This is a genomic window from Lentzea sp. NPDC054927, from assembly GCF_053610285.1.
Genome location: NZ_JBSGXZ010000009.1, coordinates 1 through 57,317, shown reverse-complemented (window position 1 = coordinate 57,317; position 57,317 = coordinate 1). Strand labels below are relative to the sequence as shown.

Here is a 57,317-nt window from a genome sequence, read left to right as displayed (position 1 = left end):
GGTCGCGCTGGCTGACGAGCTGGACGCTCTGGAGAACGAGGTGCGCAAGGCATGACGGCAGTGGTCACCACCGAGGAAGCACGCACGGCGCTGGTGGCGCTGCGCACGGAGATCGGCAAGGCCGTGGTGGGCAACGACGCCGCCGTCACGTCCCTGATCCTCGCGTTGCTGTGCAAGGGACACGTGCTGCTGGAAGGCGTGCCGGGCGTCGCGAAGACGTTGCTGGTGCGCGCGATGGCCCGTGCGCTGGACCTGTCGACGACGCGCGTGCAGTTCACGCCGGACCTGATGCCCGGCGACCTCACCGGGTCGCTGGTCTACGACTCGCACAACGCGGCGTTCTCGTTCCGCGAGGGCCCGGTCTTCACGAACCTGCTGCTCGCCGACGAGATCAACCGCACGCCGCCGAAGACGCAGGCTGCGCTGCTGGAGGCGATGGAGGAACGGCAGGTGTCCGCGGACGGCAAGACGCGCCCGCTGCCGACGCCGTTCATCGTCGTCGCCACGCAGAACCCGGTGGAGTACGAGGGCACCTACCCGTTGCCCGAGGCGCAGCTGGACCGGTTCCTGCTGAAGGTGACCATGCCGATCCCGCCGCGCGAGCAGGAGATCGACGTGCTGGCCCGGCACGCCGCCGGGTTCGATCCGCGCGACCTCTCTTCGCTGTCGCCGGTGGCCGGTGCGGCGCACCTGGAGGCCGGTTCGGCGGCTGTGCGTGCCCTGACCGTGGCGCCTGAGGTGATCGCTTATGTGGTCGACGTGTGCCGTGCGACCCGTCAGTCCCCTGCTGTCCGTCTGGGCGTTTCTCCGCGTGGTGCAACGGCTCTGCTGGCCGTCGCACGGGCGTGGGCGTGGCTGGCGGGGCGTGAGTACGTGACGCCGGACGACGTGAAGGCGTTGGCTCGCCCGGCTCTGCGGCACCGCCTGGAGCTGCGCCCGGAGGCCGAGCTGGAGGGCGTGACGGCGGACGGCGTGCTGGACGGCGTGCTCGGCGCGGTCCAGGTGCCGCGCTGACGTGGCGCTCACGGGCCGCGCGGGGCTGCTCGCGCTCATCGGGGTTCTCGTCGTCGGACTGCTCTTGCCGTCGTGGCAAGGGATTCTCGTCGTGCTCGGCGCACTGCTGTTGTGCGTTGCGGTCGACCTGTTGTTGGCGGCCGGTGTACGGCGGTTGACGTTCACGCGCGCTGGTTCGACCTCAGTGCGCACGGGTGAGCTGTGTTCCGTGCAGCTGACCGTGCACAACCCCGGTCGTCGGTTGCGTGGCGTGCTTCGTGACGCATGGGCGCCTTCTGCCGGTGTGGTCGCCGACCGCGTCGCTGTCGACGTGCCTGCTGGTGGCTCGCGTGTGCTGTCTTTCGACCTACGGCCGATACGTCGTGGTGATCGCGTTGCCGACCGTGTGACCGTGCGGTCTGTCGGGCCGTTGGGGATTGCGGCACGACAGGGCTCGCACGTCGTGCCGTGGACGGTGCGCGCGCTGCCGCCGTTCCACAGCCGCCGTCACCTGCCGCCGTTGCTCGAACGACTGCGCGAACTGGACGGCCGTCGCGCCTCGCTGATCCGGGGCGCCGGCACGGAGTTCGACTCGCTGCGCTCCTACGTGATCGGCGACGACGTGCGGTCCATCGACTGGCGCGCTTCGGCCCGTTCGTCGGACGTCGTGGTGCGGACGTGGCGACCTGAGCGCGACCGGCAGGTGACGATCGTGCTCGACACCGCCCGCACAGCGGCGAGCCGCGTTTCCGGCGCTCTGGGTGGCCTGCCGCGGCTGGACACGTCGATGGACGCCGCGTTGTTGTTGTCCGCCTTGGCCTCACACGCGCGTGACCAGGTCGACTTCCTGGCGTTCAGCCACAAGGTGCGTGCTTCGGTGCCTCGGGCCACGCTGCCCGTCCTGGTGCAGGCGATGGCACCGCTGGAGGCCGAACTGGTGGAGTTCGACGCCCGTGGCGTGGTCGCGGAGGTGCTGCGCCGGGCCGGTCGCCGGTCTTTGGTGGTGCTGCTGACGTCGTTGGAACCGTCGATCGAACACGGCCTGCTGCCGCTGTTGCCTGCCTTGGCTTCGCGGCACCGGCTGCTGATCGCCTCGGTGTCCGACCCCGCCGTGCACGAGATGGCGGCCGGGCGCGGGGACCTGGAATCGGTCTACGCCGCTGCTGCTGCGGAACGCACTCTGGCCGAACGTCGCCGTCTCACCGCTTTGCTTGCACGGCACGGTGTTGACGTTGTGGACGCACTGCCGGATGATCTGCCACGCGCTCTCGCGGACCGCTACCTGTCGTTGAAGGCCGCAGGCAAACTCTGAACTTGTACCGGCTCCAAAAAGTACTTCCTTCGGGGCTATTCGGGCGGAAACGATGGAGCCGAAAGCCTTGCTGCTCCTAGTTTCTTGCCATGCCACGACGAAACTCCAGCGTGGTGGGCCGGGAGTTCGGCATCGGCGTCAGGAACGCCATCGAGCAGACCCAGATGACCCACCGCAAGATCGCCGAAATGCTGGACTGGGACGAGTCCAAGCTGTCCGACCTGGTCCGGGGCAAGGGCGGGGTCAGTGAGACCGAGTTGCTGCAACTGCTCGCCTTCTGCCGCGTCCCACCCGCCGAGGTCCGCCACCTGCTCGCGCTGTACCGCGAGACCCGCGAAACCGGGTACCTGAAGATCCCCGAGGACGGCCTGCCTGACCAGGTGCGCAGCCTGATCGAACAGGAACGGCTCGCCAACGTCATCACCGTCTGGTCGATGAACGCGATCCCTGGCCGGCTCCAGACGGCTGACTACATGCGTGCGCTCGTCGCAGCGGCAGCCCGCAAGAAGACGATCGACTACGAGGAGGTCATCGCCGCGAGGATCGCTCGCCGCGAGCTCTTCCACTGGAGCCGGGAGTTCGTGTTCTACACCCACGAACAGGCACTGCGACTTCCGGTAGGCGGACCGGAAGTGATGAGAGATCAACTGCTCCACCTGCTGGCGATGATGAACCGCTCGTACATCACGGTCCGGGTCGTTCCGACCGCCATCGGCGCACACGCCGGGTTGGCCGGCTCGTTCATGCAGCTCAAGTACGAGAAGTTCGAGCCGGTCGTCTTCATCGAGAGCCAGAGCTCCAGCCTCTTCCTCGAAGACAAGGCGTCGCTGGGCACCTACTCCGACCTGTTGAAGCTCCTCGACCAGCAGGCCTTGGATGCGGAACAATCGAAGGAGCTGATCAACAGCATGCTGATCTGAGGAGATGTCCCGAATGTCGGTCTGGCGCAAGAGCAGCTACAGCATCGAGGCAAACGACTGCGTCGAGATCGGTCGTCGCATCGGCATCCGGGACAGCAAGGCACCCTCTGCCCATCTGCCCGTGTCCGCCGACGCGTGGTCGGCGTTCCTGCGCCGTGTGAAGGCTTAGACAGCGACCGGCGCGACGTCCTCACGTTCGCTCGCGTCCACGTCACCCGTCTCGCCCTGTTGCGCGGCACGGCGTCCGATCACGAACACGTACAGTAGGAACAGCACCTCAGCGACGATCCCGATGCCCACGCGCGCCCACGTCGGCAGCCCGGACGGCGTCACGAACCCTTCCAGCACACCGGAAACCAGCAACACCACGACGAGCCCGAGCGCCACCGCCACCACCGCCCGGCCCTCGGCGGCCAGTGCGGCGCCGCGGGTGCGTTTGCCGGGGTCGATCACCTGCCAGCCCAGCCGCATGCCGATGCCGGCCGCGACGAACACCGCCGTCAGCTCCAGGAGTCCGTGCGGGGCGAGCAGGCCGAGGAACTCCGCGCCACGCCCCGCGCCGAACATCAGGCCGACGCCGACGGCGAGGTTGAGGGCGTTGGTGAAGAGCAGGTAGATCGGCGGGATCGCGAACAGCACGCCGAGCAACAGGCAGGTGGCGGCGACCCAGGCGTTGTTCGTCCACACCTTCGCCGCGAACGACCCGGCAGGGTCGCTGGAGTAGTAGGCCTCGTACCCGCCGCCGACCTTGGTCATCTCGCGCAGCTCGTCCGGCGCGGCGATGGTCGCCTGCACGTCCGGGTTCGCCGCGATCCACGCCGCCATGATGCCCGTGACCAGGTAGAACACCACTCCGGCCGGCACCCACCAGCGCCAGCCGAGGTAGATCGCGGCGGGTAGCCGGTGCGTGAAGAAGCGCGTGAACACCTTGAACGCCGGCGTGTGCGTGCCCGTCAGCGCCGAGCGTGCCTGCGCGACCAGCGACGACAACCGTTCGACGGTGGCCGGGTCCGGGGTCTGGCTGCGCACGATCGACAGGTGCGTCGTGACGCGCTGGTACAGCTCGATCAGCTCGTCGGCCTCGGCCCCGCTGAGCCGGCCGGACCGCTTCACGAGCTGCTCGAGCCGCTGCCACGACGCGCGGTGGCGCTCGATGAACACGTCCAGATCCACGATGAGTCACACTATCCGCGTGGGGGACCTAGTCACCGGTGAAGCCGTAGTTCTGGACCTGCGCGTCGCACAACTCGCGAGCAGGGCCGTCGCGTTCGTGTTCGACGTGGCCGTGCAGTTCGGCCTGCTGCTGCTCGCCTTCCTGATCACGCCGATCGGCTTCGACGACGCGCTGCAGTCCGCTCTCGCCCTGTCGCTGACCGTCCTGGTGCTGATCGGCTACCCGACCGCCGTCGAGTCGCTGTCCCGCGGCCGTTCGCTCGGCAAGCTGATCATGGGCCTGCGCGTGGTGCGCGACGACGGCGGCGCGATCCGCTTCCGGCACGCCCTGGTGCGTGCTCTGGGCGGCTTCTTCGTGGACTTCTGGGCCCTCGGCCTCGGCGGCGCCGTCGCACTGTTCACGTCCCTGTTCTCGCCGCAGGGCAAACGCGTCGGCGACTACCTCGCAGGCACCTTGGTCATCCACACGCGCGTGCCGGCGCAGACCGTCGAACTGGCCGAGATGCCGCCACAGCTGGCCGAGTGGGCGCGCGGCCTGGACCTGTCGCAGCTGCCGGACGAACTGGTGCTGGCGACGCGGCAATACCTCAGCCGCTATCACGAGCTGACCAAGAAGGCGCAGTGGGAGCTGGGGACGCGGCTGTCGGACGACGTCGGTGCCGCGATCCGGTCGCCGCGCGTCCAGTTCACGCATCCGCATCCGTACCTGGCCGCGGTGCTGGCTGAGCGGCGGCGGCGCGCGGCCGGCTAAGCCGCCAGATGTGCGGCGGTGATCGGTGATTCGACCGTCCACCCGAGCTTCTCGTACAGCGCAAGCCCAGCCTCGGTGGCGACCAGCACGGCGCGCACCGCGCCACGGTCCTCGGCGACGCGCGACAGTTCGGACATGACGACACTCCCGAGACCGCGCCTGCGATGCGCGGGGTCGGTCTCCACCACGTCGATGACGGCGGCGCTCCCCCGCACCGCGACCCGTCCCTTGGCTGCGAACTCGCCGCCGCCGGTCCGGACGACGACATCGTGCACGTCGCCGTTGCTGTGCGTGTCCACGGTGTAGTGATCCGGCGGGGTGATGGTCTGCTGAGTCCCCAGCTCGGTGCTCATCAGGTACTCCGGCGCACCGATCGTCCACCTCGAACTCAGCGCGGGCCTCACCTGCTCGGCCGAGCCGCAGACCTTCAGCCAGGAGCCGGGTTCGGTGAGTACGGCGGCACGTGGGCCAACCGAGCCCGGTTCCAGCAGGACGTGACGCACCCGGTGTTCGGGCAGGCCGACGTCGATGCGATAGCCGTCGGGTTCCTGCGCGGGATCCGGGGTGCCGCGGGACAACGCCCAGCCCCACACCCAGTCGGTGACGACCTGGATGGTCTGCGGCGATGCCGGAGTCCTGAAATCGATCACACTGCGATCCTGTCACGCCTCATGCGGCCGCACGGCGCAATCGTTCAGCCGCCTGCTCACGAACGGCGTTGAGGGACAGCGGCGCGTCCCCGTGCAGCACTTCCCACCGTGCGTTGTGCAGCGCGGTCCACAAGCTGGCCGCCCACGCGATCTCCTGCTCCTCCGCGGTGAACTCGCGCCCCCGGAGCTCCTGGTACGCCGAGAGGAACGCGGCGGAGCTCTCCACCGGAACCAGCGACGGCGGCGGATCGTTGGCGAACGCGCCGGACGCCGCACCCACCAAGGCCGCCTCGGGTTGCCAGGCCAGGCTGTCCCAGTCGTGCACGGCCCACACCTCGCCGTCCCGCCAGCGCAGGTTCTGCGCCTCGAAGTCGGCGTGGCCCAGCACGCACGGCAGATCGGTGGCCAGCAACCGTTTGCGCACGCGCTCGGCCGTGTCGGTGACGTCTTCGGGCACCACGCTCTGGTCGCGCGAGTCGAGGAAGTCGATCACCGGCCAGAGCCCGGAATCGGTGTGGTCCCAGCGCGACCAGCGAGGGTTCGGCAGCGGGGGCGCGACGGTCACGACGGATAGTTCGGCCATCAGCCGGGCGAACACGGCGGCGTAGCGCTCGGCGATGTCCGGAGTGTCGCCGCGCAGTATTTCGCCACCAGGCAGGAAGTCTTCGGCGTGCACGGCCAACGCGCCGACGGCGACCAACGGCGTGATCGGCCGTGGACATGGGAAACCCCGTTTGGCCAGCACGGTCTGTGCTTCAAGGCACGACGCTGCCCGACCGTCATCGACCCGTGCCTTCACCACGACGTCTCGCCCGTCGGCCAGCCGCAGACCGACGACCTCCGAGATCGACCGCCGCTCGAACAACACGCCGACGGGCGCGCTCCCCAGGTGAGAAGCGCACCAGGCCGGCAGCCAGTCCAACGTCAGACTCCGAGCAGTTCGGTCAGCAGCAGCGGGTTCATGTAGTCGTCGTAACGCACGATCTCGCCGTCACGCAAGTGGATGATCGCGACGGCGGTGAACGTGTAGTAGTCCTGCTTCACCTTCGACCAGCCGCGATGCGTGATCTCGGCGACGGCCACGGCAGGGTCGTTGGTGCGCCAGCACTGCGCCTCGACGCCGCGCACCTCGATCTTGTCCCGCACCGCCGCGCCGCGGACCTTGCCGAAGTACGCGCGGATCTCCTCGCGCCCCTTGATCTCCTCCGGCTGCCACGCGGTCGCGAAGCGGTAAGCCATCACCCCGTCCTCGGCGAAGAGGTCGGCGAACTGCCCGTGCGTCTCCTCCCCCGCCACCATGCTGCGAACATGCTCGACGATCTCCTCGGGTGTGCGCGTCATCTGTCGTGCCCCCATCTCTAGAATCGGAACGGTGACCCCGGTTAAGACGATACGGAACGCACGCCCCGGTTGGCAACGATGAGGGCCGATGCGGCGCGGAACCGCGAGAAGGTGCTGGAAGCGGCGCGGGAGTTGTTCGCGGAACACGGTTACGACGTGCCGCTGGACGAGATCGCGACGAGGGCCGGTGTCGGGCCCGGCACGGTCTACCGCCACTTCCCGACGAAGCAGGCGCTGTTCCAGGCCGTCACCGAGACGCGGGTGTCGGCCATGATCGAGTCGGCCGCGAACCCCGCGGAGGACCCCAAGGCCGCGCTGTTCGCGTTTCTCAGCAGGATGGCGGACGAGGCGGCGGCGAAGCGGGACCTGTCCGACGCGATCACCATCTCACCCGACCTCCGCAAGAGCCTGCACGCGGCGTTGGGCGGGCTGCTCCACCGCGCGCAGGAGGCGGGCACGGTCAGAGCCGATGTCACGGCCACCGACCTGGTGGTGTTGATGAAGGGGATGCTGCAGAGCATGCACGAGGGCGCGAATCCCGCCGTGCTGCTGGAGATCGTGCTGAGCGGGCTTCAGTCGAGCCGGAAGCCGTAGGGCAGTTCCAGGCGGTGCCGGGCGAGCAGGTCGGCGTCGGCGAGGATCTCGCGGGTCGGGCCGTCCGCGACGACCACGCCGTCGTCGATCAGCACGCTGCGGGGGCAGATCTGCAACGCGAACGGCAGGTCGTGCGTGACCATCAGCATCGTGCGCCCCAGGCCCAGCAGCAGTTCGGCCAACTCCCTGCGCGCCACCGGTTCGAGGTTCGCGGAAGGTTCGTCGAGCACCAGGATCTCCGGGTCGCACGCGAGCACGGAGGCGAGCGCGACGCGGCGGCGTTGCCCGCCGGAGAGGTGCAGCGGCGAGCGGTCGGCCACGGACTCCATGCCGACGGCGCCCAGGGCTTTCGCGACCCGGGCGTCCACATCGGACAGACCGAAGTTCTGCGGGCCGAACGCCACGTCCTCGCGCACGGTCGGACAGAACAGCTGGTCATCGGGATCCTGGAAGACCAGGCCCACGCGGCGGCGGATCTCGCGCAGGTTCCGCTTCGAGACCTCCAGACCGGCGATCGAGACGGTGCCGGAGCCGCCGGAGTGGACTCCGTTGAGGTGCAACGCGAACGTGGTCTTGCCGGCACCGTTCGGACCCAGCACCGCGACCCGTTCGCCGTGCTCGACGCGCAGGTCGACGCCGAACAACGCCTGGTGCCCGTCGGGGTAGGCGAAGGCCAGCTTGGAAACCTCCAGTGCCGGTGCGGCAGGGGTTTCCGGCACGATCGTCGCCGAGCCCGAGGGCCTGCCCGTCCAGCCGCGCGACACCATCGCGAGGTGCACCCTCTCTCCGCGTTCGTAGGACCGGATGAACAGTGTGCCGACCGCGCGTGCGGTGGCGCCCGCCTGCCAGAGAAAACGGGGGTCGTCGCCGCGGGAGATGCGGGCCACGCGCATGCGTTTCGCTTCTCCCACCACGACTTCGCCGTAGCGCAGCATCAGCGTGGCGATCATGATCAGCGGGGCCGGGACCTTCAGGGTCTGCAGGCCGCGCAGCAGGTCGCCCGGCGCCGTCGTGGCGGCCAGGGTGAGGCTGACCAGCACACCCAGCGTGCCCTTGGCCAGGATGTTCCAGCCCGCCAACGAACCTTCGACCGACACCGAGAAGCCCAGGAATTCGGTGCGGGGGTCCGTGCCGAAGATCGGCAGCAGGAACGCCAGCACCACGAACGGCACCTCGATCACCGCGCGCTTCACGAACCACAGCACCGGAACGCGCGCCACAGCCCACACCGCGACGATCACCAGCAGGTACAGGCCGAACAACGGGAACAGCGTGCGCGGGGTCGCCACGACACCCAGCACCGCCGCGAACGCCACGAGGATCTTCACGTGGGGCGCTAGGCGGTGCACCGGCGAGTCGCCGGCGTGGTGCAGGACGTCGTGACTGCCGCTCACTGCGCGTCGGAGTTCGTGACGTCGGACTTCTTGCGCAGCAACCAGAACAGACCGAACGACACCGCGAGGACGACGACCACGCCGAGCACGCCCGCGAGCCCCGTGAACTTGTCGTCACCGCCGAGCGCGTAATCGGCGAACGTGCTGCCGGAGAACGGGTGTTCCTGCGCGTGCTCGGCGATGCCGGTGTCCTCGACCGTCTTGTCGAGGCCGTCCGGGTCGCCCGACGCGAAGTACGACAGGACGCCCGCGATCAGCAGCGACACCAACGCGAAACCGATGAAGAACTTCTTCACGACCGCACCTCCAGCGGCTTCTTGGTGCCGCGCAGCAAATAGACGAGGTCGGGCCGGATCGAGGCGACCGACGTGACGGTGACAGCGGTGATCAGGCCCTCACCGATGCCGATCAGCGCGTGCAGGCCCCACATCAGCAGCGCGACCTTGCCGATCTCGACGCCACCGGCACCACCGATCGCGTACTCGACGACGAAGCCGGTCGCGGCGACCACGGTGTTGATGAACGCCGAGACGAACGCGACGGCCGCGAGACCGCCCTTGCCCCGCTCGGCGACCTTGCGCAGCGCGACGGCGACGAGGAACCCGGTCGCGGTGCCGATCAGCGCCATGTTGGTGACGTTGGCACCGAGCGCGGTGAGGCCGCCGTCCGCGAACAGCAGCGCCTGCACCACCAGCACGATCGTCACGCACAGCGCGCCGACGTACGGGCCGACCAGGATGGCCGCGAGCGCGCCACCGAGCAGGTGTCCGGACGCGCCGGGCAGGATCGGGAAGTTGATCATCTGGACCGCGAAGATGAACGTGGCCACCAGGCCCGCCATCGGCGCCGTGCGGTCGTCGAGGTCCGCGCGGGCCTTGATCAACGCGAAGCCGACGCCCACCGCCGCGATGACGAGGAAGGCGACGGACACCGGCGCGTTCAGCAGACCGTCGCTCATGTGCATGGCAACAGGTGACATGACAGGTCACGCTAATTGCGACACGGCGGCTATGGCCAGCTGTGTGCAACAACAATTTGGAGGCGAGAAGGCGTTGATGGTCACACCCCGAGGTTCGCGACAGCGGCCTCGCAGGTTCGCCACTCCCTAGTCATCCGATGATTTCTGCGGTTAGATCCTTCCGCCGCCGCCACGGCACGGAGGGACGAACAGTGACAGAGCTGTCGCGTAGAACGTTTCTGTACGGTACGGGCGCGGCCGTGGGGGCCTCCGCGCTCAGCGGAGGAGTCGCGGCCGCGGCCCCGGATGAGCCTCAGACATCGGGTCACCACGGAAGCTCGACCGTGCACCGGGACGTGGTCCGGGACGCCCGCATGGAATGGAAGCAGCTGCCGAAGAACTGGGGCGACAGCCCGTTCCTCGCCAACGGATTCCTCGGCGTGCAGGTCTACGCGGGCCGCACGCCGAACGAGCTGAAGCTCATGCTCAGCCACTCGGAGGTGCAGGACCAGCGCGAGCACTGGGAGGCCGCGGTCGGCCTCTCCCGGCTGCCGATCGGGTACCTGACCTTGGCTTTCGCCGGCGCGATCACCGCCGTCGACTGGACGCTGGACCTGTGGAACGCCGAGCTCACGGGCTCGGTGACCACCACCCAGGGCAGCGCCACGTTCACGATGCTCGTGCACAACAGCCGCAGCACGTTCCTCGCGACCGTGAAGGGTGACGTGACCTGGGGTTTCCAACCGCTCCAGTCGGCGACGACCCGCACGATCCGCAAGCCACCGGAATACACGGCCAACCCCGACGCGACCCTGGGCGCCGCCAACGGCGTCTCCTATGCCGCACAACCGCTGCACGCGGGCGGTGGCTACACAACGGCCTGGCAGACCCGCAGCGGCCGTTTCGCGGCCCACGTGGCGTACACACACCCTGCGGACACGCACACGTCCGACGCGATCCGTGAGGTGCGCCAGGCGTTGTCGATCCCGTTCGAGGTGCTGACCCTGCAGCACCGCCGCTGGTGGAACGCCTACTTCAGCAAGTCGCTGGTGTCCGTGCCGGACAAGCTCGTGCAGCGTTTCTACTGGGCGCAGCTCTACAAGATGGCCGCCGCCACCCGCAACGACGCGCCCGTCATCTCCGAGTGGGGCCCGTGGTTCCCCGAGCAGGGCAACAGCTGGACGGCCGTGTGGTGGAACCTCAACGTCCAGATCTCGTATCCGCTGATCAACGGCTCGAACCACCACGAGCTCGACGCGGTGACCACGACGTTGAAGCGGTTCGAGCACCACCTCGAACTGAACGTGAACCCGGCTTACCGCGACGGCAACTCGTACGCGATCTGCCATCCCGGCGACCGCACGTTGCGCTCCGGTCCGCGCTACTGCGGTGTGCCCGGCGTGGCGCCGAACGACCATACGGGCAATCTTCTGTGGGCCTGCCACAACGTGTGGCAGGGCTACCGGCACACGATGGACAAGAAGATCCTTTCCGATGTGCTGTTCCCGATCCTGACCAAGGCGGTGAACTACTACGCGCGGTTCCTCGTCGAGGGCGTCGACGGCAAGCTGCACCTGCCGGAGACGCGTTCGCCGGAGTACGCGAACGCGACGGACACGACGTACGACCTGTCGCTGATCCGCTGGGGCGTGCGCACGTTGCTGTCCATTGAGGAGAACGCGCGTTGGCGCGATGTGTTGAACAGGCTCGTGCCGTACCACCAGGGCCCGAACGGCGTGCTGATCGGCAAGGACGTGTCGTTGAACGACTCGCACCGCCACTTCTCGCACATGCTGTGGTTCTACCCGTTGCGCGAACTGACGTGGGACATGCCGGAGCACCGCGAGCTGATCGCGAAGACGTTCGACCACTGGGTGTCGCGGCAGGGGGCTTGGGCGGGCTACAGCTACGGCGCCGCGTCCGCGATGGCGTCGGCGATGGGCCGGCCGGAGGAGGCGCTGTCGTTCCTGCGCTACTTCCTCGACCGCAAGCAGGTCGGCACGAACGCCGTGCTGACCGAGAACACCTTCTACCGCGAGGGCGGCAACCTCGCGATCGAGTCGCCGTTGATGTCCGGTCAGGCCGTGCTGGAGATGATGGTCCAGTCGCACAACAACGTCGTGCGCGTCTTCCCGTCCGTGTCGTCCACTTGGGCTGACGCGTCGATCAGCTCACTTAGGACGCAGGGCGCGTTCCTTGTGGACGCTTCGCGCTCTTCCGGCCGCACCGACTGGGTCCAGGTCCACTCGGAGGCCGGTTCGCCGCTGGTCCTCGACCACGGGATCACCGGCGAGATCGACGTGCGCGACGCGTGGGGACGTCGACTGGACTACAAATCACGCGGTGCTGCCATCGAAATCCCGCTTCGCCGAGGTCAGAGCGCCATCGTCTCGCGCCGCGGCACTCGGCCGAACGTCTCAGCACGCGATGTGACGGCGAACGGCTCGTCGGGGCGCTGGGGTCTGCCGTAACGTCCAAATTCGAACATTCGGATTGTGTGGACGAGTGGGGTGTGTGCACGGTGGATCTTCAGCACTGGCTCAACGAGGCGCTGGCCAACCACGAGAAGTGGACAGCCGACTACGGCTCCTACGCACCCCACTCGTCCCTGCAGGTCGACCCGGCGCTGTTCGGTTCGGCGCTGGCCGAGCTGCAGGACCGGCTGCGCGACAACTACCCGTTCTTCCACCCGCGCTACGCGGGCCAGATGCTCAAGCCGCCGCACCCGGCGGCCGTCGTGGGCTACCTGTCCGCGATGCTGATCAACCCGAACAACCACGCCCTGGACGGCGGCCCCGCGACGGCCGCGATGGAGCGCGAGGTCGTCTCCTCACTGGCGTCGATGTTCGGCTACGGCGACGAGCACCTCGGCCACCTCACCTCCAGCGGCACGATCGCCAACCTGGAAGCTCTGTTCGTCGCACGCTCGTTGCACCCTTCGCGCGGTGTCGCCTACTCCTCCGAGGCGCACTACACGCACTCACGGATGTGCGGCGTGCTCGGCATCGAGGGCCACCCGGTGCCCGTGGACGGCCTCGGCCGCATGGATCTGGACGCCCTCGAAGAGCTTTTGCGTTCCGGCAAGGTCGGCACAGTCGTCGTCACGCCGGGAACCACCGCTTTGGGCGCCATCGAACCGGTGCATCTCGTGCTGGACGTTGCACGACGCTACGACGCACGGGTGCACGTAGACGCCGCGTACGGCGGCTTCTTCACGTTGCTCGCGGGCACCGATCTCGCACCCGAGCCGTGGGAGGCCATCGGCTCGTGCGACTCCGTGGTGGTGGACCCCCACAAACACGGCCTACAGCCCTACGGCTGCGGCGCCGTGCTGTTCCGCGACCCGTCCGTGGGCCGCTTCTACCTGCACGACTCCCCCTACACCTACTTCACGTCCGACGAGATGCACCTGGGCGAGATCAGCCTGGAATGCTCCCGCGCCGGCGCCGCGGCCGCGGGCCTCTGGCTGACCCTGCGCCTGCTCCCGCTGACCCGCGACGGCCTGGGCGAGGTGCTGGCAGCCGGACGACGGGCAGCCGTCCGGTGGGCGTCGATCATCCGCGAGTCCGCCGAACTCGAGCTCTACCAAGAGCCCGAACTCGACATCGTCACATACTTCCCGCGCACCAGCCCTCTGTCCCTGTCGGCCGTGGACGCCGCCTCGCACCGGGTCATGGATGCGGGCATGAACGCGCCGGTCGACCCGGTGTTCCTGAGCGTGGCACGGGCGTCGAAGCCGGCGTTCGCGGCGCGGCACCCCGAGGTGACGGCCGACGCGGACGGCGCGCGGGTGCTGCGCAGCGTGCTGATGAAGCCGGAGTCCGAGGACTACCTGGACACGCTGCACGCGCGGGTGCTGAGCCTGCTCTGACCCGCGTTGCGGGCCCGCGAAGCCGGAGGCGAGCCAGCTGCGATGCGAAGCGAGCCGTCCTGTCAGGATGCCTCGCTGGGTACGCCCTGGTCAGAGGCTTTGATGGGTAGTGGTGATGAGGTGACCACCGCGCGATTGGGGCTTGACTTTGGGTTCGAGGCGCTACCGTGTTCGGATCGGCCGGGCTCTTTATGCCCGGCCTTTGAAGGCCGATGAGCGCCTCGAAAGGGCCCCGAAGTCAAGCCCCAATCGCATCGCGGCGCCAGCCGCGACACGCAACCACCCCGTCATCGGCCTGCGCGACCACACGCGGCACGGGCCCAGGGCACGCTCACGCAAGGGTCCCCTCGCGCTCAGGCTCCCCCCGCGACCCAACGTACCCAGCAGGTCTGACACTTCCGCCCACCCGAGCAGCCCCGCCAGCTCGAGCACCTCTGCCAGCCCCTCGACAACGCCGAAATGGGCGACTCACCAAGTCGGGGCGGTGATTCCCCGGCCAGGTGAGTCGCCCTTCAGGCGACCATGTCAGCCGTGCTTGGCGCGCCGGCCGGATCGGCGCGGCGGCAACGGCGTGTCTCCGCGCAGATCGAGGCGCCGCTGCTCGCCGTTGGCCTCGAGGTGCGTCACCATGCGGCGCAGCATCTCGGCCAGCGACTGGGCCTCGGACGACTCCAGCGGGTCGGAGACGAAGACCTCTTCCTCGTTGAACTTGGGGAAGAGGTCGGCCATCAGTTCCTCACCCTCGGGGGTGAGACGCAGGACCGCGAGGCGCCCGTCGGTCGGGTGGCCGAGACGTTCCAGCAGGCCCCGTGACTGCAGCGTCTTGGCGACGCCGGTCAGGGTGCCCTTGGAGATCCCGGCCTCCTCGGCCACGTAGCGCGTCTCCATCTCGCCCCAGATCCACACGACCCAGAGCACGACGAAGCCGGTCCAGGTCAGATCGCTGGTGCGCAGCACCGAGTTCTCGAGGTGCTGGCGAATCGCGGTAGCGGCGCGGTGGATGTTCGACACCGCTGCCATCTGCTCGCGATGCAGCGGCACCGCACCGAGTTTGGCCTGGACGGCTTTCTCGGTCTCGGCAATCGTGTGGTGACCAGACAACTCAAAGTCTCCCGTGCTCGAGCTCAGGTGTTCCCGGCACAATACTTGCGGTTCCGAACTATGTCTGTGATGTGGTGCGAGTCGGTCCGCAACCACTTTGATCACGATCCCACATCGTGCATGATCTCGTGACGGTCGTCACCCGTCCAGTTACGGACTGTTGCCTCGTGGTGGACGATGAGTGCGGAGCACCCCACTGAGACCGATCGTGGTCTTTGCTCCACGGACGGGTCGATAGCGTTTGCCCCTCAACGTTATCCCCTCCGCGCCAGCGACACACTGTGCCGGAAAGGTAGTTCGACGTGGTCGGTGAACAGGTGACACGGGAACTCGCGGCGAGGCTCGGCGAGGACGGCATCGACGTCGTTCGCGTCGTCTTCCCCGACCTGCTGGGCACGGACCGAGGCCGTGACATCCTCGTACAGCATCTACCAGCGGTTACGCAGCGCGGGCTGTCGTTCTGCCGGGCCGTTTACAGCACCACCCCCGGCGGCAAGACCACCGAGAACGGGGGTGTGCTCGACGCCGGTCTGCCCGACGTCATCGTGGTTCCCGACCTGGACACCCTGCTCCCGATCCCGTGGGAGCCGGGCGTCGCGTGGTGCATCGGCGACGCGGTCAGCCCGGCTGACGAAAGACCCGTCGACGAATCACCGCGGCAGGTGCTGCGCAGGGCCCTGGAAATATTCGAGACCACCGGTCTGACGCCCGTGATCGGTCCCGAGTTGGAATATTTTCTCTGCGAGCCGGACGAAGATCGCCCGAACGGGTGGCGGCCCTACTGCGACGAGCCGGGCAACGTGTACGCCACGGGCCGCCGGGGCGATTCAGACGGTCATCTGTTGAGAACTCTTCGCACGCTCAGTTCGGCGGGCCTGCAGACGACCGGCGGCAACCACGAGTACGCGGGCGGGCAGTTCGAAATCAACCTCGTCCATTCGCCCGCCATGGATGCCGCCGATCGCGCGTTCCGGTTCAAAACGAGCGTGAAAGAGCTCGCCCGCCGGGAGGGCCGGCTCGCGACGTTCATGGCCAAACCGTTCAACGACGGCGGCGGATCGGGCTTCCACCTGCACCTCTCGTGCCACGAGAAGGACGGCCGCAACGCGTTCCAGGCGTCCGGCACCTCGCACGGCCTGAGCGACGAGGCGCGCTGGGCCATCGGCGGCATCCTCAAGCACGCCCCGGCGCTGGCCGCGCTGCTCAACCCCACGGTCAACTCCTACAAGCGGTTCGGTCCCGACTCGCTCGCGCCCTGGTTGATCGACTGGGGCCTGGACAACCGCAGCGCGATGCTGCGGGTGCCGGCCGAACGCGGCGAGACGACCCGGCTCGAACTGCGGCTCGGGGACGCGAGCGCGAACCCCTACCTCGGCATCGCCGGCCTCATCGCGGCCACCTACCTGGGCATTCGCGACCGGATCGAGCCGCCGCGGCCGTCCGCCGGGTACGGGTACGACCCGTCGAAGGCGCCGACGCTGCCCGCCACGCTGCCGGACGCGCTCGCCTATCTGGAGGAGGACACCTCGATGGTCGAGGTGCTGGGCAAGGACTTCGTGCGGTCCTATGTGGACTTCAAGTGGGAGGAGGTGGCCCGCTTCCAGCGGTTCGTGACCGACTGGGAGTTCACCGAGTACGCGTACCACCTATAGTTCACCCGCGATGACTGCACTTACGGACCGGCTCACCTCGATCGCCGACGAAGACGAACTGTTCGACACCTTCTCCCACTGGGCCGCCGAGCGCGGCCTGGCGCTGTACCCGGCGCAGGAGGAGGCGGTCATCGAACTCGTTTCCGGGGCCAACGTCATCCTCAGCACGCCCACGGGATCCGGCAAGAGCCTGGTGGCCATCGGCGCCCACCTCGTCGCGATGGCGGCCAACCAGCGCAGCTTCTACACCGCGCCGATCAAGGCGCTGGTCTCGGAGAAGTTCTTCGCGCTGTGCGAGGTGTTCGGCCCGGAGAACGTCGGCATGATGACCGGCGACGCCAGCGTCAACGACCAGGCGCCCATCATCTGCTGCACCGCCGAGATCCTCGCGAACATCGCCCTGCGCGACGGCCACACGGCCGACGTCGGCCAGGTCGTGATGGACGAGTTCCACTTCTACAGCGAGCCCGACCGCGGCTGGGCCTGGCAGGTGCCGATCGTCGAGCTGCCGCAGGCCCAGTTCCTGCTGATGTCGGCGACGCTGGGCGACGTCGCGTTCTTCGAGAAGGACCTGACCCGGCGCACCGGCCGCCCGACCGCCGTGGTCCGCTCGGCACAGCGCCCGGTGCCGTTGAACTTCCAGTACGTCTCCACGCCGTTGCACGAGACGATCGAAGACCTCCTGCACGGCCGTGAGGCGCCGATCTACGTCGTGCACTTCACCCAGGCCGCCGCGCTGGAGCGCGCGCAGTCGCTGATGAGCGTGAACGTCTGCTCGAAGCAGGAGAAGGAAGCGATCGCCGAGACGATCGGCAACTTCCGGTTCTCCTCCGGGTTCGGCAAGACGCTGTCGCGGCTCGTGCGGCACGGCATCGGCGTGCACCACGCCGGCATGCTGCCCAAGTACCGGCGCCTGGTCGAGCAGCTCGCGCAGGCCGGCCTGATGAAGGTCATCTGCGGCACCGACACGCTCGGCGTCGGCATCAACGTCCCGATCCGCACGGTCGTCTTCACGGCGCTGTCGAAGTACGACGGCACCCGCACGCGCATCCTGAAGGCGCGTGAGTTCCACCAGATCGCCGGCCGGGCGGGCCGCGCGGGCTACGACACGGTGGGCACGGTCGTCGTGCAGGCGCCCGAGCACGAGGTCGAGAACATCAAGGCTCTGGCGAAGGCCGGCGACGACCCGAAGAAGCGCCGCAAGGTCGTGCGCAAGAAGGCCCCGGACGGGTTCGTCTCGTGGAGCGAGTCGACGTTCGAACGGCTCGTCGGCGCCGAACCGGAGCCGTTGACCTCGTCGTTCCAGGTCTCGCACGCAATGCTGCTCAACGTCATCGGCCGCTCCGGCGGTGGCGCGTTCGCCGCCATGCGGCACCTGCTCGAGGACAACCACGAGGACCGTCCGAAGCAGCTCCGGCACATCCGGCGCGCGCTGGCGATGTACCGGGCGCTGGTCGCGGCGGGCGTGGTGGAACGCGACGGCGACGACTTCCGCCTGACCGTCGACCTGCAGTTCAACTTCGCGCTGAACCAGCCGCTGTCGCCGTTCGCGCTGGCCGCGATCGAGCTGCTGGACCGCGAGGCACCGGGCTACGAGCTGGACGTGCTGTCGGTGATCGAGTCCATTCTGGACGACCCGCGGCAGATCCTGGGCGCGCAGGAGCACCAGGCGCGCGGCGAGGCGATCGGCGCGATGAAGGCCGACGGCATCGAGTACGACCAGCGCATGGAGCTGCTGGACGAGGTCACGTACCCGAAGCCGCTCGTCGAGCTCCTCGACGCGGCGATGTTCACCTACCGCCGTGGTCACCCGTGGGTCGACGACTACAAGTTGTCCCCCAAGGCCGTCGTGCGCGACATGTACGAGCGCGCGATGACGTTCACGGAGTACGTGTCGTTCTACGGCCTGGCGCGCTCCGAGGGCCTGGTGCTGCGGTACCTGGCCGACGCCTACAAGGCGCTGTCGCAGACGGTGCCGGAGGAGGCGAAGACCGAGGAGCTCAACGACCTGATCTCGTGGCTGGGCGAGCTGGTCCGCCAGGTCGACTCGTCGCTGATCGACGAGTGGGAGAAGCTCACCAACCCCGACGCACCCAAGGAAGAAGTACGCGTCGACCTGCCGCCCGCGGTCACCCGCAACGTGCGCGCGTTCCGCGTGCTGGTCCGCAACGCGCTGTTCCGCCGCGTCGAACTGGCCGCGAAACGCGACTGGTACTCACTGGGCGAGCTCGACCACGAGTCGGGCTGGACGGCCAAGGAGTGGATGGACGCCCTCGAGCCGTACTTCGAGGAGCACAGGGACATCGGCGCGGGCCCGAACGCGCGCGGCCCGGCGTTCCTGATCATCAACGTCGAGCGCGAGCGCTGGGTGTGCCGGCAGATCTTCGAGGACCCGGCCGGTGACAAGGACTGGGGCTTCAACGCCGAGGTCGACCTCGCGGCGTCCGACGAGCTGGGCGAGGCGGCCGTGACGATCACGGACGTCGGCCGCCTCTGAGCAGTTCCTTCAGTCGCTCCGCCTCGTCGGGGCTGATCGGCAGTTCGTCGTTGTCGGACCGGCCGGTGCGCAGGTCGTCCAACTCGTGGGAGGACCCCCACTCCCCGTCGCGGAACTCCTCCTCGAAGGAGTCGTCACCGGCGTTCGTCCGGATGAGCCCGATCGCGTCCGCGACCTGCAACGCCGTGGGCCGGTTCGGAAGGATCGCGTAGTACCAGTGCGCGCCCGTCCACTCGGCGCGCCGGCGAAGGCGGATCTTCACGGCCAGCCGGTACGCGTCGTAGTTCCCCGTCGAGCCCGGCGGCAGCTCCTCGACCAGCAAGCCCTCGTCCGCCACCCGTGTCAGCAGATCCGACGGCCCCCACCCGAGGTCGCGCGTGAACGCCTCCTCGCGGTGCCCGTCCAGCCGGACCACCGCGACCGGCAGGCTGCTTCCGTCCACTTCGGACAGCACGAGGAAAGTGCGCGGCACACCCTGGCCGGCGATGACCGCCTCGGCTTCCTCCGCGCTGACCGGCAGGGCCCGGTAGAACGGGTTCAGGCCCTGTTCGATCACACGGACCATCGCCGACGGCAACCACCCGCGGTGCCCGGCGTGGATCTCGTCGCCCGCTTCCGTCCGCCGGAACACCGAGTGGAGCTTCACCGGTTCGAACTCGCAGTGGTACCACAACGCGAAGTACTGGGTCCCCGCACGCAGCCGCTCGGCCCGCACCCCGATCTCGATGGCGGCCCGCACATCGGCAGCCTCGGACCGGCCGCTCAGTTCCTCGACCCGCAGCTCCGTACGCCCGAGCAGGTCCGAGAGCCGCCACACCAGGTCGTCGCGGATGCAGACCTCCTCCGCCGAAGGAATCTTCCGCACCAGCGCGAACGGGTAAGCCCCGCCGTCATGCACCACGAACCACGACGGCCTGGCCGCCTCCCACTTGAAACGTTCGAGCTCGTCGTCGCTGATGGGCAGCCACTTCTGCCCATCGAGGTCTCGCTGCTCCGCCCGCCAGATGTTCCCCTGGTCGAGCCATTCCTCGACGCCGTCACGCCGGCGCATCACGGCCTTCAGCATCGTCGGGTCAGGCAGCTCACCGACCGCGATGGACGTGTGGAACACCGCAAGACACGGCAACCCGGCCCGCGCCGCCCGCAAGACCCGAAGCACGTGGTCGTAGAACTCGTACCCGTCGACCTCAGCCACCGTCCACCCCGGCTGCGGCAGGTCCAGCAGGTTCGACCCGGTCCATTCGCCTTGCCCGGTGAGCTGCTCTTCCCCGCGGTAGTCGGCCCGGACCAGCGCGAGCGGAACCGGGCCACCGTCCTGAATCACGAAGTACTTCACCGGATCCCCCCAGATCGGCCGGGCTCAAGTCATACCACGAGGTGCAGTGACTTCAGGCCGCGCAGGGCGGGGTCCGGCCGGAACTCCGGTTCGCCCGCGTCCGGGTCGAGCCGCAGGCCGGGGAACCTGGCCGCCAGCATCGGGAACAGCACCTGGCCTTCCAGCCGGCCGAGGAACGCGCCGATGCAGTAGTGGATGCCCGCGCCGAACGTCAGGTGCGTGACCGCCGACTCGCGTTTCAGGTCGAGCGTGTCCGGGTCGGGGTAGCGGGCGGGGTCGCGGTTGGCCGCGCCGAGCACAGGGAACAGCAGCTCGCCGGCCCTGATCCGCTGGCCGCCGATCTCCATGTCCTCGCTGGCGAGCTGCGGGGTGATGATCGGCGCCGGCGAGTCGTAGCGGAGGAGTTCCTCGGCCGCGGTCGCCGCGATGGGTTCGGTGCGCAGCAGATCGAGCTGCGCGGGGTTGCGCAGCAGGGCGAGGACGCCGTTGCCGAGGTAGTTGGCGGTGGTTTCCAGGCCCGCGTTGATCAGCGAGATGATGTTGACGATCAGTTCGTCGTCGCTCTGCCACTCGCCGCGCTCGCCGAACAGGTCGGTGCCGGAGGCTCGCAGTTGTTCGGAGATCAGGTCGTCTGTTGGGTGGTGGCGGCGTTCGGCGAGCAGGTCGCGCAGGTAGGCCATCAGGTCGTCCATCGCGGCGGACGAAGTGTGTGCGACGGCGATGGGGTCGGCGCCGAACTGGCCTTCCCCCAGCGTTTTCATGACGTCGGTGCCCCAGCGGGTGAGCTGATGCTGGTCTTCTCGTGGCACGCCGACGAGATCCATGACCACGCGGGCCGGGAACGGGTAGGCGACCTCGGCCAGGAAGTCGCCGCCGGTGAAGCCGCCGAGCAGTTCGGAGCAGGTCTGTTCGACGAGCGCGCGCCGGTGTTCCATCGCGCGCGGGGTGAAGCTGCGGTTCATCAGCTTGCGCAGGCGGGTGTGGTTCGGGCGGTTGCTGAACGGCAGCGACGAGTCCATGCGGCTGATGAACGGGTTCATCCGGGCGAGGACGTCGTGGGGCAGGCGGGCCATCAGCGTCGCGGTGGAAGGGCGGACGACGGCGGTGCGGCGCAGCACGTCGGTCACGTCCGCGTGCCTGGTGAGCACCCAGCCGTCGAGGGCGTCGTCGTGGTGGACGGGCGCGAGGTCCCGCAGCAGCGCGTAGAACGGGTAGGGGTCGGCGAGGAAGTCCGGGTGCATCGGGTTGATGTGGATGGACGACTCGACGTGCGCGGCCGGCGGTGGCGGGGGCGGCGGCACCTGGGCGATGGCGGTGCGGACGGCGTCGGCGAGGCCGGTCAGGGCGGGCGGGACCAGCATCGTGAAGTGGTCGCCCGGCACGGTGCGGACTTCCAGGGAGCCCGTCGCGACTCGTTCCCAGCCGTTCGCGGGCGCGTCGAAGAACAGCTCGACGTGCCGGTCGTCCTCGAGCACGTGGGGGAAGCCGCCGGTGGCCTTGATCAGCGTGACGTCGAGGTCGCTGGCCTGCGGTTCGTACCGGACGAGGGCCTCGACCTGGGCCTGGTAGACGCCCATGATCGTGGCGATGTGCTCCTCGACGGGCCGCGTGCCGGACGCGCCGAGGAACCGGCCGAGTTGCTCGCGTTGTTCCCGCGGCGTCAGCGACTGGTCGACGCGGCGGCGCGGCGCCCCGTCGTCCCGGAACGCGTGCTGCCGGATCGTCCACAGCTCCTCGATCACCGCGCGCTCGTCCCACGGCGGCTCCAGCTGTCCCGGCACGGCGGGGTACGCGTCGATCATGATGACCTTGGCGACCTCGTCCCCGCCGCGCCGCAGTTGCGTGCCGACCTCGTAGGCCACGACGCCGCCGAACGAGTGGCCGCCGACGAGGTACGGCCCGTACGGCTGGACCTGTTTGATCTCCCGCACGTACCGGGCGGCGAGCTCCTCGACGTCGCCGATCGGTTCCTCGGTGCCGTCGAAACCCGGCCCCTGCAGCCCGTAGAACGGCTGGCCCTGTCCGACCGCTCGGGCCAGCGGCAGCAGGTAGTACGCCGCCCCAACCGCGCCGCCGATGCAGAAGAACGGCCTGGGCGTGGTCAGCGCGAGGGTGAGTTGGCTGGCGGTCTGCGGAACATCCTGGCGCGCAAGGTGTTCCGCTACCGCGTCCACTGTGGGCAGTTCGAGGAACAACGTGTGCGGCACGCGGAAGCCGAGCCAGTCCGAGAGCGCACTCTGCAGTGACGCCACCGACAGCGACTCCAGGCCGAGCGTGCTGAGCGGTGTTTTCGGTGAGACCGCGTGTTCCGGCACGTGCAGCTCGGCCGCGATGTGCTTGATCAGCCACTCGCGGATCGTCTGGACCGTCGCGACCGCGCGGCCCGGCCCGTGGCCGAAATGCTTTGCCACCAACTCTTCCGCGTACGCGATCGCGCACTCGACGAGTTCGAACGCGGGCAGGCTGCCGACGTGGAACGTGTTCAGCTCGCCCTGCATCGCCTCGACGCGGTCGAGGACGCCCGACGCCAGGTCGTCCTCCCCGAAGTGCGGCAGGAACTTCCAGTCCTTGCGCACGTACGGCGCCTGGATGGTGCCGCCCAATTCGGCGACGTCTTCCTGGAACGCGCGGTCGTCCGCCCCGTAGGCGTAGCAGGCGTAGACGTCGCTGTCCTCGTACCGGTGGTGGAACGACACGACCTTCTTCGGTCGCGTGACGAGCGAGAAAGCCTCGCGCGGCAACCCTTCGGCCGCGCACACCATCGTCGAGTAGCCGACGTACCGCACCCGTGCCGCGATGTCCCGTTCTTCCGGCGTCGCGTCGAGCTGAGGGACCTGGTCGATCGGCACGGTCAGCACGAGCGCGTCGGCCTCGATCCACTCCCCCGCCTTGACCCGGATGTGGCCGCCGCCGCGGACGATCTGCTCGATGTCGGCGTTCACCCGGACGTCGAGGCTCTCCGCGACGCGCCGCCAGAGCGTGCCGAAACCGCCCTTGATCGTGAAGCTGCCGGCGTGCCCGAGCAGCTCGCGGGTGCTCGACAGCAGGCCCGTCATCTCCGCGTACTTGAGGAAGTACAGCGCGGGCACCTCGTCGAGCGCCCCGTAGCCGGCGGCCGTGTACCCGGTGCCGAACGACTCGGCCATCGCCTCCAGCCCGTGTTCCTCGAGCCACTGCTTCGCCGGTGTGGCAAGCGCTTTCGCCGAGTGCGCCAGCCCGGGTTCACCGAGGCGCGGGAACTCGGCGTCGCGAATCCGGGTGTACCGCTGGAAGTTCTCGTAGGTGAAGAACGCCGAACTCTGCGGCCGCGACTCCCCCGTGGTCACGTCGAACACTCGGTGCGGCGTGGTCGGCTCGGTGTCGATGCCGAGCTCCGTGACCAGCTTGGCCAGCCGCTCGTACTCGGTCGTGCAGACGTGGCCGCCCAGGTCGAACGCGTGGCCGCCGATGTCGACCGACGCGCACTTGCCGCCGACCTCGCCACTCCGTTCGAGGACGATGGCGCGGTGACCGGCCCGGTGGAGGGCGCGGGCCGTGGTGAGGCCGCTGACGCCCGCGCCGATGATGACGACCGTCTTCATGTCAGACCCGCTCGCTAAGCTTGAAATTGGGGGAACCCGGCCCGCGCCGTGTGTGTGGTGCACGCTCACCGCGCGTGGCGGGCAGACGACAGGCGTGGCGGACAGACATCACGTGTGGAGCACAGGCATCACGTGCGGCCTTGGAGAAACGCCTGACGGCACGCACCCCGCCGAACCTTCCCGCTGGTCGTCTTCAGCACCAGCCCCTGCGGCCGCACCACCACCTGGTCCACGGCGAGCCCGCAAGCCTCGAACACCCGCCGCCGCACCGCCTCCGCGATCTCCGCGCGCTCACCCTCGGACGTCCGGACCGAACTGGTCTCGACGAACAGCACCAAGCTTTCGCCGTCCTCGCGGGGCACGCCGAACGCCGCCACCCCGCCCGGCCGCACCCCCGCGTGGCAGTCGCGCACAGCGTCCTCGACGTCCTGCGGGTAGTGGTTGCGGCCGTTGATGATGATCACGTCCTTGAGCCTGCCGGTGACGAACAGCTCGCCGTCCGCGAAGAAGCCGAGGTCGCCGGTGCGCAGGTAGTGCCGCTCGTCGCCGGGCACCTGGGCGTGGAACGTCTGCCGGGTCTCGTTCTCCAGACCGTGGTAGCCGAGGGCGGTCGTGCTTGACGCCACCCAGATCTCGCCCACGCGGTCGGCGGGGCAGACCAGCGAGGTCGACGGGTCGACGATCAGCACGCTGGCGCCCGGCTTGGTGACGCGGCCGCAGCCCGTCACGGGCCGGCCGTCCTGGGCGGGCAGGACTTCGCCGCGCTGGAGGGCCGCGCGGTCCAGGCGCAGCACGGACTTGCCGCCCATCGTGACGCTGACGGTGTTCTCCGCCAGGCCGTACGCCGGGTAGAAGGACGCGCGGTTCAGGCCCGCCGAGGCGAAGGCGGCGCAGAAGGAGTCCACTGTGGACGGGCGGACGGGTTCGGCCGCGGACATCACCACGCGCAGCGGGCTCAGGTCCCAGGTGGCGCGCTGGTCCGGCGTGGTCTTGCGGACGGCCAGGTCGAAGGCGAAGTTCGGGGCGGCGGTGTGGGTCGCGCGGACTCGGGACATCACGTCGAACCACAGGGCCGGGCGGTGCAGGAACGTCAGCGGCGACATCAGGTACGTGTGCGCGTTGCCGGTCAGCGTGCTCAGGATGACGCTGATCAGGCCCAGGTCGTGATACTGCGGGATCCAGAACACGCTGATCGTGTCGTCGCCCAGGCCCAGGTCGGAGGCGTTCGCGGCGAGTTCGCAGGCCAGGTTGGCGTGGCTGATCACGACGCCTTTGGGCGACGCGGTCGAGCCGGAGGTGTACTGCAGCAACGCCGGTTCGTCGCCGGAAACCGTCGAGTGCCACTCGAAACTCGACGGCCGCACGCGGTCCGTCCGGTGCCAGCGCAAGCGGGGCCAATCCGGTTTGGCGCGGTCGAAGAACCCGGTCACCGCGCCTACCGTGCGGGCGCGCTCGTAGGTGCCGTTGGTCAGGGCGCCGACCGGCTTGCAGTTGTCCACTATGGACCGGAATCCGGTGAGGTCGTGGCCCAGCCGCACCGGGTTCGGCGGGTACACGGGCACCGGAACGACGCCGGCGACCAGGCAGCCGGCCAGGGCGCGCACGAAGTCCGGGCCGGGCGGGTAGACCAGCAGCGCGCGGTCGCCCGGCCGGAAGCCCCAGCCGCGCAACGCGCTCCCGACGGCCTCCGCGGCGGTGGCGAGAGCGCCGGCGGTGATCGTCTCCTCGTCGCGGCCGCGTTCGTCCACAAATGTGAACAACGACCGTTCCGGAGAGTGTTTCCACAAAGCCTGAAATGCGGAGACGACGGTGTCTGGCGCAGCGCTGGTTTTCATCGCGAGGACCGTAGCAACGCCCGCCCGTACTGCGGAACCCTTCGTTACCCGAACGGCCGATCGGCTTGTCACAACGAGACAACATCCTTGACAGCGTGAGTGGAGGCGGATTTCCTGTTGCCACAAGCCTTTTCGCCACACCTGCCGCCACCTGCGCAAACGTCACACGACGGCATGCCAGTTGAGACAAACATTTACCACGAATGAGGTGCGAGGGTGTTCGCGTTTTCCTCGCCGGAAGACCCGGATGTTGATCTGACGAGAGATCTTGATCTCGATTCATTGGCACGCGTCGAACTGCTCATCGCGCTGCGCACACAACTGCCGAACCCACCGGCGATCACCGTCTCGGACATGTGCGAGTTCCGCACGCTCGGCGACCTGCAAGCAGCACTCGAGGGCAGACCCTGGCCAGGTTTGCCCCGCGACACCGAGCACCTGCACGTCGAGGCGACGCGACCAGAGCTGCCCGACAGCCCACTGGCGTGGATGATCGAACAGTTCCTCATCGCCTCGGGCGCGTCGGCCTTGCGCGAGGTCTCCCTGCTGCGCGACCCCGGCACCGCGAACGGCCCGATCACGGTGCGCGGTCAAGGAAAGCGGCTCGCGCTCGTCTCGGATGTCACGCACGGCACCGCCAGGATCGCCGGCACCGGACCGCGCCCCATCACCGTCCGTGACACCCGAAGGCTCGACGAGTGCCTCGACCGGGCCAAGAAGTGGGCCGCCGACGAGTTCCAGGGCACGGCACGAGCGACGAGCGTGCGTGAGGTCCACGTGCGCCCGACCGGAATTCTTGCCACTCCCGGACAGGTTTCGGTGGCCGCCGGACGAGCAAAAGACGGGCGAGCCGAGTGCGACGTCGTACTGAGGGACGCGACAGGCGCGGACGAGGCCGCACAGATCGAGCTGCGCGGTGTGCGACTGATCCGCCATCCGCGCTGACGACAGTGCGGAGAACCGTTCGATAATCCTGTATGAACCCGAACGACTGAACTGCGGACGCGCTCACCCACATCAGCGCCACACCACTGTGGCAAAAGAGTTAATACGACTGTCGAGAAGTCGCTAGGCCAGAGAACTCAATGTGACGTTGGATGCGATCCAGGACACACCGATTCGGCCCAACACCCCCGGCGCCACCTGGCCTACCAGGCACGTAGAACCGACACGGTGTCGAGAAAGCTCGACTAAACGTCGGAACCGCTCCATTTCAGCCTTCCGCCATAAGAGCGCACCAATTGAGACAGGCGCCTGTTGAGACGGAATGGAAGCACGATTGACCGGGTAGTCTGGGTGGGGCAACATCATTGCGCTGGACCACACCGGTCGAGATATGGTGTTGCTCAGTGGGGGAATTTCCGCAGTCGGCCTCTCCCTCTGATGTGGCCCGACGGGAGGATTGAAGTGGACCCGGCACTGGACGCGTTGCGCGACCGGCTGGCGGAGATCATCGCCTCACCGCCGGAGAACACCGAAGACCTCGTCGACACCCTGAGCGGCCTCGCCAAGCTGTCGAACCAGTGGTCCGAGGCGATCCAGGCGCTGCGCGCGCCCACCCGCAGGCTCATCGGCCCCGCCGCGGCCGCGTCGGTGAGCGTCGCCGCCCGTCGTGCGGAGGAGTCCTTCATCGAGCTGGAGATCACGCTCGGTGACGCGCTGGCGGCCCAGCCGAGAGCCGTCCGTCAGCCGTGAGCGGCCGTGAGCACGCCGGTCGTTTCTGACGAGACCGCGAGGCACGCCTGACCAGGCAAGTGCACGCTGCGTGATAGCGGTTTCCGTCTGCCATCCGAGACACACCCGATCGGAGGGTTTCCGCACGTCCTCCCACTGGCGGATGATGCGCCCGATCAGGCATTTCGGGGTGGGAGGGGGAACCGTCCGTGCACACGCTGGGCAACCGGACCCCCGCGACGGCTCACCCTCCGTGAGGGGGCATGATCGCCTATCCGACGCCCTCGGCCCACCAGGCGCGCGATGACCGAGCGTGGTCTAATCGCCGCCACGTGAGGATCGGCCGTACACAGTTTGGACTCGATCTCGAATGACCTCAGGTCTGCCCTGCCCCATCTGCGAGGGGCCGGATCGACGTGGCAGCCTCGAGCGCTCCCTGCGGGTGCTCGCCGTCGACGACGAGGCGCCCGCGCTTGAGGACCTCACGTACCTGTTGCGCTCCGATCCGCGCATCGCCCACGTGGAAGCGGTCACCGACGCCACCAAGGCGCTGCGGGTGCTGCACCGCGCGATGGACGCCGGGCAGCCGTTGGACGCGGTGTTCCTCGACATCCGCATGCCGGGGCTGGACGGTCTCGACCTCGCCCGCGTGCTGTCGCGGTTCGCGCAGCCGCCGCCCGTGGTGTTCGTGACGGCGCATCAGCAGCCCGCGGTGGAGGCGTTCGAGCTCAAGGCACTCGACTACCTGCTCAAGCCGGTGCGCCAGGAACGGCTCGCGGAGTCCGTGCACCGCATCGTGCACGAGGTCTGGGACTCCAAGACCTCGCAGGAACCCACCGCCCCCACGCCCGCGCAGCCCGCGAACGCCACGCCGCCGGAGATGGGTGACGAGGTCATCCCCGTCGAACTCGGTGGCGTCACGCGGTTCATCCGGCTCGCCGACATCCGGTACGTGGAGGCGCACGGCGACTACGCCCGCCTGCACACCGCGACCGGCAGCGGCCTGGTGCGCGCGGCGTTGAACGGACTCGAAGAACGCTGGCGCAGCGCGGGATTCGTCCGCATCCACCGCAGCCACCTGGTGTCGCTGGGCCACATCGACGAGCTGCGGCTGGAGGACGGGCACCTCAGCGTCACGATCGGCGGCGCCGTGCTGCCGGTCAGCCGCCGGCACGCGCGGCACCTGCGGCAGCTGCTGGTGCGGCGCGCCCGGCCTGCTCCCGTGGCGGGCCAGGCGACTCCCGCCGGCGTCGTGCAACCGAGAAACGGGCTCGGGTCGTGACCACGCCACCACCCCAACGGCCGGTGCCGAAGCCGACCCAGCGTGTGGTGGTGACGAGCCCGCGCACCAGGGCGCCCCGTGCGCGCCGCCCGTACTCGGGCACGCGCGAGATCAACGAGCAGAGCGAGCTCGGCGCGGTGTACATGCGCACGCTCATCCGGGCGCAACGGCGGTTGGGGCTGTCGGTGTGCCTCGTGGCGTGCGGGGCCCTCGGGCTGTTGCCGTTGCTGTTCTCGATCGAGCCGGAGCTCGGGAAGTTCCGGATCCTCGGGCTCGGGCTGCCGTGGTTCCTGCTGTGCGTGGCGACGTTCCCGATGCTGCTGCTGGCGGGCTGGTTCTACGTGCGGCAGGCCGAGCGCAGTGAACGGGAGTTCGCGGAGCTGGTCGAACGTCCATGACGAGTGGTTACGCCATCGTGGCGGTGCTGGTCGTCGCACTGGGCACGATCCTGATCGGCACCTACGGACTGCGCGTTTCCCGCACCACGTCTGACTTCTACGTCGCCTCGCGCACGGTTTCCCCGTGGTGGAACGCTTCCGCGATCGGCGGCGAGTACCTCTCGGCGGCCTCGTTCGTCGGCATCGCCGGGCTGATCTTCGCCTACGGGCCGGACATGCTGTGGTTCCCGGTCGGCTACACGGCCGGATACCTGGTGCTGCTCACCATGGTCGCCGCTCCCCTGCGGCGATCCGGTGCCTACACGCTGCCGGACTTCGCCGAGGCCCGCTTCCGTTCCCGCGGCGTGCGCGCGGTCGCGTCGATCCTGGCGCTGGCGATCGGCTGGCTGTACCTGTTGCCGCAGCTGGAAGGCGCCGGCCTGACGCTGAACACGGTGACGGGCGCGCCGGACTGGCTGGGCGCGCTGGTCGTCACGGTGGTCGTGACGGTGAACGTGATGTCCGGCGGGATGCGGTCGATCACGTTCGTGCAGGCGTTCCAGTACTGGCTCAAACTCACCGCGATCACCGTGCCGATCGTGTTCCTGATCATCGCGTGGCAGGTGCACGGCGCGGAGTCGCTGACCAAGCCGGAGTTCCCGACTTTCCGGCAGGACACCGAGGTCTCGTTCCACAACAACACGGTGATCCACGCCGAGCAGTCCATCTTCATCAAGGGCAGCGGCGAGATCGACGGCACGCGCATCGAGAACACCGGCCTCGTGCTGACCGACGGCAACCACCGCATCGGGCAGGGCTCGAAGTTCACGTTCCCCCAAGGCGCTCCGGTACCGCACGTGTCCACAATGGCGCACAACACCAACGCGACGTGGGCGCTGCCGGAGTCCAGCGGGCAGCAGTTCCCGTTGTACGGGGCCTATTCGCTCATCATCGCGACGTTCCTGGGCACGATGGGCCTGCCGCACGTGATCGTGCGCTTCTACACCAACCCGAACGGCACCGCCGCGCGCCGCACGACGTTGATCGTGCTCGGCCTGCTGTCGGTCTTCTACCTGATGCCACCGATGTACGGCGCGCTCGGACGGATCTACACGCCCGAGTTGTTGATGACCGGCCAGACGGACGCCGTCGTGCTCGTGTTGCCGACACGAATGATCGAGGGCATCGGCGGCCAACTGCTCGGTGCTCTCGTGGCGGGTGGCGCCTTCGCGGCGTTCCTGTCGACGTCTTCGGGCCTGGTCGTGTCGCTGGCGGGCGTGCTGTCGCAGGACGTGCTGCGGCTCGGCGGCGTGCGCGGATTCCGGATCTCCACGGTGCTCGCGGGCATCGTGCCGCTCGCGATGACGTTCGTGTCGACGGGCATGCCGGTAGCGGACATGGTCGGCCTGGCGTTCGCGGTGGCGGCGTCGTCGCTGTGCCCGTTGCTGATGCTGGGAATCTGGTCGACCCGGATAACGAAGGTCGGCGCCATCGCGGGCATGCTCGCGGGCGGCGTCCCGGCACTGACCGCGGGCCTCGTCACGATGTTCACCGACACCGGCGACGCCTGGTACGAGGTGCTCCTCTCGCGCCCCGCCGCGTGGACGGTGCCGCTCGGCTTCACGGTCATGTACGTCGTCTCCCTGCTCACCCAACGGCACGTGCCGCCGGGAGTGCAGCGGACGATGGTCAGGCTCCACGCACCCGAGAACCTCGGGTTGGACGGCTCCGGCCCCGCCTCAGCCGACGAGCGAAGCTAGGTGATGTGAGATGCAGGACTTCCTCACCGCCGCCGCGATCCTGATCGTGGGCGGAGCGGCCGTGCTCGTCTTGTGGCGGGGCACGCGCAACAAGCAGTCGCTCTCGACCGAGGCCCAGCGCGTCACCTACGAAACACTGCACACGGCCTGGTCCGCCGCACCGCCGTTGCGTGCAGGCCTGGTTCCCGACGCCGCCAAGAAGTCCGCGCGTCACCTGCGCACGCTGCTGGACACACCTGCCCTCGCACTGACCGACGAGACGGAAGTCGTTGCGTGGGAAGGGGTTTCCGACCACCACGCGGCCGAGGCGATGGCCCAGGCCGAGGACGTGTTCCTGACCGGGCGCACCCAGGCGTTCGACATCGGCTGCACCGAGCCGAACTGCCCGATCAACTGTGCCGTGGTCGCGCCCCTGACCGTCGAGGGACGTGTCGTCGGAACTCTGGCCGCCTACTCGCGCGAGGCGTCGGCCGGGCTGGTGCGCGCGACCAACCAGGTGGCGCGGTGGGCGGCGGGTCAGCTGGAACTCGCGGAGCTGGACCGCTCGCGGACCCGGCTGGTGGAGGCCGAGGTGCGTGCGTTGCGTGCGCAGATCTCGCCGCACTTCATCTACAACTCGTTGTCCGCCATCGCTTCGTACGTCCGCACGAACCCCGAGCGCGCACGGACGTTGCTGCTCGACTTCGCCGACTTCACCCGCTACTCGTTCCGCCGCCACGGCGACTTCACGACGCTGGCCGAGGAGCTGCGATCGATCGACCAGTACCTCGCTTTGGAACGCGCGCGGTTCGGCGAACGGCTGAAGGTGACCTTGCAGGTGGCGCCCGAGGTGCTGCCGGTGACCGTTCCTTTTCTCTGCCTGCAGCCGTTGGTGGAGAACGCGGTGCGGCACGGCATGGAGGGCAAGGTCGAGCCGGGGCACATCCAGATCTACGCCAACGACGGCGGGGCCGAGGCTCACATCACCATCGAGGACGACGGCATCGGGATGGACCCCGAAAAGCTGCGCCGGACGCTGGCCGGGCAGGTGGACGAGTCCGCCGGGATCGGGCTCGGGAACATCGACGAGCGGCTGCGGCGGGTTTACGGGGACGAGTACGGGTTGGTCGTCGAGACCGCTTGCGGGCTGGGCACGAAGATCACCGTGCGGGTGCCGAAGTACCACGCGGGGATCAACGGCATGTGAGCTCCGCGCCGCCCCATCGCGTCTGCAAGTACCACCAACCGATGATCGATTCGCCGACAACTACACCCAACCTGTTCGGCGAGCACCGAACAGGTTGGGTGTAGTTGTGAGCTTGTTGATGTTGAGTTGGTGGTACTTGCAGACGCCAAAACCCACGGCCACTTAGGGCGCAAGTCCCAGAACTGATCAGCTGGCGGCCTTCGCCGCCCGCCGGTCCGCCGCGTCCAGCACCGCGCGGATCCAGTCGATCTCGTCGGTCCCACAGGCACCCTCGGCCGCAGCCCGGCGAAGGCGAACCCAAAGCCCCAGGTCGGTCCACTCCTGGAACCGCCGGTGCACGGTAGGAACAGTCACGCCGAACGAAGCCGGCAGATGCCGCCAGGCGCACCCCGACGACAGCACGAACACGATGGCCGTGAACACGGCGCGGTTGCAGACGCGGCCGCGGCCACCACCCTGGCGGCGGACCTTGGCCGGCGGGATGATCGGCTCGACGACGGCCCACAGGTTCGCGGACACGAGGCGCGACGAGAGTTGCTCGATGACGTCACCGCGGCCGGTCTCGCAGCTGTGCTCGGGCCAGGCGGCCGTGCGCATCCAGGAGTCCTGGCGTGGCGCGGTGTCGGCGGGCCGGGTGTCCTGGCGGGCGGACTCGGCGCGCTGGCGGGAGCGGAGCAGGGTGGCCAGGGCGGTGTCCTCGGCCGTGGTGCGGCGCTGGGGGACGGCGTAGGCCTGGTGCTGCTGGGCGTGCCGGGCGATCTCGGCGCCCACGGTGCGGCGGAACGAGGGGTTGGCTGCCAGGCGTGGGTCCACCGGCTGGCCGTAGCGCACCGGGACCTGGCCCTGACGTGGGGGAACGGGCCGTTGCGGCACTTGACGGGGCGGGACCTGCCTCGCGAGTCGCGGGTCCGGGGTTCGAGCGAACTGTGAGTCGGTCATTGGTGGTCCTCCGCCAGGACTTTTCCGTCAGGTGACAGCGCTCACAGTAAGAAGGAGGCCAGAAAACAGGTAAGTAGGTAGGCCATAAAAGGCGACGAGCGGGCGTGCGACGGCGATGCACGGCTTGCCCTGTTGAGACGAGTGGCGCACTGTCTGCGACGAACGGATAACCGGTCGTGGCACTTGTCCCACTACCGGGTGGGGCTGACCGCTCACGGTGCGCACCCATCGGACGGTAATGATCCGGTCGTTGACGCCTTAAGTACCGTTCGAACTGTGAAGCTTTTGGCCACCAGCGATCTGCACGTCTCCTACCAGGACAACCGTGAGGTTGTGGAGGCGATCGCGTCACCGGACCCGAGCGACTGGCTGATCATCGCCGGGGACATCGGCGAGAAGTTCGCCGCCATCGAGTGGACCCTCGAGACGCTGCGGCCCAAGTTCGGCAAGCTCATCTGGTCACCGGGCAACCACGAGCTCTGGACCACCAAGGACGACGACAACCAGGCCCGTGGCGAGGTGCGCTACAAGCAGCTCGTGGAGCTCTGCCGCAGCCTCGACGTGATCACGCCGGAGGACCCGTACGTCACGTTCCCCGGCAAAACCGGACCGGTCACCGTCTGTCCACTGTTCCTCGGATACGACTACTCCTTTCGGCCGCACGGTGCCACGGACGTGAAGTCGGCGCTCGCCATCGCGCACGAGGCGGGCGTGGTGTGCACGGACGAGTACTTCCTGCACCCCGACCCGTACCCGTCCCGCGAGGCCTGGTGCCAGGCACGGGTACGGGAGACCGAAGAGCGCCTCAAAGCCGTCGACGGCCCGACGGTGCTGATCAACCACTACCCGCTCGTCCGCGACCCCACGTTCGTGCTGCGCTACCCGGAGTTCGCGCTCTGGTGCGGCACGACGCTGACCGCCGACTGGCACAAGAGGTTCAACGCCGTCGAGATGGTCTACGGCCACCTGCACATCCCTCGCACGACGCACTACGACGGCGTGCGCTTCGACGAGGTCTCGCTCGGCTACCCGCGCGAGTGGAAGCCACGCGGCACCACCCAGGTGAAGCTGCACGACGTGCTGCGGGAGTCATAACGTGCTGGAGCAGCTTCTTCCCCCGCCCATCGCGGCGGTGGAGCGGTACGACGACGAACAGCCCGCCGACCTCTTCCCCGAGGAGGAGGCGCTGCTGGGCAACGCCGTGCCCAAGCGCCGGTTCGAGTTCGGCACCGTCCGGGCGTGCGCCCGCGAGGCCATGCGGAGCCTCGGCGCCGAACCTGTCGCGATCCTGCCGGGTCCCAAGCGCGAGCCGCTGTGGCCGGAGAACATCGTCGGCAGCCTCACGCACTGCTCTGGCTACCGGGCGGCGGCACTCGCCCGCACGTCCGACTTCCAGACCATCGGCATCGACGCCGAACCACACGCCGCCGCACCGAAGGGCGTGCTGGAGGCCATCGCGATCCCGGCGGAGCTGCGCAGGATGCCAGGCCTGAAGGTCGACGACCCGAAGATCTGCTGGGACCGGCTGCTGTTCAGCGCCAAGGAGTCGACCTACAAGGCCTGGTACCCGATCACCCAGCGGTGGCTGGGCTTCGAGGACGCCGACATCACGCTCAACGCCGACGGGACGTTCCACTCGCGCATCCTGCTGCCGGACACCCCGATCGCCGGATTCCACGGCCGCTGGCTGGTGCAGGGCGACATCCTCGTGACCGCCATCGCCGTCCCCGCTGCCCAGTAGAAATTCGGCTGTGCAGGAGACGTGTAGAGCGGATCACCAGACTCTCGAGCATGGTGACCCTCCCCCGAGTGCCCGTCGAGCGGCACGAGATCGGCATCGACGTGCTGTTCGGCGCGGTGCCGAACCGGCAGCTGGACGCCTCGCTGGAGGCCGTGGCGCGGCAGCAGGAGAGCCACGGGATCCGCCGCGGCCTGATGTGCTCGCTGCGCGGCGCGTTGTTCGACGTCTGCTCGGGCAACGACGACAGGAACGGCAAGTTCCTCAACAACGGGGGCCGCCACGGCGAAGCCGCCGGCTTGCGCGACGGCAGGACGGGGACCTCGCGCTGGCTCGTCGTGAACACCTGATCACGTGGGCGTGGCGGGTCGTCCCCCAGGCGGCCCGCCGACCCGGAACAAGGACACACGGGTGTCGGATTGATCAACCATGGTGCACAGTGGTGGGGTTAGCCCTCGACCGTCGGGAGGCCACCATGGGCGAGGACGTCGCGAAGCACGAGTTCACACGCGAGGACCGCACGCTGTACCGCACCAAAGTGCGGCGTTGCCTCGACGTGTTCGCGAGGATGCTGCGTGAGGCGAGGTTCGACTTCGAGAGGCCGATGACCGGCCTGGAGATCGAGATCAACCTCATCGACGAGAACGCCGATCCGGCGATGAAGAACCACGAGGCGCTCGAGGTCATCGACGACCCGGACTTCGTGACCGAGCTCGGTCAGTGGAACATCGAGATCAACGTGGCCCCGCGCCGGCTCGCGGGCGGCGGCATCACGTCGTTCGAGGAGACCGTCCGCCGCAGCCTGAACAAGGCCGAGGAGAAGGCGCGCGAGGTCGGCGCGCACATGGTCATCAACGGCATCCTGCCCACGCTGCGCACCAAGCACGTGACGCCGGACCAGCTGTCCAGCAATCCGCGCTACGCCCTGCTCAACGAGCAGGTGCTGGCCGCGCGGGGCGAGGACCTGCAGATCGCCATCGACGGCGTCGAGCGCCTGCACCTCACGGCCAGCTCGATCGTCCCCGAGGCGGCCTGCACGAGCACGCAGCTGCACCTGCAGGTCAGCCCAGAGCAGTTCCCGGCCTACTGGAACGCCGCCCAGGCCATCGCGGGCGTGCAGGTGGCGGTGGGCGCCAACTCCCCCTTCTTCCTGGGCAAGGAGCTGTGGCGCGAGACCCGCATCGCGCTGTTCCAGCAGGCCACCGACACCCGCGGCGACGAGCTCAAGGCCCAGGGCGTGCGCCCGCGGGTGTGGTTCGGCGAGCGGTGGATCAACTCGATCTTCGACCTGTTCGAGGAGAACGTCCGCTACTTCCCCGCGTTGCTGCCCATCTGCGACGACGAGGACCCGCTCGCCGTGCTCGACCACGGCGACACGCCGACGCTCAGCGAACTGAAGCTGCACAACGGCACCATCTACCGCTGGAACCGCCCGGTGTACGACGTGGTGCGCGATCGCCCGCACCTGCGCGTCGAGAACCGCGTGCTGCCGGCCGGGCCCACGATCGTCGACACCTTGGCCAACGCGGCGCTGTACTTCGGTCTGGTGCGGGCGATGGCAGAGGACGAACGTCCACTGTGGTCGCAGATGAGCTTCCAGGCGGCGGAGGAGAACTTCAACGCCGCCTCGCGCAACGGCATGGACGCGCAGATGTACTGGCCGGGCGTCGGCACCGTGCCCGTCGTCGAACTGGTGCTGCGCCGGCTGTTGCCGCTCGCGCACGAGGGGCTGATTCGCTGGGGTGTCGAGTCTTCGGAACGCGACCGGCTGCTGGGCGTGATCGAGCAGCGCTGCCTGGCCGGGGTCAACGGGGCGACGTGGCAGGCACGCGAATTCCACCGCCACTACGACCACACGCACATGGACCGGGCCGATGCGCTGCGCACCATGCTTCGGTCCTATGTGGACCTCATGCACGCCAACGAACCCGTGCACACCTGGCCTGTGACGCCGTGAAGGGGTGTGACCGCATTGTGCGGTCACACCCCTTCACCAGCTATCAATCAGTCGGGAAGTTATCGGGCGTGCGGACGCGCTCGCGCACCCAGACACCCGCTTCCTTGAGGACACCGGTTCCGGAGAAGTTCGTGCCGGAACACGTACCCGTCTTGAACACCGCCCCCGACAGACCGTCGTCGGAGTAGTTCCAGTTGGCCCACGAGATCTTCTTCTGGGCCATCAGGTCGATGTACTTCTGCGACGTCGTGAAGTCGTTCGAACCGCCACCGGACGCGGTCTGCGTGCCGAACTCGGTCACGAACACCGGAACAGCGCTGGAGACGCGGTTCAGGACGTCGATGTACGCCTGCTTGTGCGAGTTGGCGTAGAAGTGGAACGAGTACATGAAGTTGGTCGCGTTGACCTTGTTGTTCAGCACCACCGACGGGTCCTCGCCGTCGGAGTGGCCGAACGTCGACCAGCCGTTCGTGCCCGAGACGATGAGGCTGTCCGGGTCGATGTTGCGGATGACCGGGATCATCTGCTCGGCGTAGGACTTCACCTTCGCCCACGACGTGCCGTTCGGCTCGTTCGCGATGTCGTAGATGATGTTGGTCTTGTCCTTGTGCCGCTGGGCGATCTCCGTGAAGAACGTCTTGGCGCGGGACAGGTTGTAGTTCGGGTCACCTGGCGAGAGCTGGTGCCAGTCCACGAGGACGTAGATGCCGCGACGCGTGGCTTCCTCGATGTAACCGTGCATCATGTCGGTGAACTTGCGCGGGTTGGTCTCGTAGCCGTCTTCCTGGATGTACATGGCGACGCGGATGAAGTCCGCGTTCCAGTCGTTCACCAGCGCGTCCCACCACTGGGACTTGGCGCACTGGTGGTACCACTGGATGCCGTGCGTGCTCATGCCGCGCAACTGGATCGGGTTGCCGTACTGGTTGCACAGCTGCACACCACACACGCGCAGCAGGCCGTTGATGTCGTGCGGCCTGGTGCCGCCGGGCGTGCCCGGCTGGGTGCGCACCGTGATGGAGTTCGAGGCGCCGGACTCGTTGCCCGCCGCGTCACGCGCCTTCACGGTGAAGGTGTACGAGGTGTCCGGCGTCAGGCCGCTCACGGTGTGCGTGGTGCCGGCCGCCGTCTGCCCGTTGGACAGCACGTACCCGCTCACGCCCACGTTGTCCGTCGACGCGTCCCAGGCCAGCGACACCGACGACGCCGTGGTGCCCGTCGAGCGCAGGTTGCCCGGCACCGAGGGAGCCTCGGTGTCCGGCGTGCCCGACTGGGCGTCGACGTCGACGCGGTCCAGGTTCGGTCCGCCGTTGGCCGTCGTCGCGACCGTCTTGATCTTGTTGGTGCCCGCGTTCAGGGTGACCGTGGTGGACTTGGTGGTCCACGTCGTCCACACGCCCGTGCTCGGGAACGAGAGCTCGTCCGCCGCCAGCGAGCCGTTCACCGAGATGTCCATCGGACGGTTGGACGTGGTGCCGTTGGCGAACCTGAAGGTGAGCGTCGCCGGGCCCGCGCTGGCCGCGGTCACGGTGAACTCGACGGAGCTGCCGACCTCGTTGTCGTAGTTGACGAAGCCACTGCCGGTGAAGCCGGCGTGGTTCGACTCGACGAGGCCGTTCGAGATGGTCGCGCTCTCCGCCTGGTACTGGACCGGGGCGGCGACCGCGACGGCCGGAACAGCGAGCACCAACGCTGCTGGTACGAGAATCGCTGATCTGGCAAAAAGCAAGGATCTGGCCACAGGGTGCCTCCTGTGTAAGGGGGACAGCAGGGTGCGGCGGCGATTTAGTTAAGAAGGTTTCCTATCAGTGGTGGTCTGAATCACAGCACTAGACCACTGCTCCTGTCAACAAATTCGGGCGACCGGAACAAGTCGGGTGGGGCATCCTCGTCTCCTGATGCGATCCACAGTCACCGTGACACCAGCACAGCTCCCGGAGGTGCTGCTGCACGTCGCCGTCGTCCGACCGGTCTTCCTCTGGGGAGCACCGGGTATCGGCAAGTCCTCACTCGTCCGCAAGTTCGCCGCCGAGCTGGGCCTGGAGTGCGTGACGCTGCTGGGCACGCAGCTCGCCCCGGAGGACCTGATCGGAGTTCCGGAACTGGTCGGTGGCCGATCCCGGTTCGCCCCGCCCGAGTCCATCGCCCGCCACGACCCGTACTGCCTGTTCCTCGACGAGCTCAACGCCAGCAGTCCCGAGGTGCAGAAGGCGTTCTACTCGCTGATCCTCGACCGCCGCATCGGCTCCTACGAGCTGCCGAAGGGCTCGATCGTGATCGGCGCCGGCAACCGGGCCGTCGACAACGCCCTGGCGCGCCCCATGGCGTCCGCACTCGTGAACCGCATGATCCACGTCCACCTCACGGCGTCCGCCCGCGACTGGCTGACGTGGGCGCGCGAGAGCAACATCCACCCGTGGGTGCTGGAGTACCTGACGCAGCGCCCGGACCACCTGTGGAGCGCGGCACCGAAGGTCGAGGAGTCGTTCTCCACGCCGCGTGGCTGGCACATGCTGTCCGACGCGTTGCACTCGTTCGGCGAGGACATCTCCGACGACCTGCTCGGTGTGCTGGCGTTCGGCACGGTCACCGCGAACCACGCCTCGATGTTCCGTGCGTACGTGAAGACCGTCCGGCACGCGTACGGGCTGGAGGCAGTGCTGCGCGGTGACGCCCGTTGGCCTTCCGCGCCGGCCGACCGCGACCTGCTGTACTTCCTGGCCGAGGCGTTCCGCGCCCGGTTGGTGAAGGAACTGCCGCACGACAAGGCGCACGCGCCGGCGGCGGGCAAGCAGCTCGCGCACCGCGGCAAGGCGCTGCTGCTGGAACTCGCCGAGCTGTCGCTGGAGATCGCGCAGATGGTGATCGCGGCCGACGACGACGGCAATCCTGTGCTGCCCGCGTGGTTCCTCGTCGAGGTCACCCGCGACCTGCCGCGGCTGGTGGCCGCACGCGCATGACGCGGCGTCCCAAAGCACGGGTGGATCCCGCCGCGCTGGCGTTCGAGGCAGCACGCGCGCAGATCCGCCTGCACCCGCTGTTCGCTCCACTCAGCAGCTACGGGAGCAGGAACTCCCAGCACCCGTGGGCGGACATTTCGCTGGACGGGTCGATGCTCGCCCATCCGACGCGGAAGGCGAGCGAGGCCGAGTGGGTGTGGGTGTTCGCGCATTGCTTGCTGCACCTGGGTTTCGGCACGGCGTCCTGCGACGACGTGCTCGACTTCCAGCCCGCGATCCGGCTCGGTTCCCGCCCGCCGTCCTGGGAACCGGGCCGGTGTGTGCGCGGCGGACCGGCCAAGGACCCGAAGCGCTGGGCCGATCGGTTCGCCGCCGGGCTCTCCAACGCCGCCGTGGCCGCGATCGACGTGGCGGGCGGCGCGCGGTCGTCGTTGTCCGACGCACGGCCGTTGAAGACGGAGTGGGATCTCGCGCTGGGTTGGTTCGTGTCGAACTATCCGCTGCTGGGCGCTTTGGCGTCGACGATGAAGGTGGTGGCGGACGCGGAACTGGCGCGGGGCTGGGACATCTCGATCGCGGCGGTGTCCACGGCGTCGGCGGAGATCTACGTGAACCCGCTGGCCGGGCTTTCCCGGCAGGAGTGGCGGTTCGTGCTCGCGCACGAGATGTTGCACGCCGCGTTGCGCCACTGCGACCGGGTCGGCGGACGGGACGCGTACCTGTGGAACATCGCCGCGGACTTCGTGGTCAACGGCTGGCTCGTCGAGATGGGCGTGGGCGAGGCTCCCGAGGGCGTGCTGCATGATCCGTCGTTGCGCGGGTTGTCCGCGGAGTCCGTGTACGACCGGATCACGGCTGATCTGCGGCGGTACCGGAAGCTCCTGACGTTGCGGGGCCACCACAAGGGTGATCTGCTCGGCGAACCGTTGCGCGGCCCCGCCGACTTGGCTGATCTCGACGAGTTCTACCGGCGGGCGTTGCTGACCGGCTTGAGCTATCACACATCTGCGCGTGGACTGTTGCCTGCCGGACTGGTCGAGGAGATCCGCGCGCTGGAGCACCCGCCGCTGTCGTGGGACGCCCAGCTGGCGCGCTGGTTCGAGGAGTTCGTTCCGTCCGTGGAGAAGCGGCGCACCTACGCGCGTGCGTCGCGACGGCAAGCGTCCACTCCGGACATTCCGCGGCCCGGCTGGGTGCGGCCGGAATCGCTGGAGGCGCGGCCGACGTTCGGGGTCGTGCTCGACACGTCCGGCTCGATGGACGTCCGGTTGCTGGGAAAGGCTCTCGGCGCGATCGCCTCTTACGCCGCGGCGCGTGACGTGCCGGCCGCGCGCGTGGTTTTCTGTGACGCGATGGCATATGACGCTGGGTACGTACCCGTCGAGGACATCGCGGGCCGGGTGACGGTCCGCGGGCGCGGCGGCACGGTGCTGCAGCCCGGCATCGACCTGCTCGACCGCGCCGACGACTTCCCCGCCGCCGGCCCGATCCTGGTCATCACCGACGGCGGCTGCGACGTGGTGCGGATCCGCCGCGAGCACGCGTTCCTGATCCCGGCGGGCGCGCATCTGCCGTTCCGCGCCCGTGGACCCGTGTTCCGGATGTCCTGATGGAGATCGCCTGCGACGAGTCGGGTTCCGAGGGCGAGAAGCTCGTCGGCGGGGTCACCTCGGTCTTCGCGCACGCCGGTGTGCGGCTCTCCCACGAGGAAGCGCTGGGCTGCGTCGACTCGCTGCGCTCGATGATCAAGTCGCCGGCGCTGGAGTACAAGGCGAACCACCTGCTGCGGCAGAAGAACCGGTGGGTGCTGCTGTGGTTCCTCGGCCCGTCCGGACCACTGGTGGGCCGCGCCCGCGTGCAGCTCGTCGACAAACGGCGGTACCTGGCCTCGCGAGTGCGCGAGGAGTTCGGCCGCGTCACCGGACCACTCGAGCTCTACAACGACCTGCTGCGTGCCCGCGGGCCACGCGGCACGCTCGACCCCTTGTTCCCGGCGATCCTGCGGGCCGTGGCGCAGTGGGAGATTCCCGGCGACGGACCGGTGTCGATCGTGCACGACCAACAGCTGTCGCTGACCGACGGGCGGATACGTCAGCTCAAGAAGATGGCGCCACGGCTGGAGAGTCTCACCTTGACCGACTCGCGCCACGACGCGCGCGTGCAGGTTGCCGACTTCCTGGCCGGGATCGCGCGGCGGGTCGCGGAGGAAGAGCTGAACGGACGGCCCGATTTCGAGGTGATCGGGCTGTTGAGACCTTTTGTCGTCGGACCGAGGATGTGGCATGCCTGACGCGTTGTTCGCCGACCCGCGGTTGGCGGGGATCTACGACCTGTTCGACGGGGTTCGCGACGATCTGACGCTCTACCTGGAGATCGCCGACGAGCTCGGGGCGTCCTCGGTGCTCGACGTCGGGTGCGGCACCGGAAGTTTCGCGAGGTTGCTGGCCGACTCCGGGCGAACCGTCGTCGGGGTGGATCCGGCATTGGCGTCGCTGGAAATCGCGCGGGCCAAGGATTCCAGGGTCACCTGGATCCACGGTGACGCGACGGGCCTGCCCGAACTCCAGGTGGACCTCGCGACCATGACGGCGAACGTGGCCCAGGTGTTTCTCGGCGAGGACTGGGACCTGACGTTGCGCGGCATCCACGCGGCGCTGCGGCCCGGCGGCCACCTGGTGTTCGAGACGCGGCGGCCGGAAAAGCGGGCGTGGGACGGCTGGCGGGTGACCACCCAGCGGACGCGCGACGGCGTGACCGAGCGGCGCGAACTACTCGGCGTGGACCTGCCGTTCGTGTCGTTCCGCCACACCTACCGCTTCCCGGACGGCACGGAGATCGCCTCGGACTCGACGTTGCGGTTCCGGTCGCGCGAGGAGGTCGAGGAAAGCCTGACCGCGTGTGGGTTCGAGGTCGTGGACGTGCGCGACGCGCCGGACCGGGAGGGATTCGAGTACGTGTTCGTGGCCCGGAAATAGCAGCAGGTCAGGCTCTCGCCTCCGCGTTGCGTCCCAGGCGTCTGCAAGTACCACCCCGACGCAGTTGGTAGTAGGAAAGTGCCTGTTGATGTTGAGTTGGCGGTACTTGCAGACGCCATCAGCCAGGACGGTCTCGAGGCCGCCGGTTGCCAGGTCTAAGCCGTCGGGCTCGACCCCGAGGACGAGGACAAGATCTGGATCAGCGAGGTCTGGGAGTCCGCGGAGCACCACGCCGGGTCGTTGCAGCTGCCGGAGACCAAGGCCGCGATCGCCGAGGCCATGCCGATGCTGACCGGTGAGTTCACCGGTCAGCAGGTGGAGATCGTCGGCGGCCTGGGCGTCAGCTGACCAGGGCGGGTTGCATCCAGGCCTTCACCAGCCACGGCAGGATGCGCGGCATCCGGTCGGCCACGATGTCGTGCAGCACCAGCACCATCCGGCCGGAACGATCCGGGCCCGCGTCCAGCCACACGGCCTGCATCAGGATGCCGGCCTGCAGGTCGAGCGCCGCCTCCGCGTCCGCCAGTGCGGCGTCCGTGGCGGCGGCGGGGTCCGTGACCTCGTGGTGCGCGAAGCCGCTGCGACACAGTTCGGGGTGCAGTTCCACCAGGGAATCCACGGCTGCGGCCAGGCGTCCCACGCCCAGGCCGGCCCGAACCTGCACCGTAATCGCTCTCACGTTAGGAGAGCCTAACCTAGGTGCCACTCCGGATTGCGCCCACTGAGTCCCAGGACACGGTCGAGCAGTGGCGCGTTCGAGTCGACCTCCACCGCGGCTCCGAAAAGCGAGCCGTCGCGGTCGTCCGGGCCGATGGACGACACGAAGCCGTGCACGACCTCGAGCAGCTGCGGTTCGACCGAGAAGTCCTGGCCCGTCGCGCGGGCGAGGTCCCAGCCGTGCAGCACGATCTCGTCGAGTGCCACGGCACCCGCCACCTCGCCGGGCAGGTCGACGCCGCCGGCCGCGGTCATGCCCTCCCAGGACGACGGCGAGCGCCACGCCGCGGCCAGCTCGCTCAGCCGCGCCGGGATCGACTCGCGGAAGTCCAGCGGCAGCCGGGCCGCGTCGCCGGCAGCGGCGCCTTCCAACGGGGTCTTCAGCGCCGCCATCGTGAACGCGACCGACAGGCCGTTCACGTGGTCCAGCAGGTCACCGACCGTGTACTCGGGGCACGGAGTCGGCGCCTTGAGATCGCCGTCCGACACGTTGCGCACCAGCACTGCGAGCTGGTCCGCTGCGGGTGTCAAGTCGAACATCAGTAGCCGTCGCCTCCCCAGAACTGTTCCTCGAGCGTGTCCGCGGTGCCGGCGAGCAGCTGCAGCGGGTCGGTGAACTCGTGGATGTCGAGGTGCGACAGCGGCAGCGAGTGCCGCACCACCACGTGCTCGCCCATGATCGCGAGACCGCACGCCACGGTGGACTTGCCGACCTCCTCCAGCACTTCGCGGAGGTTCACGTCCTTCGCCAACCCGCACGGGGAGGCGATCTGCACCCACTCGTGCATCTTGTCGAGCACTTCCCGGACGATGATCACGACCTGCGTGCGCTCATCGTCGTCCTCGTCCTCGTCCCCGAAGGTGAAGAGGATCCTCAGCTCCTCGTCCTCGTCGTGGATGACGTCGTACTCGGCGCGGACGTAATCCGCGAGGTCTCCCCAACTCGCCATGGCGCAACCCTACTTGCCGCGATGGCCCACAGCCCTACGACCAGCACGGCGACGACCTCGGCGGCGAGCAAGATCCTCTCGATGTAGCCCAACGGGAACACCCGCCACCACCGAACGTCGGAGACCACACCCATCGCAATGGCGTAGAGGAGCGGCATGAATGCGACAACGCTCAACAGACCGGACGCCATCGTGAACTTCGCGTGCTTGCCCCACACGTGGTCCTTCAGCCACGGCCGGGCCAGCAGGATCACCGCGATCGGCAGGCTGACGAACGCGATCATGCTGCCGAACCGGTGGATGCTGCCGCTGAGCTCGTTGGTGCCCATCGCCCAGTTCGTCTTCGGGAACGCCACCACCAGCAGCAGGCCCGCCGACCACAGGGTGAGCGCGATCGAGCCCGCGGACCGCCACCGCGTCAGTCCTTTGTGGACCAGCGCGGCCAGGATCGCCAGCGAGCCGAGGGCCAGCAGCAGGACGGCGGAGTCGAAGACCGGGCGGTAGTCGCCCAGCGCGTACTCGCTGATGGTGCGGCGCAGCGGGCCGACGGTCAGGTCGAGCAGACCCACCATGGCCACCGTCGCGACGACGGCGAGTGAACCGCCGGTGGCGGCAAGTCGAGGAATCAGCACATACCGCCCAACGAGGTCGTGAACCCGAGCGGTTCCTGAGTTCAGGAAGCCGACAGGAACCCCCCAGGTTCCTGACAGGTTCATTTCTGGCGAGGTTCAGTCCAAAACGCTCCCGCAGGTGATGTTGACCTGCGATCCCGTGATCGTGCGGCCCCAGTCCGAGGCCACGAACGTCGCTGTTCGGCCCACGTCCTGCAACGTCGCGGCGCGGCCGAGCAGGGTCTCACCGACGATGTCGGTCTCGATCGGTTCGCGGTGCTCGGCGGGCACGGACTCGGGGATCCCGCCGGTCTGCAGCGTCACCACCCGGATGCCGTGCGGCCCGAGTTCGGCGGCGAGCTGACGGCGCATGGACTCCACCGCGTCGAACGCGACGAGCAGGCCTCCGAGCTGCCACCGGCGGTGCGCGGACGCCTCACCGGTGCCGCCGAAGAACAGAATGACGCCGCTCTTCTGCCTGATCATGTGCCGTGCGGCCGCACGCGACGTGAGGAACCGCGCGCGCACGCTCGTGACGACCGGGCTGAGGTAGTCCTCGACGCTCATCTCGACCATCGGCGTGCCTTGGACGTCGTTGTCGGTGATGGCGTTGACCGAGATGTCGAGACGCTCGAAAGTGGCCGCGTGCTGGTCGACGGCCCGTTCGTCCGTCGCGTCGACCACCGCGTACTTGGCGCCCAGCTGTTCGGCCTTCGCCTTGAGCGTCGCTTCGGTCCGGCCCGCGAGATGCACCTCGGCACCCGCCTCGGCGAACGCTTCCGCGATCGCGCCGCCGATGCTGCCCGCGCCGCCGTAGATGACGGCGACCTTCCCGCTGAGATTCATCGGAACGCCCTGAACCACTCGAACTCGAGCTCTCGTCCGGTCATGTCACCGAGGGTAACTCCTACTCCAGCGCCACACCGGCTTCCGCTTCGACCGCGTCGGCGACCGCCGTGAGGGCAGGCGAGTCGAGCTTCCACTGCTGCCAGTACAGCGGCACGGAGACGGTGCGGCCGGGCGCGAGATCGACCAGACCGTCCTGGACCTGCTGCGGTGGCACCATTCCCCAGCCGAGCCCGGCCACGATCGTCCGCACGTACACCTCGGACGACGGCACGTAATGACGGTGGTCCGAGGCACCGCGGCCGCGGGTCAGCGTGCGCACGAACCGGTCCTGCAAGTCGTCGTTGCGGTCGAACACCACCACCGGCGCGTCCGGCAACCACGACTTGAGCGGACCGTCCTGGTGCCGATCCACAAAGGACCGCGACGCCATTGCGGCGTAACGGATGTCGCCGAGCCTGCGCACCGAGCACCCCGCGACCGGCTCGCGTGACGACGTGACCGCGGCCATCACCAGACCTTGCCGCAGCAACGCCGTCGTGTGGTCCTGGTCCTCGCGGTGGAGGTCGAACGAGATCTTCAACGACGGCGAGACCCGCTGCAGGGCAGGCAGGAACCACGTGGCCAGCGAGTCGGCGTTCACCGCGATCGGCACCCGGACGACGGCGTCCTCCCCCAGCGCCGCCTCCAGGTCCTGATCCAGCGCGAGCAGTTGCCGACCGTAGCGGACCAGCACCTCCCCCGACAGCGTCAGCCGCACCGGCCGGGCCCGCACCAGCAGCACCCGGCCCGTCCGCTGCTCCAGCGCTTTGATCCGTTGGGAGACGGCAGATTGCGTGACGTGCAGCGTACGTGCAGCAGCGTCGAACGTGCCCGCGTCCACCACCGCGAGCAGGGTGCGCACCAGGTCCAGGTCCATCATGGCTGCTAATGCTACGTAAGAATCTTTAGCTGGTCTCATCAATGCTGCGTCAATACCGTCGAAGGTGTGACTGACCTGCTGCTCGGCTTCGGCACCATGATGACCCTGATCGTCGCGATCGGCGCGCAGAACGCTTTCGTGCTGCGCCAAGGACTTCGACGTCAAGCCGTGGCCAAGGTCGTCGCGGTGTGCGCCATCTCGGACGCGATACTGGTGGCGGTGGGCGTGGCGGGGTTCGGCGCGATCGTCCGCAAGTGGCCGCAGGCGATCACCATCGCCGCGATCGTCGGCGGGCTCTTCCTGCTGGGGTACGGGTTTCTGGCGGCGCGCCGGGCGTTCAAACCGGGCTCCATGAGCGTTGCCGACAGCGCTTCGAGCCGCCCAGTGCTCACCGCGCTCGCGCTGACGTGGCTCAACCCGCACGTCTACCTGGACACGCTGCTGCTGCTCGGCTCCATCGCGGCCGGCCGGTGGCTCTTCGGAGTCGGCGCGGTCACCGCGAGCATCACCTGGTTCGTCGCGCTCGGGTTCGGCGCCCGGCTGCTCAGCCCGCTGTTCGCGAAGCCCCGCGCGTGGCGGGTCCTGGACGGCCTGATCGCCGCCGTGATGATCAGTCTCGGGGTCGCCCTGATCTCCGGGTGGTGATCATCACCAGCACCGCCGACACGGCCAGGACACCGCTCGCCACGGGCGCCGCGGCCCCGACGAAAAGGGACGTCGAAGCGAGCCCCGCACTGACCAGAGCACCGAAGACGACCCGAGGCCGAAGATCACCCACGCCGATGACCATAACCCACGACACGCGCATGTTGGGTGGCGATCAAGGCCCCACCCCTACATGTAGTATCTGCCGCGCTGGTGGTTCACCGACTTGGCGCAACGGGGTCGGTGAGGCAACAGGGAACCTGGTGCGAATCCAGGACTGCCCCGCAGCGGTGAGTGGGAACGAAAGCCGTCAACCAAGCACTGGGTCCCCGGACCTGGGAAGCGACGGCCGGTAGGCGCGAGCCCGAAGGTTCGAGCACGGCGCCCACGAGTCCGAAGACCTGCCATTGGTGTGCGCGCAAGCCTGCGCGCACGACACGGTGCCCCGAGGGAGGGCGGCTGTGTGCACCAGTGGTGTCTTCACTGGCGTGCGCATGCGCTTCCTCGTGGCTGATCTCGCGAGGAGAGAACGTGCCCGACCGCCAAACGTCATTGGATCGGCTATCTGGGGTCGTCAACGAAGCGTGTGCCGACCTGCCCAACGCATCCGCCGAGGCGGTTCTGGCCGAGACCAAGCGGAATCTCTACCACGGCATCACCGACGCCGAACTGGCGCTGGCGCCGATCATGGCCGCCCGCACGATGGTCGAACACGACCCGGACTACTCCTACGTCAGCGCCCGGCTGCTGCTGGACAAGCTGCGCGCCGAGGCCTGCGGCATCCCGCTGTCCCACGCCGAGATGACCGAGCGCTACCCGTCCTACTTCGCCGAGTTCGTCCGCTACGGCATCGAGTTCGGCCAGCTCGACCCCCGTCTCGCCGACTACGACCTGGCCCGGCTCGGCGCCGCGCTCGACGCCTCGCGCGACCTGAACTTCCAGTTCCTGGGCATGCAGACGCTGTACGACCGCTACTTCCTGCACCACGACGACCGCCGCTACGAGCTGCCGCAGGCGTTCTTCATGCGCGTCGCCATGGGCCTCGCCCTCGAAGAGGACGACCGCGACGCCCGCGCGATCGAGTTCTACGAGCTGCTCTCGTCGTTCGACTTCATGTGCTCGACACCCACCCTGTTCAACTCGGGCACCACGCGCCCGCAGCTGTCGTCGTGCTTCCTGACCACCGTGGACGACGACCTCGCCGGCATCTTCCACGGCATCAGCAACAACGCGCTGCTCAGCAAGTTCGCCGGCGGTCTGGGCAACGACTGGACCCCCGTGCGCGGCATCGGTGCGCACATCAAGGGCACCAACGGCAAGTCGCAGGGCGTCGTGCCGTTCCTCAAGGTTGCCAACGACACCGCAGTGGCCGTCAACCAGGGCGGGCGTCGCAAGGGTGCGGTGTGTGCGTACTTGGAGACGTGGCACATCGACGTCGAGGAGTTCCTCGACCTGCGCAAGAACACCGGTGACGAGCGCCGCCGCACGCACGACATGAACACCGCGAACTGGGTGCCGGACGAGTTCCTGCGCCGGGTCCGCGCGAACGGCCAGTGGACGTTGTTCTCGCCGGACGAGGTGCAGGACCTGCACGACGCGTTCGGGGACGAGTTCGCGCGGAAGTACCGCGCGTACGAGGAGAAGGCGGACAACGGCGAGATCAAGGTCTTCCGCCGGTTGCCTGCTGTGGACCTGTGGCGGCGGATGCTGACCATGCTGTTCGAGACCGGGCATCCGTGGATCACGTTCAAGGACCCGTGCAACCTGCGGTCGCCGCAGCAGCACAGCGGTGTCGTGCACTCGTCGAACCTGTGCACCGAGATCACGCTGAACACCACGGTCGACGAGGTCGCGGTCTGCAACCTGGGCTCCGTCAACCTCGCGCAGCACGTCGACGAGAACGGCATCGACCACGCGCGGCTCGAGAAGACCGTGCGCACGGCCGTGCGGATGCTCGACAACGTGATCGACGTGAACTACTACACGATCCCCGAGGCGCGGAACTCCAACCTCAAGCACCGGCCGGTCGGCATGGGGCTGATGGGCTTCCAGGACGCGCTGTTCACCCTCGGCATGCCGATGGCCAGCAACGAAGCCGTCGAGTTCGCGGACCGCAGCATGGAGGAGATCAGCTACTACGCCATCGAGGCGTCCGCTGACCTCGCGCAGGAACGCGGTGCCTACCAGTCGTTCGAGGGATCCCTGTGGTCACGAGGGATCCTGCCGATCGACTCGGTGGAGATCCTGGCCCGGACCCGCGGTGAGGGTGAGCTGGAGCAGAACCGCGAGACCACTCTGGACTGGGGCAAGGTCCGCGAGAAGGTCGAGCGCGGCATGCGGAACTCGAACGTCATGGCGATCGCGCCGACCGCGACCATCGCGAACATCACCGGTGTGAACCAGTCGATCGAGCCGCTGTACCGCAACCTGTACGTGAAGTCGAACATGTCCGGCGACTTCACCGTGATCAACCCGGACCTGGTGCGGGCGCTCAAGCAGCGCAAGCTGTGGGACGAGCGGATGATCTCGGACCTGAAGCTGCACGACGGCAGCCTCGGCGCGATCGACCGGGTGCCGCCGTACCTGAAGGCGTTGTACGCCACGGCGTTCGAGATCGACAGCTCCTGGTTGATCGAGGCGGGCTCGCGCAGGCAGAAGTGGATCGACCAGGCGCAGTCGCTGAACCTGTACCTGGCCGCGCCGAGCGGCCGCAAGCTCGACGAGATGTACCAGCTGGCGTGGGTGCGCGGCCTGAAGACCACGTACTACCTGCGCACCCAGAGCGCGACGCACGTGGAGAAGTCCACGTTGCAGGGCACCGACGGCAAGCTCAACGCCGTTTCGCCCGTCGCCGTCACCGACCCGAACTGCTCCATCACCGATCCCGAGTGCGAGGCCTGCCAGTGACCGAGAACATCATCGAAGCCGGCGCGGCACGGGTCAGCGTCGACGACAAGGCGATGATCAACTGTCGTGCCGACGTCAACCAGCTGCTGCCGCTCAAGTACCACTGGGCGTGGGACAAGTACCTGGCCGGCTGCAACAACCATTGGATGCCGACCGAGGTGTCCATGCAGGCCGACATCTCCCTGTGGAAGTCCAAGAACGGATTGACCGACGAGGAACGCCGCATGATCAAGCGGAACCTCGGCTTCTTCGCCACGAGCGAGTCGTTGGTGGCCAACAACATCGTGCTCGCGGTGTACCGGCACCTGACCAACCCCGAGTGCCGCCAGTACCTGCTGCGCCAGGCCTTCGAGGAGGCCGTCCACACCCACACGTTCCAGTACATCTGCGAGTCGCTCGGCCTGGACGACGGCGAGCTGTTCAACATGTACCGGGAGATCCCGTCCATCACGGACAAGGCCGCGTGGGCGCTGCAGTTCACCCAGCACCTGGAGGACCCGGAGTTCAGGACCGGCACGCCGGAGACGGACCAGGCGTTCCTCAAGGACCTGGTCGCGTTCTACGTGGTCTTCGAGGGCATGTGGTTCTACACCGGGTTCGCGCAGATCCTGTCGCTGGGCCGGCGCAACAAGATGGTCGGCGTCGCCGAGCAGTACCAGTACATCCTGCGCGACGAGTCGATCCACCTGAACTTCGGCATCGACGCGATCAACCAGATCAAGATCGAGAACCCGCACCTGTGGACCGATGTGTTCCAGAAGGAGGTGCGGACGATGCTCGCGGAGGGGTGCGAGCTGGAGATCGCGTACGGCCGCGACACCATGCCGAGCGGGATCCTGGGCCTCAACTCCGAGTCGTGCGAGCAGTACATGCGGTTCATCACGAACCGCCGGTGCGCGCAGCTCGGCCTGGAGCCGGTGTGGGAGCAGACGGAGAACCCGTTCCCGTGGATGTCGGAGATGATGGACCTCAAGAAGGAGAAGAACTTCTTCGAGACCCGCGTGATCGAGTACCAGAACGGCGGCTCACTGGAGTGGTGAGCCCGGCCGTTCGTCAAGCGAGCTGCACGGCCTGAGGGAGCCCGGCCCGGTCCGCGACCGGCCATGCCAGCGGATCGGGCCCCAGCTTCACCAGTTCGGCGACCTGCAGCTTCGACCACGGCGAGATCTCGCGCGTGCCGTCCAGAACGCTGGCGGCGAACTCCGTCCACGCCACCCGTTCGGTCGAATCGACCTCGTCCGGGTTCAGATCGGGCTCGTCGTCGGACAGCACCCGGAACACCGGGCACATCTCGTTCTCGACGACACCGTCCATCACGGCGCGGTAGCGGAAACCAGGCAGCAGGAGCTCGGGTTCGGAGCACTTCATGCCGAGCTCGTCCTGCAGACGACGCAGCACGGCCTGTGCCATGTCCTCGCCAGGAAGCGGGTGGCCACAGCAGGTGTTCGTCCACAGACCGGGGAAGGTCCTCTTGTGCAACGCCCGGCGGGTGAGCACGGTGCGGCCGGCCGAGTCGAAGACGTAGCTGGAGAACGCCAGGTGCAGCGGGGTGTCCGCGTGGTGCACCACTGCCTTGTCCTCGACGCCGATGGCCGAACCGTCCTCGGCCAGGAGGACCACCTGTTCCACAGTCACGGGCACCACGTAATCACACGCGGGCCAAGATCGGGAACCACGCGTCCGAGTGAGCTTGAGCGTAGAGATAGCCGCGCCCTAGGTGTCCCACGTCACCCTGAGGTCATGACTTCCCCGTTCGCTCAGGCTCACACCATGTTCCTGGTGCTGGTCAGCCCGACGGGCCAGTACTCGATCTGGCCCGCGGTGCTGCAGGTGCCCGCCGGCTGGCAGGTCGTCCACGGCGTCGCGTCCCGGCAGTCCTGCCTGGACTACGTGCACGTCGCCCGCGCCGACCTGCCGTTGGCCGCCTAGTGGTGGGGCTCAGCACGTTGCCGGGGGAATTCGCGGTCAGACGGGCGCATCGTGGTGCCGCCCCCACGTCCTCATACTGGATGTATGGGGGCGTGGGGGCGGTGCCGCGAGGTGCCCTGCTGAGCGTGGATTACCTCGCCAACGTGCTGAGTCGCGCCACTAGCAGGTAATCCGAGCGTCACCCCACACCGCGTTGTCGAGGCTGGTGCCGTCACCGCCGTCGGTCACCCGCAACGTCAACGACTTCACCCCGCTGACGTCGACGCTGACCGGCAGCGCCGGGTCGACGGACCTGCGCAGCGCGCTCTCGTAGAGCACTCGGCCGTCACCGACGACGGCGAACACCACCGAGCCGCCGGCACCCGCCGCGCGGTCCACCCGTCCGTCGACCTCGTCGTCGACGCCCACGGTCGCGTCGAACCTCGTGCACGTCCCGAGCTCGAAGTTCCTGTCCGCGGGGGTCGTGCCGATGCCCTTGCCGAACCGGACCCCGCCGGTCGTCAGGGTCCTGCCCTCGACGGAACGGTCGTTGCCCGCGACGTAGGACTGCCCGGCGGGCAACGGCTTCCACACGTGCGTGCGGGTCGCCTTCTCCGCCGCGACGGTGGAGCCGAACCGGTGGTAGGGCTTGAACTGCGCCACCGCGGGCACGTCCGTCAGTCCCACCACGGGATTCGCGCCGACCTTCACGGTCCACCTGCCACTCAACGACTCCCCCGGCGCGACCCGGAACGCCCGCACAGCACCGGAAGCGCTCCAGCCGGACGGCACGCGCGGCGCGAAAGTCACGTCGTACAGCGAGAATTTCGACGTGTTGGTGAAGGTGCTGCTCATCTCGAACGTCTGACCCGGCTGCACGGACACGAGTTCCGGCGTGGTCACCACCGTCGTCGACGGGATGCCGTACGTCGGTCGCGCACAGGTGTCGCGATCCGGACGGCAGACCAGGGCGACGAATCCGCCGTCCTTCGCGACCGGGATGGTCAGCTTCTGGTCGGTGACATGGGTTTCCTTCACCAGGCCGGCAGTACCGTCGCGCACGACCTCGACCAGCCAACGGCCCTTGCCCAGCGCGGGCAGGTCCAGCGTGCGGGCTTCCCCCGCGATCGCGCCGCCGACGAACCAGCGGTCGTCGCTGCGCCGCGCCATCACGGCGCTTTCGGTGGGACGGCCGGACAACAGGCGTGTCTCGTCCCACGCGGTCGGCGTCTGCTCCAGGTACCAGCGCACGAGCGGGCGGGCGTCGTAGGAGTCCGGGCGCCCGGCGAGGTTCTGCACGCCCGACTCGTACAGCACGGACAGCGCGAGCTCGCCGGCGTCGGTGTTGGCGCGGGTGCGGTGGAAGCCGCCCGGCGTGTAGTCCATGCCTCCCACCACGTTGCGGGTGAACGGCAGCGCGGTGATGTGGCCGGTGGTGAGGCCGCTGGACTTCTCGGCGCCGTGCACGGCCTCGGTCGTCATGACGTGCGGCCAGGTGCGGTGCAGGCCGTGCGGCAGCGTGGCGCCGTGGAAGTTGATCAGGAAGTGCATGCGGGCGGTCTCGGGCAGGATGTCGTCGTACCAGCGGTACCGCTCCTGGCCGTCGGAGTCCATGAAGTCGATCTTCAGGCCCCGCACGCCCCACTTCTGCAGCCACGGCAGGTAGTTCGCGCGTTTCTCCGGGGTGTCGACGCTGCTGAACCGCACCCACGTGTGGATGCCGACACCCCGCGCCTTCGCGTACTGGACGAGTTCGGGGATGAAGCTGGTCTGCCGCCAGTTCGGGTCGTCGTACCACCCGGCGTCGACCACGACGTACGGCCAGGCGCGCGCGGCGGCGTAGTCGACGAACTCCTTCTGCCTGACCAGGTCCTGTTGCACCCCGCGGCCACCGGCGAGCCACGTCCAGATCGCCGGGCCTGGCTTGATCCACGACGTGTCGCGCAACCGGGACGGCGGCGCGAGGTCGTCCACCAGCGTCGACTCGGTGACGGTGGCGAGCGAGCCGACGATCATCGTGCGCCACGGCGTCTTCAGGGCGCCGGACACCGCGACCTTCTCGTCCCACAGCTTGACCTGGTACCTGCCGCCACCGGCGTGCACGAGGTGGCCGCCGGAGTAGCGTCCGTCCACGTCGGACTCGGTGATCAGCGCGTAGGTGCCGCCGGCCTCGAACAGCGCCGGGTGCATGTACTCGGCCTGCTCCGCGGTCCCCGCCGTCATCTGCAGGAACGGGTTCTCGTAGTCGCGCCGGAACTTCGCCAGCCACGCCGTCGCGTCTGGGGGAAGCGTGAACGCCGAGGTCTCGCCGGTGACCGCACCGGTGTCCTGCGGCAGCACGTAGCGGTAGGCGACGCCGTCCGCGGACTCGCGCACCACCAGGTCGAGCCTGTTCGCCCCGGACGTGAATCGGTAGGTCGTCTCGGTGGCCCGCACGTACCGGTCCCGCTTCTTGCCGGACGTCGTGCGGTAGTGCTCGAAGATCGCCCGCTTCGACTTCCCGGCGGGCTCGAGGCCTTGGGACAGGTCGGCGCGCTCGGTCGTGATCCCGACCGGCGACGGCTGCACGACCGTCTTCCCGTTGTGCGTCACCGCCAGGGTGACCGCTCCACCGGACGTGCTGACGACCGCCTGCGGGCCCTTCGAACCGGCCTGCGCGGGTGGCACCACGACCAGTCCCGCTGCCAGCAAGGCCACAGCGAGTGTTCTGACCGCCACGGACACTCCCCTCGTGATCCGGGGCGGCGGTCACCGGAGGACATCCCTCGACCCGGACGCTATGCCGGGCATTTCGTCCGAGTCAAGGGATGTAACAACCGTGACTGATATTGACCAGTACCGCTAGAGCAGCGCGATGTGGCCGTGCGAAGCGGCGCCACCGTGCTCGTTGTTGCCTGCGTACGAGGCCGTGAAGCCCTGCAGCAGTGTTGCCAGACCGACCAGCAGCGACACGTTCGCGTCACAGGTGGCCTTGCCCGCCGAGTTGGTCGTGGCGGTGCACAGCGGGTTGCCCTTGACCGTGCGGAACACGACCTTCTCCCCGGCGATCGGCGCGCCGGTGTGCTTGTCGGTCAGCGTCGCGTCGAGCGAGCGGACCGTGAAGCCGAGCAGGCGGAGTTGCAGCTGGGCGGACCCGGCCACGAGCTTCGACGCGGCGGGCGGCACGAAGTTGATCGCGATGCCCACCGGGCGCTGGCCGACGGCGATGGAGCCGGTGACCGTGTTGGACGCCGTGTCGATGACCGACACCGTGTTGCTGTTGAAGTTCGTGACGTAGGCGGACGCACCGTCCGGCGTGAGGGCCACGCTGATCGGGCGGTCGCCGACGACGATCTTCTGCAGTTCCACCATCGCCGTGAGGTCCACGACGGACACCGAGTCGAACTCGCTGTTCGTCACGTACGCGCGGGTTCCGTTGGGCGACAACGCGATGCCGTGCGGGACGAAGCCGACACGAGCGGTGCCGACGACAGTGCGCGTGGCCACGTCGATGGCGGAGATGTCGTCCGAACCCTTGTTCACCACGTAGATCCGCGTGCCGTCGGCAGAGGCCGCGACCGCGGTCGGCGTGCTGCCGACGTTGATCGTGCTGACGACGGTGTTGGACGTGGTGTCGATGACCGAGACCTTGCTCGGGCCGACGACGTCGTGCGTGACGTAGACGGCCGTGCCGTCCTTCGTGACGACCACGCCGTCCGGGTTCTGGCCGACGGTGACGGTCGCGGTGACCGTCAGCGTGGCCGTGTCGACCACGGACACCGTGCCGGCGTCGTAGTTGGTGACGTAGACGAAGCCGCCACCAGGGGCGACCGCGACGCCCGCCGGGTGGATCCCGACGGGAATGGACTTGTCGACCGTGTTGGTCGGCGTGTCGATGACGGTGAGCGTGTTCTGCACGGAGTTCGTCACGTAGCCGCGAGTTCCGTCGAAGGCGACCGCCGCCATGTACGGCGAGCTGCCGCCGTTGTCGACGATCGTCTGGGACACCGCGTTCGTGGCCGTGTCGATCACCGACACCCCGCCGCCGTTGTTGGCGACGTAACCGAGCACCCGGCCGGGGGGTGCTGCTTCGGCCGGGGTCACCACCAGTGCCGCGGTGACGGCGACAGCCATCACCAGTGGACGCAACCGCATGTTCAATGCCTCCAGGGCGCGAGTCATCCCGACCATTCAGGACATCGCGACCGGACGAGTGGACGTTAGCCGTTTCTCGAACCAGTGCCCCGCGTACTTCGCGTCGTTGTAGCGGTCGATCTCCACGAAACCGTGCTTTGTGTACAGGCTTCGCGCCTCGACGAGATCGTTGCGCGTGTCGAGCCGGAGCACCTCGACGCCGCGTTCGCGCGCCTCTGTCTCCATCGCCGCGAGCAACGCCGAGGCGGCGCCCTGGCTGCGGAACGGCACCCGCACGAACATCCGGGTCAGCTCGCCGGCCCCGTCGCCGAGGAACCGCATGCCGAGACATCCGGCTTCCTCGCCGTCGCGCGAGACCACGAGGAACACCGGCACGTCGTGGTCCTGCTCGTCGCGTTCGTAGGCGTCGATTTCGGCGTCGTCGGCCGGCCGGCCCCAGTAGCGGCTGATCATCTCGGCGTTGTACTCGCGGTTGAGCGGCGAACGCGCGGCGTCGGCGACCGTCACGGTCCAGTTCGTCATGCGACCATCATCGGAACGCCGTCCACTCCAATACGACACCGCGAGTGTGATCCAGGTCACTGCAACACCGATGCCGCGAGAAGCCAACTGGGGGCGTGATGTTCGCGGAGCTGTTCGACGAGCACGCCCATCCGCTGCACCGATATCTGGCGCGCCGGGTGGGCGTCGACGTGGCTGACGACCTCGTCAGCGAGACGTTCCTGGCCGCCATGCGCGGTAAGGAGACCTACGACCCGGCGAAGGGCAGCGTCGTCGGCTGGCTCTACGGCATCGCGACGAACCTGTTGCGCGGCCACGCCAAGCGCGAGACCCGCCTGTTGCGCACCGCCGAACGGTACGGCGTCGACC

Annotated in this window: 52 protein-coding genes, 3 pseudogenes and 1 riboswitch (1 of these 56 running past the window's edge); of the genes and pseudogenes, 31 read left to right on the top strand and 24 right to left on the bottom strand. The window is 68.4% G+C overall.

Annotated elements, in window-relative coordinates; translation table 11 throughout:
• From ACWGE0_RS16405 to ACWGE0_RS16385, 5 genes are all read left to right on the top strand, one after another.
• Positions 1-55, top strand: the 3' end of a protein-coding gene (locus tag ACWGE0_RS16405) for a DUF4350 domain-containing protein (protein ID WP_452261714.1). It extends 977 nt beyond the left edge of the window; the window shows 55 of its 1,032 coding nt (coding positions 978-1,032); the start codon falls outside the window, past its left edge; its stop codon occupies positions 53-55.
• The gene (locus ACWGE0_RS16400) at positions 52-1,014 is read left to right on the top strand and encodes an AAA family ATPase (RefSeq protein ID WP_452261713.1); all 963 of its coding nucleotides are present in this window, start codon (positions 52-54) and stop codon (positions 1,012-1,014) included. The genes ACWGE0_RS16405 and ACWGE0_RS16400 overlap by 4 nt, the downstream gene beginning before the upstream one ends.
• Before the next feature lies 1 nt (position 1,015).
• A complete protein-coding gene (locus ACWGE0_RS16395) occupies positions 1,016-2,305 on the top strand; it encodes a DUF58 domain-containing protein (protein ID WP_452261712.1) in 1,290 nt (429 codons plus the stop codon).
• A gap of 89 nt (positions 2,306-2,394) precedes the next feature.
• Complete coding sequence (locus tag ACWGE0_RS16390) at positions 2,395-3,225, top strand: Scr1 family TA system antitoxin-like transcriptional regulator (protein WP_452261711.1); 831 nt, start codon at positions 2,395-2,397, stop codon at positions 3,223-3,225.
• 13 nt (positions 3,226-3,238) lie between these two features.
• Positions 3,239-3,394 (top strand): DUF397 domain-containing protein, encoded by a 156-nt coding sequence (locus ACWGE0_RS16385; RefSeq protein ID WP_452261710.1) that lies wholly within the window; start codon positions 3,239-3,241, stop codon positions 3,392-3,394.
• Here the strand turns inward: ACWGE0_RS16385 and ACWGE0_RS16380 are convergent.
• Positions 3,391-4,398, bottom strand: a complete 1,008-nt coding sequence (locus ACWGE0_RS16380) for a stage II sporulation protein M (protein WP_452261709.1) — start codon at positions 4,396-4,398, stop codon at positions 3,391-3,393. The two genes, ACWGE0_RS16385 and ACWGE0_RS16380, sit on opposite strands and share 4 nt — an antisense overlap.
• A gap of 19 nt (positions 4,399-4,417) precedes the next feature.
• Here ACWGE0_RS16380 and ACWGE0_RS16375 point away from each other — a divergent pair, with 19 nt between their 5' ends.
• Complete coding sequence (locus tag ACWGE0_RS16375) at positions 4,418-5,149, top strand: RDD family protein (protein ID WP_452261708.1); 732 nt, start codon at positions 4,418-4,420, stop codon at positions 5,147-5,149.
• Here the strand turns inward: ACWGE0_RS16375 and ACWGE0_RS16370 are convergent.
• Genes ACWGE0_RS16370 through ACWGE0_RS16360 form a run of 3 tightly spaced genes read right to left on the bottom strand, consistent with a single transcriptional unit; the run spans position 5,146 to position 7,140 of the window.
• Positions 5,146-5,799 (bottom strand): GNAT family N-acetyltransferase, encoded by a 654-nt coding sequence (locus ACWGE0_RS16370; protein WP_452261707.1) that lies wholly within the window; start codon positions 5,797-5,799, stop codon positions 5,146-5,148. The two genes, ACWGE0_RS16375 and ACWGE0_RS16370, sit on opposite strands and share 4 nt — an antisense overlap.
• Before the next feature lie 19 nt (positions 5,800-5,818).
• Positions 5,819-6,667: a phosphotransferase gene (locus ACWGE0_RS16365; protein ID WP_452261706.1), complete on the bottom strand. Its 849-nt coding sequence runs from the start codon at positions 6,665-6,667 to the stop codon at positions 5,819-5,821.
• Between the two features lie 56 nt (positions 6,668-6,723).
• On the bottom strand, positions 6,724-7,140 hold the full coding sequence (locus tag ACWGE0_RS16360; protein WP_452261705.1) for a nuclear transport factor 2 family protein: 417 nt from the start codon (positions 7,138-7,140) through the stop codon (positions 6,724-6,726).
• 78 nt (positions 7,141-7,218) lie between these two features.
• On the opposite strand from ACWGE0_RS16360, the gene ACWGE0_RS16355 reads away from it, so the two are divergent.
• Complete coding sequence (locus ACWGE0_RS16355) at positions 7,219-7,734, top strand: TetR/AcrR family transcriptional regulator (RefSeq protein WP_452261704.1); 516 nt, start codon at positions 7,219-7,221, stop codon at positions 7,732-7,734.
• Here ACWGE0_RS16355 and ACWGE0_RS16350 read toward each other — a convergent pair.
• The 4 genes and pseudogenes from ACWGE0_RS16350 to ACWGE0_RS16335 form a co-directional block, all read right to left on the bottom strand.
• On the bottom strand, positions 7,713-8,501 hold the full coding sequence (locus tag ACWGE0_RS16350) for an energy-coupling factor ABC transporter ATP-binding protein (protein ID WP_452261887.1): 789 nt from the start codon (positions 8,499-8,501) through the stop codon (positions 7,713-7,715). The genes ACWGE0_RS16355 and ACWGE0_RS16350 overlap by 22 nt on opposite strands.
• Positions 8,487-9,083 (bottom strand): annotated as a pseudogene (gene cbiQ, locus ACWGE0_RS16345) (cobalt ECF transporter T component CbiQ); the annotation flags it as partial. The pseudogene cbiQ and the gene ACWGE0_RS16350, both read right to left, overlap by 15 nt.
• A 41-nt stretch (positions 9,084-9,124) precedes the next feature.
• Complete coding sequence (locus tag ACWGE0_RS16340) at positions 9,125-9,424, bottom strand: PDGLE domain-containing protein (RefSeq protein ID WP_452261703.1); 300 nt, start codon at positions 9,422-9,424, stop codon at positions 9,125-9,127.
• Positions 9,421-10,107 (bottom strand): energy-coupling factor ABC transporter permease, encoded by a 687-nt coding sequence (locus tag ACWGE0_RS16335; RefSeq protein WP_452261702.1) that lies wholly within the window; start codon positions 10,105-10,107, stop codon positions 9,421-9,423. Before ACWGE0_RS16335 ends, ACWGE0_RS16340 begins: the two co-directional genes overlap by 4 nt.
• A gap of 353 nt (positions 10,108-10,460) precedes the next feature.
• Here ACWGE0_RS16335 and ACWGE0_RS16330 point away from each other — a divergent pair, with 353 nt between their 5' ends.
• Both ACWGE0_RS16330 and ACWGE0_RS16325 read left to right on the top strand, forming a co-directional pair.
• Positions 10,461-12,557, top strand: coding sequence for a glycosyl hydrolase family 95 catalytic domain-containing protein (locus tag ACWGE0_RS16330; protein ID WP_452261701.1), 2,097 nt, complete (start codon positions 10,461-10,463; stop codon positions 12,555-12,557).
• A gap of 50 nt (positions 12,558-12,607) precedes the next feature.
• Positions 12,608-13,957 (top strand): pyridoxal phosphate-dependent decarboxylase family protein, encoded by a 1,350-nt coding sequence (locus ACWGE0_RS16325; RefSeq protein ID WP_452261700.1) that lies wholly within the window; start codon positions 12,608-12,610, stop codon positions 13,955-13,957.
• 525 nt (positions 13,958-14,482) lie between these two features.
• Here ACWGE0_RS16325 and ACWGE0_RS16320 read toward each other — a convergent pair.
• Positions 14,483-14,998: a MarR family winged helix-turn-helix transcriptional regulator gene (locus tag ACWGE0_RS16320; RefSeq protein WP_236219911.1), complete on the bottom strand. Its 516-nt coding sequence runs from the start codon at positions 14,996-14,998 to the stop codon at positions 14,483-14,485.
• Between the two features lie 377 nt (positions 14,999-15,375).
• Between ACWGE0_RS16320 and ACWGE0_RS16315 the strand changes: the two genes are divergently transcribed.
• Both ACWGE0_RS16315 and ACWGE0_RS16310 read left to right on the top strand, forming a co-directional pair.
• The gene (locus ACWGE0_RS16315; protein ID WP_452261699.1) at positions 15,376-16,710 is read left to right on the top strand and encodes a glutamine synthetase family protein; all 1,335 of its coding nucleotides are present in this window, start codon (positions 15,376-15,378) and stop codon (positions 16,708-16,710) included.
• A 10-nt stretch (positions 16,711-16,720) separates the two neighbouring features.
• The gene (locus tag ACWGE0_RS16310; RefSeq protein ID WP_452261698.1) at positions 16,721-19,207 is read left to right on the top strand and encodes a DEAD/DEAH box helicase; all 2,487 of its coding nucleotides are present in this window, start codon (positions 16,721-16,723) and stop codon (positions 19,205-19,207) included.
• Here the strand turns inward: ACWGE0_RS16310 and ACWGE0_RS16305 are convergent.
• From ACWGE0_RS16305 to ACWGE0_RS16295, 3 genes are all read right to left on the bottom strand, one after another.
• Complete coding sequence (locus ACWGE0_RS16305; protein WP_452261697.1) at positions 19,185-20,543, bottom strand: hypothetical protein; 1,359 nt, start codon at positions 20,541-20,543, stop codon at positions 19,185-19,187. The two genes, ACWGE0_RS16310 and ACWGE0_RS16305, sit on opposite strands and share 23 nt — an antisense overlap.
• Positions 20,544-20,572: 29 nt before the next feature.
• Positions 20,573-24,124 (bottom strand): cytochrome P450, encoded by a 3,552-nt coding sequence (locus tag ACWGE0_RS16300; protein WP_452261696.1) that lies wholly within the window; start codon positions 24,122-24,124, stop codon positions 20,573-20,575.
• Between the two features lie 128 nt (positions 24,125-24,252).
• Positions 24,253-25,959, bottom strand: a complete 1,707-nt coding sequence (locus ACWGE0_RS16295) for a fatty acyl-AMP ligase (protein WP_452261695.1) — start codon at positions 25,957-25,959, stop codon at positions 24,253-24,255.
• Between the two features lie 216 nt (positions 25,960-26,175).
• On the opposite strand from ACWGE0_RS16295, the gene ACWGE0_RS16290 reads away from it, so the two are divergent.
• The 6 genes from ACWGE0_RS16290 to ACWGE0_RS16265 all read left to right on the top strand — a co-directional run bounded on the left by ACWGE0_RS16290 (position 26,176) and on the right by ACWGE0_RS16265 (position 32,238).
• Positions 26,176-26,904, top strand: coding sequence for an acyl carrier protein (locus tag ACWGE0_RS16290; RefSeq protein WP_452261694.1), 729 nt, complete (start codon positions 26,176-26,178; stop codon positions 26,902-26,904).
• Positions 26,905-27,366: 462 nt separating this feature from the next.
• Positions 27,367-27,654, top strand: coding sequence for a hypothetical protein (locus ACWGE0_RS16285; RefSeq protein WP_319966674.1), 288 nt, complete (start codon positions 27,367-27,369; stop codon positions 27,652-27,654).
• A gap of 349 nt (positions 27,655-28,003) precedes the next feature.
• Positions 28,004-28,915, top strand: coding sequence for a LytR/AlgR family response regulator transcription factor (locus ACWGE0_RS16280; protein ID WP_452261693.1), 912 nt, complete (start codon positions 28,004-28,006; stop codon positions 28,913-28,915).
• Positions 28,912-29,313: a hypothetical protein gene (locus ACWGE0_RS16275; protein ID WP_319966676.1), complete on the top strand. Its 402-nt coding sequence runs from the start codon at positions 28,912-28,914 to the stop codon at positions 29,311-29,313. The genes ACWGE0_RS16280 and ACWGE0_RS16275 overlap by 4 nt, the downstream gene beginning before the upstream one ends.
• Positions 29,310-31,052 (top strand): sodium/solute symporter, encoded by a 1,743-nt coding sequence (locus tag ACWGE0_RS16270; protein WP_452261692.1) that lies wholly within the window; start codon positions 29,310-29,312, stop codon positions 31,050-31,052. Before ACWGE0_RS16275 ends, ACWGE0_RS16270 begins: the two co-directional genes overlap by 4 nt.
• Before the next feature lie 10 nt (positions 31,053-31,062).
• Entirely contained in the window at positions 31,063-32,238 is a 1,176-nt protein-coding gene (locus ACWGE0_RS16265; RefSeq protein ID WP_452261691.1) for a sensor histidine kinase, read from the top strand.
• Positions 32,239-32,427: 189 nt separating this feature from the next.
• Here the strand turns inward: ACWGE0_RS16265 and ACWGE0_RS16260 are convergent.
• Positions 32,428-32,835 (bottom strand): annotated as a pseudogene (locus tag ACWGE0_RS16260) (transposase); the annotation flags it as partial.
• 618 nt (positions 32,836-33,453) lie between these two features.
• Here ACWGE0_RS16260 and ACWGE0_RS16255 point away from each other — a divergent pair.
• The 4 genes from ACWGE0_RS16255 to ACWGE0_RS16240 all read left to right on the top strand — a co-directional run bounded on the left by ACWGE0_RS16255 (position 33,454) and on the right by ACWGE0_RS16240 (position 36,872).
• Positions 33,454-34,272 (top strand): metallophosphoesterase family protein, encoded by an 819-nt coding sequence (locus ACWGE0_RS16255; RefSeq protein WP_452261690.1) that lies wholly within the window; start codon positions 33,454-33,456, stop codon positions 34,270-34,272.
• Between the two features lies 1 nt (position 34,273).
• A complete protein-coding gene (locus ACWGE0_RS16250) occupies positions 34,274-34,918 on the top strand; it encodes a 4'-phosphopantetheinyl transferase family protein (protein ID WP_452261689.1) in 645 nt (214 codons plus the stop codon).
• Between the two features lie 50 nt (positions 34,919-34,968).
• Complete coding sequence (locus ACWGE0_RS16245) at positions 34,969-35,265, top strand: hypothetical protein (protein WP_452261688.1); 297 nt, start codon at positions 34,969-34,971, stop codon at positions 35,263-35,265.
• A gap of 125 nt (positions 35,266-35,390) precedes the next feature.
• Complete coding sequence (locus ACWGE0_RS16240; RefSeq protein ID WP_452261886.1) at positions 35,391-36,872, top strand: glutamate--cysteine ligase; 1,482 nt, start codon at positions 35,391-35,393, stop codon at positions 36,870-36,872.
• Positions 36,873-36,915: 43 nt separating this feature from the next.
• Here the strand turns inward: ACWGE0_RS16240 and ACWGE0_RS16235 are convergent, their stop codons facing one another.
• Positions 36,916-38,559: a cellulase family glycosylhydrolase gene (locus ACWGE0_RS16235; RefSeq protein WP_452261687.1), complete on the bottom strand. Its 1,644-nt coding sequence runs from the start codon at positions 38,557-38,559 to the stop codon at positions 36,916-36,918.
• 211 nt (positions 38,560-38,770) lie between these two features.
• Here ACWGE0_RS16235 and ACWGE0_RS16230 point away from each other — a divergent pair, with 211 nt between their 5' ends.
• From ACWGE0_RS16230 to ACWGE0_RS16210, 5 genes and pseudogenes are all read left to right on the top strand, one after another.
• Positions 38,771-39,832, top strand: coding sequence for an ATP-binding protein (locus tag ACWGE0_RS16230; RefSeq protein WP_452261686.1), 1,062 nt, complete (start codon positions 38,771-38,773; stop codon positions 39,830-39,832).
• Complete coding sequence (locus ACWGE0_RS16225; protein ID WP_452261685.1) at positions 39,829-41,442, top strand: vWA domain-containing protein; 1,614 nt, start codon at positions 39,829-39,831, stop codon at positions 41,440-41,442. The genes ACWGE0_RS16230 and ACWGE0_RS16225 overlap by 4 nt, the downstream gene beginning before the upstream one ends.
• Positions 41,442-42,122, top strand: coding sequence for a DUF3800 domain-containing protein (locus ACWGE0_RS16220; protein ID WP_452261684.1), 681 nt, complete (start codon positions 41,442-41,444; stop codon positions 42,120-42,122). The genes ACWGE0_RS16225 and ACWGE0_RS16220 overlap by 1 nt, the downstream gene beginning before the upstream one ends.
• The gene (locus ACWGE0_RS16215) at positions 42,115-42,807 is read left to right on the top strand and encodes a class I SAM-dependent methyltransferase (RefSeq protein WP_452261683.1); all 693 of its coding nucleotides are present in this window, start codon (positions 42,115-42,117) and stop codon (positions 42,805-42,807) included. Before ACWGE0_RS16220 ends, ACWGE0_RS16215 begins: the two co-directional genes overlap by 8 nt.
• Positions 42,808-42,987: 180 nt before the next feature.
• Positions 42,988-43,155 (top strand): annotated as a pseudogene (locus tag ACWGE0_RS16210) (putative quinol monooxygenase); the annotation flags it as partial.
• On the opposite strand, the gene ACWGE0_RS16205 reads toward ACWGE0_RS16210, so the two are convergent.
• The 6 genes from ACWGE0_RS16205 to ACWGE0_RS16180 form a co-directional block, all read right to left on the bottom strand.
• Entirely contained in the window at positions 43,148-43,486 is a 339-nt protein-coding gene (locus tag ACWGE0_RS16205; protein WP_452261682.1) for a hypothetical protein, read from the bottom strand. The pseudogene ACWGE0_RS16210 and the gene ACWGE0_RS16205 sit on opposite strands and share 8 nt — an antisense overlap.
• Before the next feature lie 11 nt (positions 43,487-43,497).
• On the bottom strand, positions 43,498-44,064 hold the full coding sequence (locus tag ACWGE0_RS16200; protein ID WP_452261681.1) for a TIGR03086 family metal-binding protein: 567 nt from the start codon (positions 44,062-44,064) through the stop codon (positions 43,498-43,500).
• Entirely contained in the window at positions 44,064-44,474 is a 411-nt protein-coding gene (locus ACWGE0_RS16195) for a type III secretion system chaperone family protein (protein WP_319966687.1), read from the bottom strand. Before ACWGE0_RS16195 ends, ACWGE0_RS16200 begins: the two co-directional genes overlap by 1 nt.
• Positions 44,399-45,106: a DUF998 domain-containing protein gene (locus ACWGE0_RS16190; protein WP_452261680.1), complete on the bottom strand. Its 708-nt coding sequence runs from the start codon at positions 45,104-45,106 to the stop codon at positions 44,399-44,401. The genes ACWGE0_RS16195 and ACWGE0_RS16190 overlap by 76 nt, the downstream gene beginning before the upstream one ends.
• A gap of 96 nt (positions 45,107-45,202) precedes the next feature.
• On the bottom strand, positions 45,203-45,931 hold the full coding sequence (locus tag ACWGE0_RS16185; RefSeq protein ID WP_452261679.1) for an SDR family oxidoreductase: 729 nt from the start codon (positions 45,929-45,931) through the stop codon (positions 45,203-45,205).
• Positions 45,932-45,992: 61 nt separating this feature from the next.
• Positions 45,993-46,853, bottom strand: coding sequence for a LysR family transcriptional regulator ArgP (locus tag ACWGE0_RS16180; RefSeq protein ID WP_452261678.1), 861 nt, complete (start codon positions 46,851-46,853; stop codon positions 45,993-45,995).
• 96 nt (positions 46,854-46,949) lie between these two features.
• On the opposite strand from ACWGE0_RS16180, the gene ACWGE0_RS16175 reads away from it, so the two are divergent.
• From ACWGE0_RS16175 to ACWGE0_RS16165, 3 genes are all read left to right on the top strand, one after another.
• The gene (locus tag ACWGE0_RS16175; RefSeq protein ID WP_452261885.1) at positions 46,950-47,498 is read left to right on the top strand and encodes a LysE/ArgO family amino acid transporter; all 549 of its coding nucleotides are present in this window, start codon (positions 46,950-46,952) and stop codon (positions 47,496-47,498) included.
• Between the two features lie 197 nt (positions 47,499-47,695).
• A riboswitch (cobalamin riboswitch) is annotated at positions 47,696-47,921 on the top strand.
• A 108-nt stretch (positions 47,922-48,029) separates the two neighbouring features.
• Positions 48,030-50,405, top strand: coding sequence for a ribonucleoside-diphosphate reductase subunit alpha (locus ACWGE0_RS16170; RefSeq protein WP_452261677.1), 2,376 nt, complete (start codon positions 48,030-48,032; stop codon positions 50,403-50,405).
• Positions 50,406-50,458: 53 nt separating this feature from the next.
• Positions 50,459-51,445: a ribonucleotide-diphosphate reductase subunit beta gene (locus ACWGE0_RS16165; protein ID WP_452261884.1), complete on the top strand. Its 987-nt coding sequence runs from the start codon at positions 50,459-50,461 to the stop codon at positions 51,443-51,445.
• Positions 51,446-51,458: 13 nt separating this feature from the next.
• On the opposite strand, the gene idi is transcribed toward ACWGE0_RS16165, so the two are convergent.
• Positions 51,459-52,034 (bottom strand): isopentenyl-diphosphate Delta-isomerase, encoded by a 576-nt coding sequence (idi, locus tag ACWGE0_RS16160; RefSeq protein ID WP_452261883.1) that lies wholly within the window; start codon positions 52,032-52,034, stop codon positions 51,459-51,461.
• A 111-nt stretch (positions 52,035-52,145) separates the two neighbouring features.
• On the opposite strand from idi, the gene ACWGE0_RS16155 reads away from it, so the two are divergent.
• Positions 52,146-52,334: an MbtH family protein gene (locus ACWGE0_RS16155; RefSeq protein WP_319966692.1), complete on the top strand. Its 189-nt coding sequence runs from the start codon at positions 52,146-52,148 to the stop codon at positions 52,332-52,334.
• Positions 52,335-52,493: 159 nt separating this feature from the next.
• On the opposite strand, the gene ACWGE0_RS16150 is transcribed toward ACWGE0_RS16155, so the two are convergent.
• From ACWGE0_RS16150 to ACWGE0_RS16140, 3 genes are all read right to left on the bottom strand, one after another.
• A complete protein-coding gene (locus tag ACWGE0_RS16150) occupies positions 52,494-55,031 on the bottom strand; it encodes a glycoside hydrolase family 97 catalytic domain-containing protein (RefSeq protein WP_452261676.1) in 2,538 nt (845 codons plus the stop codon).
• Positions 55,032-55,154: 123 nt separating this feature from the next.
• Positions 55,155-56,474 (bottom strand): YVTN family beta-propeller repeat protein, encoded by a 1,320-nt coding sequence (locus ACWGE0_RS16145; RefSeq protein WP_452261675.1) that lies wholly within the window; start codon positions 56,472-56,474, stop codon positions 55,155-55,157.
• A 9-nt stretch (positions 56,475-56,483) separates the two neighbouring features.
• Positions 56,484-56,969 carry a GNAT family N-acetyltransferase gene (locus ACWGE0_RS16140; protein WP_452261674.1) on the bottom strand — a complete coding sequence of 162 codons (486 nt, stop codon included), beginning with the start codon at positions 56,967-56,969 and terminating at the stop codon, positions 56,484-56,486.
• A gap of 98 nt (positions 56,970-57,067) precedes the next feature.
• Between ACWGE0_RS16140 and ACWGE0_RS16135 the strand changes: the two genes are divergently transcribed.
• Positions 57,068-57,317 (top strand): RNA polymerase sigma factor (locus ACWGE0_RS16135; RefSeq protein WP_452261673.1); only part of this gene is annotated, 250 nt, incomplete at its 3' end.

Bases quoted from the DNA above. Each gene is read 5' to 3' on its own strand.
- ACWGE0_RS16265 (WP_452261691.1), top strand. From the start codon at position 31,063: ATGCAGGACTTCCTCACCGCCGCCGCGATCCTGATCGTGGGCGGAGCG.
- ACWGE0_RS16215 (WP_452261683.1), top strand. From the start codon at position 42,115: ATGCCTGACGCGTTGTTCGCCGACCCGCGGTTGGCGGGGATCTACGAC.
- ACWGE0_RS16200 (WP_452261681.1), bottom strand. From the start codon at position 44,064: ATGTTCGACTTGACACCCGCAGCGGACCAGCTCGCAGTGCTGGTGCGC.
- ACWGE0_RS16390 (WP_452261711.1), top strand. From the start codon at position 2,395: ATGCCACGACGAAACTCCAGCGTGGTGGGCCGGGAGTTCGGCATCGGC.
- ACWGE0_RS16195 (WP_319966687.1), bottom strand. From the start codon at position 44,474: ATGGCGAGTTGGGGAGACCTCGCGGATTACGTCCGCGCCGAGTACGAC.
- ACWGE0_RS16185 (WP_452261679.1), bottom strand. From the start codon at position 45,931: ATGAATCTCAGCGGGAAGGTCGCCGTCATCTACGGCGGCGCGGGCAGC.
- ACWGE0_RS16165 (WP_452261884.1), top strand. From the start codon at position 50,459: ATGATCAACTGTCGTGCCGACGTCAACCAGCTGCTGCCGCTCAAGTAC.
- ACWGE0_RS16180 (WP_452261678.1), bottom strand. From the start codon at position 46,853: ATGATGGACCTGGACCTGGTGCGCACCCTGCTCGCGGTGGTGGACGCG.
- ACWGE0_RS16360 (WP_452261705.1), bottom strand. From the start codon at position 7,140: ATGACGCGCACACCCGAGGAGATCGTCGAGCATGTTCGCAGCATGGTG.
- ACWGE0_RS16330 (WP_452261701.1), top strand. From the start codon at position 10,461: ATGGAATGGAAGCAGCTGCCGAAGAACTGGGGCGACAGCCCGTTCCTC.
- ACWGE0_RS16385 (WP_452261710.1), top strand. From the start codon at position 3,239: ATGTCGGTCTGGCGCAAGAGCAGCTACAGCATCGAGGCAAACGACTGC.
- ACWGE0_RS16350 (WP_452261887.1), bottom strand. From the start codon at position 8,501: ATGGTGTCGCGCGGCTGGACGGGCAGGCCCTCGGGCTCGGCGACGATC.
- ACWGE0_RS16295 (WP_452261695.1), bottom strand. From the start codon at position 25,959: ATGAAAACCAGCGCTGCGCCAGACACCGTCGTCTCCGCATTTCAGGCT.
- ACWGE0_RS16300 (WP_452261696.1), bottom strand. From the start codon at position 24,124: ATGAAGACGGTCGTCATCATCGGCGCGGGCGTCAGCGGCCTCACCACG.
- ACWGE0_RS16240 (WP_452261886.1), top strand. From the start codon at position 35,391: ATGGGCGAGGACGTCGCGAAGCACGAGTTCACACGCGAGGACCGCACG.
- ACWGE0_RS16280 (WP_452261693.1), top strand. From the start codon at position 28,004: ATGACCTCAGGTCTGCCCTGCCCCATCTGCGAGGGGCCGGATCGACGT.
- ACWGE0_RS16355 (WP_452261704.1), top strand. From the start codon at position 7,219: ATGAGGGCCGATGCGGCGCGGAACCGCGAGAAGGTGCTGGAAGCGGCG.
- ACWGE0_RS16155 (WP_319966692.1), top strand. From the start codon at position 52,146: ATGACTTCCCCGTTCGCTCAGGCTCACACCATGTTCCTGGTGCTGGTC.
- ACWGE0_RS16270 (WP_452261692.1), top strand. From the start codon at position 29,310: ATGACGAGTGGTTACGCCATCGTGGCGGTGCTGGTCGTCGCACTGGGC.
- ACWGE0_RS16140 (WP_452261674.1), bottom strand. From the start codon at position 56,969: ATGACGAACTGGACCGTGACGGTCGCCGACGCCGCGCGTTCGCCGCTC.
- ACWGE0_RS16310 (WP_452261698.1), top strand. From the start codon at position 16,721: ATGACTGCACTTACGGACCGGCTCACCTCGATCGCCGACGAAGACGAA.
- ACWGE0_RS16245 (WP_452261688.1), top strand. From the start codon at position 34,969: ATGGTGACCCTCCCCCGAGTGCCCGTCGAGCGGCACGAGATCGGCATC.
- ACWGE0_RS16220 (WP_452261684.1), top strand. From the start codon at position 41,442: ATGGAGATCGCCTGCGACGAGTCGGGTTCCGAGGGCGAGAAGCTCGTC.
- ACWGE0_RS16145 (WP_452261675.1), bottom strand. From the start codon at position 56,474: ATGACTCGCGCCCTGGAGGCATTGAACATGCGGTTGCGTCCACTGGTG.
- ACWGE0_RS16225 (WP_452261685.1), top strand. From the start codon at position 39,829: ATGACGCGGCGTCCCAAAGCACGGGTGGATCCCGCCGCGCTGGCGTTC.
- ACWGE0_RS16230 (WP_452261686.1), top strand. From the start codon at position 38,771: ATGCGATCCACAGTCACCGTGACACCAGCACAGCTCCCGGAGGTGCTG.
- ACWGE0_RS16400 (WP_452261713.1), top strand. From the start codon at position 52: ATGACGGCAGTGGTCACCACCGAGGAAGCACGCACGGCGCTGGTGGCG.
- ACWGE0_RS16175 (WP_452261885.1), top strand. From the start codon at position 46,950: ATGATGACCCTGATCGTCGCGATCGGCGCGCAGAACGCTTTCGTGCTG.
- ACWGE0_RS16335 (WP_452261702.1), bottom strand. From the start codon at position 10,107: ATGTCACCTGTTGCCATGCACATGAGCGACGGTCTGCTGAACGCGCCG.